The 57,671-nt window shown below is 62.2% G+C and carries 48 protein-coding genes, 3 tRNA genes, 1 pseudogene and 1 riboswitch (1 of these 53 running past the window's edge); of the genes and pseudogenes, 24 read left to right on the forward strand and 28 right to left on the reverse strand.

Features of this window, described 5'->3' with window-relative positions; all coding sequences use genetic code 11:
* From BW11_RS08535 to BW11_RS08555, 5 genes are all read right to left on the reverse strand, one after another.
* Positions 1 to 803: transglycosylase SLT domain-containing protein (locus BW11_RS08535; protein ID WP_258184681.1), on the reverse strand; the 803-nt coding region annotated here is incomplete at its 3' end.
* A gap of 524 nt (positions 804 to 1,327) precedes the next feature.
* Positions 1,328 to 3,724: a VirB4-like conjugal transfer ATPase, CD1110 family gene (locus BW11_RS08540; protein WP_140445820.1), complete on the reverse strand. Its 2,397-nt coding sequence runs from the start codon at positions 3,722 to 3,724 to the stop codon at positions 1,328 to 1,330.
* Positions 3,717 to 4,097: a PrgI family protein gene (locus tag BW11_RS08545; protein ID WP_140445819.1), complete on the reverse strand. Its 381-nt coding sequence runs from the start codon at positions 4,095 to 4,097 to the stop codon at positions 3,717 to 3,719. The genes BW11_RS08540 and BW11_RS08545 overlap by 8 nt, the downstream gene beginning before the upstream one ends.
* 38 nt (positions 4,098 to 4,135) lie before the next feature.
* A complete protein-coding gene (locus tag BW11_RS08550; protein ID WP_140445818.1) occupies positions 4,136 to 4,981 on the reverse strand; it encodes a hypothetical protein in 846 nt (281 codons plus the stop codon).
* 18 nt (positions 4,982 to 4,999) lie between these two features.
* Positions 5,000 to 5,206: a hypothetical protein gene (locus BW11_RS08555; RefSeq protein WP_010081572.1), complete on the reverse strand. Its 207-nt coding sequence runs from the start codon at positions 5,204 to 5,206 to the stop codon at positions 5,000 to 5,002.
* A 526-nt stretch (positions 5,207 to 5,732) separates the two neighbouring features.
* Here BW11_RS08555 and BW11_RS08560 point away from each other — a divergent pair.
* Positions 5,733 to 6,734, forward strand: a complete 1,002-nt coding sequence (locus tag BW11_RS08560; protein ID WP_140445817.1) for a LacI family DNA-binding transcriptional regulator — start codon at positions 5,733 to 5,735, stop codon at positions 6,732 to 6,734.
* 232 nt (positions 6,735 to 6,966) lie between these two features.
* Here BW11_RS08560 and nagB read toward each other — a convergent pair whose 3' ends face one another.
* On the reverse strand, positions 6,967 to 7,779 hold the full coding sequence (nagB, locus tag BW11_RS08565; protein WP_140445816.1) for a glucosamine-6-phosphate deaminase: 813 nt from the start codon (positions 7,777 to 7,779) through the stop codon (positions 6,967 to 6,969).
* A gap of 82 nt (positions 7,780 to 7,861) precedes the next feature.
* Positions 7,862 to 11,125 (reverse strand): glycoside hydrolase family 2 TIM barrel-domain containing protein, encoded by a 3,264-nt coding sequence (locus BW11_RS08570; protein ID WP_140445815.1) that lies wholly within the window; start codon positions 11,123 to 11,125, stop codon positions 7,862 to 7,864.
* Between the two features lie 360 nt (positions 11,126 to 11,485).
* Here BW11_RS08570 and BW11_RS08575 point away from each other — a divergent pair, with 360 nt between their 5' ends.
* Positions 11,486 to 12,967 carry a glycoside-pentoside-hexuronide (GPH):cation symporter gene (locus BW11_RS08575; protein WP_140445814.1) on the forward strand — a complete coding sequence of 494 codons (1,482 nt, stop codon included), beginning with the start codon at positions 11,486 to 11,488 and terminating at the stop codon, positions 12,965 to 12,967.
* 167 nt (positions 12,968 to 13,134) lie between these two features.
* Here BW11_RS08575 and BW11_RS08580 read toward each other — a convergent pair whose 3' ends face one another.
* Complete coding sequence (locus tag BW11_RS08580) at positions 13,135 to 17,430, reverse strand: LPXTG cell wall anchor domain-containing protein (RefSeq protein ID WP_140445813.1); 4,296 nt, start codon at positions 17,428 to 17,430, stop codon at positions 13,135 to 13,137.
* Between the two features lie 349 nt (positions 17,431 to 17,779).
* On the opposite strand from BW11_RS08580, the gene BW11_RS08585 reads away from it, so the two are divergent.
* The 3 genes from BW11_RS08585 (at position 17,780) to BW11_RS08595 (ending at position 21,453) form a co-directional block, all read left to right on the forward strand.
* Positions 17,780 to 19,267: an AAA family ATPase gene (locus tag BW11_RS08585; RefSeq protein WP_140445812.1), complete on the forward strand. Its 1,488-nt coding sequence runs from the start codon at positions 17,780 to 17,782 to the stop codon at positions 19,265 to 19,267.
* A complete protein-coding gene (locus BW11_RS08590; protein ID WP_140445811.1) occupies positions 19,260 to 20,021 on the forward strand; it encodes a hypothetical protein in 762 nt (253 codons plus the stop codon). The genes BW11_RS08585 and BW11_RS08590 overlap by 8 nt, the downstream gene beginning before the upstream one ends.
* A 295-nt stretch (positions 20,022 to 20,316) precedes the next feature.
* Positions 20,317 to 21,453, forward strand: coding sequence for a hypothetical protein (locus tag BW11_RS08595; RefSeq protein ID WP_140445553.1), 1,137 nt, complete (start codon positions 20,317 to 20,319; stop codon positions 21,451 to 21,453).
* A gap of 15 nt (positions 21,454 to 21,468) precedes the next feature.
* Here the strand turns inward: BW11_RS08595 and BW11_RS08600 are convergent, their stop codons facing one another.
* The 9 genes from BW11_RS08600 to BW11_RS08635 form a co-directional block, all read right to left on the reverse strand.
* Positions 21,469 to 21,762: a hypothetical protein gene (locus BW11_RS08600; RefSeq protein WP_258184650.1), complete on the reverse strand. Its 294-nt coding sequence runs from the start codon at positions 21,760 to 21,762 to the stop codon at positions 21,469 to 21,471.
* Positions 21,763 to 21,864: 102 nt separating this feature from the next.
* Positions 21,865 to 22,272 carry a transcriptional regulator gene (locus BW11_RS08605; RefSeq protein WP_140445552.1) on the reverse strand — a complete coding sequence of 136 codons (408 nt, stop codon included), beginning with the start codon at positions 22,270 to 22,272 and terminating at the stop codon, positions 21,865 to 21,867.
* A 115-nt stretch (positions 22,273 to 22,387) separates the two neighbouring features.
* Positions 22,388 to 22,627 (reverse strand): hypothetical protein, encoded by a 240-nt coding sequence (locus BW11_RS08610; RefSeq protein ID WP_140445551.1) that lies wholly within the window; start codon positions 22,625 to 22,627, stop codon positions 22,388 to 22,390.
* Positions 22,628 to 22,631: 4 nt separating this feature from the next.
* The gene (locus BW11_RS08615; RefSeq protein WP_140445550.1) at positions 22,632 to 23,228 is read right to left on the reverse strand and encodes a ParA family protein; all 597 of its coding nucleotides are present in this window, start codon (positions 23,226 to 23,228) and stop codon (positions 22,632 to 22,634) included.
* Between the two features lie 127 nt (positions 23,229 to 23,355).
* Positions 23,356 to 23,802 (reverse strand): WhiB family transcriptional regulator, encoded by a 447-nt coding sequence (locus tag BW11_RS08620; RefSeq protein ID WP_140445549.1) that lies wholly within the window; start codon positions 23,800 to 23,802, stop codon positions 23,356 to 23,358.
* Complete coding sequence (locus BW11_RS08625) at positions 23,799 to 25,010, reverse strand: helix-turn-helix domain-containing protein (RefSeq protein ID WP_140445548.1); 1,212 nt, start codon at positions 25,008 to 25,010, stop codon at positions 23,799 to 23,801. Before BW11_RS08625 ends, BW11_RS08620 begins: the two co-directional genes overlap by 4 nt.
* Positions 25,007 to 25,192: a hypothetical protein gene (locus BW11_RS08630; RefSeq protein WP_140445547.1), complete on the reverse strand. Its 186-nt coding sequence runs from the start codon at positions 25,190 to 25,192 to the stop codon at positions 25,007 to 25,009. Before BW11_RS08630 ends, BW11_RS08625 begins: the two co-directional genes overlap by 4 nt.
* A gap of 11 nt (positions 25,193 to 25,203) precedes the next feature.
* Entirely contained in the window at positions 25,204 to 25,377 is a 174-nt protein-coding gene (locus tag BW11_RS11595; protein WP_181162582.1) for a hypothetical protein, read from the reverse strand.
* Positions 25,378 to 25,464: 87 nt separating this feature from the next.
* Positions 25,465 to 25,704, reverse strand: coding sequence for a hypothetical protein (locus tag BW11_RS08635; protein WP_258184649.1), 240 nt, complete (start codon positions 25,702 to 25,704; stop codon positions 25,465 to 25,467).
* 193 nt (positions 25,705 to 25,897) lie between these two features.
* Between BW11_RS08635 and BW11_RS12060 the strand changes: the two are divergent.
* Positions 25,898 to 26,113, forward strand: a pseudogene (locus BW11_RS12060) (helix-turn-helix domain-containing protein); the annotation flags it as partial.
* A 156-nt stretch (positions 26,114 to 26,269) separates the two neighbouring features.
* Here the strand turns inward: BW11_RS12060 and BW11_RS08645 are convergent.
* Together BW11_RS08645 and trmB are read right to left on the reverse strand one after the other, a co-directional pair.
* Positions 26,270 to 26,341 (reverse strand) — tRNA-Glu (locus BW11_RS08645).
* A gap of 65 nt (positions 26,342 to 26,406) precedes the next feature.
* Positions 26,407 to 27,333 (reverse strand): tRNA (guanosine(46)-N7)-methyltransferase TrmB, encoded by a 927-nt coding sequence (gene trmB, locus BW11_RS08650; RefSeq protein WP_140445546.1) that lies wholly within the window; start codon positions 27,331 to 27,333, stop codon positions 26,407 to 26,409.
* A 231-nt stretch (positions 27,334 to 27,564) separates the two neighbouring features.
* Between trmB and galE the strand changes: the two genes are divergently transcribed.
* The 4 genes from galE to BW11_RS08670 all read left to right on the forward strand — a co-directional run bounded on the left by galE (position 27,565) and on the right by BW11_RS08670 (position 29,742).
* Complete coding sequence (gene galE, locus BW11_RS08655; protein ID WP_140445545.1) at positions 27,565 to 28,578, forward strand: UDP-glucose 4-epimerase GalE; 1,014 nt, start codon at positions 27,565 to 27,567, stop codon at positions 28,576 to 28,578.
* 175 nt (positions 28,579 to 28,753) lie between these two features.
* Positions 28,754 to 28,827: transfer RNA gene (locus tag BW11_RS08660), tRNA-Asp, on the forward strand.
* Positions 28,828 to 28,849: 22 nt separating this feature from the next.
* A tRNA-Phe gene (locus BW11_RS08665) sits at positions 28,850 to 28,925 on the forward strand.
* A gap of 337 nt (positions 28,926 to 29,262) precedes the next feature.
* The gene (locus BW11_RS08670; protein ID WP_107043744.1) at positions 29,263 to 29,742 is read left to right on the forward strand and encodes a nucleoside 2-deoxyribosyltransferase; all 480 of its coding nucleotides are present in this window, start codon (positions 29,263 to 29,265) and stop codon (positions 29,740 to 29,742) included.
* A 17-nt stretch (positions 29,743 to 29,759) separates the two neighbouring features.
* Here the strand turns inward: BW11_RS08670 and BW11_RS08675 are convergent, their stop codons facing one another.
* Positions 29,760 to 31,064: a class I SAM-dependent methyltransferase gene (locus BW11_RS08675; protein ID WP_140445544.1), complete on the reverse strand. Its 1,305-nt coding sequence runs from the start codon at positions 31,062 to 31,064 to the stop codon at positions 29,760 to 29,762.
* A gap of 467 nt (positions 31,065 to 31,531) precedes the next feature.
* Between BW11_RS08675 and fucO the strand changes: the two genes are divergently transcribed.
* Positions 31,532 to 32,683, forward strand: a complete 1,152-nt coding sequence (fucO, locus tag BW11_RS08680; protein WP_140445543.1) for a lactaldehyde reductase — start codon at positions 31,532 to 31,534, stop codon at positions 32,681 to 32,683.
* A gap of 305 nt (positions 32,684 to 32,988) precedes the next feature.
* On the opposite strand, the gene BW11_RS08685 is transcribed toward fucO, so the two are convergent.
* Positions 32,989 to 33,921, reverse strand: a complete 933-nt coding sequence (locus BW11_RS08685; RefSeq protein ID WP_043164877.1) for a glycosyltransferase family 2 protein — start codon at positions 33,919 to 33,921, stop codon at positions 32,989 to 32,991.
* Positions 33,922 to 34,020: 99 nt separating this feature from the next.
* Between BW11_RS08685 and BW11_RS08690 the strand changes: the two genes are divergently transcribed.
* The 11 genes from BW11_RS08690 (at position 34,021) to BW11_RS08740 (ending at position 47,212) form a co-directional block, all read left to right on the forward strand.
* The gene (locus tag BW11_RS08690) at positions 34,021 to 35,613 is read left to right on the forward strand and encodes an AI-2E family transporter (RefSeq protein WP_140445542.1); all 1,593 of its coding nucleotides are present in this window, start codon (positions 34,021 to 34,023) and stop codon (positions 35,611 to 35,613) included.
* Between the two features lies 1 nt (position 35,614).
* Positions 35,615 to 36,838, forward strand: coding sequence for a glycosyltransferase family 2 protein (locus BW11_RS08695; protein WP_140445541.1), 1,224 nt, complete (start codon positions 35,615 to 35,617; stop codon positions 36,836 to 36,838).
* 6 nt (positions 36,839 to 36,844) lie between these two features.
* Positions 36,845 to 37,657: an ABC transporter ATP-binding protein gene (locus tag BW11_RS08700; RefSeq protein ID WP_140445540.1), complete on the forward strand. Its 813-nt coding sequence runs from the start codon at positions 36,845 to 36,847 to the stop codon at positions 37,655 to 37,657.
* Positions 37,654 to 39,303, forward strand: a complete 1,650-nt coding sequence (locus BW11_RS08705) for an ABC transporter permease (RefSeq protein ID WP_140445539.1) — start codon at positions 37,654 to 37,656, stop codon at positions 39,301 to 39,303. Before BW11_RS08700 ends, BW11_RS08705 begins: the two co-directional genes overlap by 4 nt.
* A gap of 90 nt (positions 39,304 to 39,393) precedes the next feature.
* A complete protein-coding gene (locus tag BW11_RS08710) occupies positions 39,394 to 40,833 on the forward strand; it encodes a D-alanyl-D-alanine carboxypeptidase/D-alanyl-D-alanine-endopeptidase (RefSeq protein ID WP_140445538.1) in 1,440 nt (479 codons plus the stop codon).
* Positions 40,834 to 40,930: 97 nt separating this feature from the next.
* Positions 40,931 to 41,503 (forward strand): hypoxanthine phosphoribosyltransferase, encoded by a 573-nt coding sequence (hpt, locus tag BW11_RS08715; protein ID WP_140445537.1) that lies wholly within the window; start codon positions 40,931 to 40,933, stop codon positions 41,501 to 41,503.
* Positions 41,500 to 43,602, forward strand: coding sequence for an ATP-dependent zinc metalloprotease FtsH (gene ftsH, locus BW11_RS08720; RefSeq protein ID WP_140445536.1), 2,103 nt, complete (start codon positions 41,500 to 41,502; stop codon positions 43,600 to 43,602). The genes hpt and ftsH overlap by 4 nt, the downstream gene beginning before the upstream one ends.
* Positions 43,603 to 43,609: 7 nt before the next feature.
* Positions 43,610 to 44,197, forward strand: coding sequence for a GTP cyclohydrolase I FolE (gene folE / locus BW11_RS08725; RefSeq protein ID WP_140445535.1), 588 nt, complete (start codon positions 43,610 to 43,612; stop codon positions 44,195 to 44,197).
* A 78-nt stretch (positions 44,198 to 44,275) separates the two neighbouring features.
* The gene (gene folP / locus BW11_RS08730) at positions 44,276 to 45,184 is read left to right on the forward strand and encodes a dihydropteroate synthase (RefSeq protein WP_140445534.1); all 909 of its coding nucleotides are present in this window, start codon (positions 44,276 to 44,278) and stop codon (positions 45,182 to 45,184) included.
* A gap of 13 nt (positions 45,185 to 45,197) precedes the next feature.
* Positions 45,198 to 46,679, forward strand: a complete 1,482-nt coding sequence (gene folK, locus BW11_RS08735; protein ID WP_140445533.1) for a 2-amino-4-hydroxy-6-hydroxymethyldihydropteridine diphosphokinase — start codon at positions 45,198 to 45,200, stop codon at positions 46,677 to 46,679.
* Positions 46,676 to 47,212 (forward strand): DUF3180 domain-containing protein, encoded by a 537-nt coding sequence (locus BW11_RS08740; protein WP_140445532.1) that lies wholly within the window; start codon positions 46,676 to 46,678, stop codon positions 47,210 to 47,212. The genes folK and BW11_RS08740 overlap by 4 nt, the downstream gene beginning before the upstream one ends.
* A gap of 87 nt (positions 47,213 to 47,299) precedes the next feature.
* Here the strand turns inward: BW11_RS08740 and BW11_RS08745 are convergent, their stop codons facing one another.
* The 6 genes from BW11_RS08745 to ribD form a co-directional block, all read right to left on the reverse strand.
* Positions 47,300 to 48,202, reverse strand: coding sequence for an acyl-CoA thioesterase II (locus BW11_RS08745; RefSeq protein ID WP_140445531.1), 903 nt, complete (start codon positions 48,200 to 48,202; stop codon positions 47,300 to 47,302).
* A 266-nt stretch (positions 48,203 to 48,468) separates the two neighbouring features.
* Positions 48,469 to 50,145, reverse strand: coding sequence for an energy-dependent translational throttle protein EttA (gene ettA, locus BW11_RS08750; RefSeq protein ID WP_140445530.1), 1,677 nt, complete (start codon positions 50,143 to 50,145; stop codon positions 48,469 to 48,471).
* A 504-nt stretch (positions 50,146 to 50,649) separates the two neighbouring features.
* The gene (ribE, locus tag BW11_RS08755) at positions 50,650 to 51,156 is read right to left on the reverse strand and encodes a 6,7-dimethyl-8-ribityllumazine synthase (protein ID WP_140445529.1); all 507 of its coding nucleotides are present in this window, start codon (positions 51,154 to 51,156) and stop codon (positions 50,650 to 50,652) included.
* 1 nt (position 51,157) lies between these two features.
* Positions 51,158 to 52,486 carry a 3,4-dihydroxy-2-butanone-4-phosphate synthase gene (ribB, locus tag BW11_RS08760; RefSeq protein ID WP_140445528.1) on the reverse strand — a complete coding sequence of 443 codons (1,329 nt, stop codon included), beginning with the start codon at positions 52,484 to 52,486 and terminating at the stop codon, positions 51,158 to 51,160.
* 37 nt (positions 52,487 to 52,523) lie between these two features.
* Positions 52,524 to 53,198, reverse strand: coding sequence for a riboflavin synthase (locus BW11_RS08765; RefSeq protein WP_140445527.1), 675 nt, complete (start codon positions 53,196 to 53,198; stop codon positions 52,524 to 52,526).
* Positions 53,179 to 54,294, reverse strand: coding sequence for a bifunctional diaminohydroxyphosphoribosylaminopyrimidine deaminase/5-amino-6-(5-phosphoribosylamino)uracil reductase RibD (ribD, locus tag BW11_RS08770; protein ID WP_140445526.1), 1,116 nt, complete (start codon positions 54,292 to 54,294; stop codon positions 53,179 to 53,181). Before ribD ends, BW11_RS08765 begins: the two co-directional genes overlap by 20 nt.
* Positions 54,295 to 54,478: 184 nt before the next feature.
* Positions 54,479 to 54,605: riboswitch (FMN riboswitch) on the reverse strand.
* Positions 54,606 to 54,834: 229 nt separating this feature from the next.
* Here ribD and BW11_RS08775 point away from each other — a divergent pair.
* A complete protein-coding gene (locus BW11_RS08775; RefSeq protein WP_181162581.1) occupies positions 54,835 to 55,740 on the forward strand; it encodes a DUF1684 domain-containing protein in 906 nt (301 codons plus the stop codon).
* A 27-nt stretch (positions 55,741 to 55,767) separates the two neighbouring features.
* Here BW11_RS08775 and BW11_RS08780 read toward each other — a convergent pair whose 3' ends face one another.
* Positions 55,768 to 57,210: an MDR family MFS transporter gene (locus tag BW11_RS08780; protein ID WP_181162580.1), complete on the reverse strand. Its 1,443-nt coding sequence runs from the start codon at positions 57,208 to 57,210 to the stop codon at positions 55,768 to 55,770.
* Positions 57,211 to 57,437: 227 nt separating this feature from the next.
* Here BW11_RS08780 and BW11_RS08785 point away from each other — a divergent pair, with 227 nt between their 5' ends.
* On the forward strand, positions 57,438 to 57,671 hold the 5' end (the start) of the coding sequence (locus tag BW11_RS08785) for an ABC transporter ATP-binding protein (protein ID WP_140445523.1). It continues 699 nt past the right edge of the window; the window shows 234 of its 933 coding nt (coding positions 1-234); the start codon lies at positions 57,438 to 57,440; the stop codon falls past the right edge of the window.

Genomic DNA, 57,671 nt, shown 5'->3' on the forward strand with positions numbered 1-57,671 from the left:
ATATATCCGTCCACTGGCTTGCCGATTTGCAGTCGGCGGGCTGCCGCCCACCATGTGCATTGGCCGGTCGCATAGGTGGTGATCTTGCCTACAGGCGTGTCGGTCGCCGCCACATCCACGTTCAGCGTGCCGGACTGCATGACCAACGGAGGCGTGAGCTTGCCGATGGTTCGTCCTGCCGTGGCCGAGCAGCCGCCTCCCGCATCGATTGCCGGCTTCACGTTGTCGAGATACCGTTTAGTAATGTTGGGAATATCCGGGTACTTCATCAGGTTGCCTTCGCCGGCGTTATGGGCGATGACCAAAGCCGTCAGGTCGTCAAGCTCGACGAACGGCATGCCCGGATGCTTGGCCTTAAGTTGTTTAACGCCTTCCAGACGGTTTTTCAGGTACATGCCGCCGTAATGGGCATGGACCATGGGATCGGTAATGCCTTCAGGTGGCGTCCGGTCGGCGCCTTCGGGATGCACGCCGCGCCATACGCTCCTGTTCATCTGCAACAATCCCCATGTTCCGCCGTTGCTGTCATCGGCATACGCATCCGGTCGGAAACCGGATTCCTGCTTCATGATCGCCGCGATGAAATCAGCGCTCAATCCGCTCGATCGGGCCGCCTCGCTTACCCATGGCTTCGCCTCATCCGGGACCTCGATCACACTGGCCTCGCAACCTCCGTCATCTCCGACGGCAACGGTGGGGATGAACCACAACAGCAGGCTGAAGATTATCAGCACCGCCGCCGCGCCCAATAGGAATGGAATGCTGACCGCAGCTGATGCCGATACTGCAACACCGGCCTTCACCGCCGTTATAGTCCGAGAAACCGCCTGCGTGACCTGTCGTACAACCTGCGTCGAAGCTCTGGCCGCGGATTTGGCCCCCTGAATACATGATTGTACGGTCTTGCCGGAACGCCTCACACGCTTGGCACGAGCCGGAGCCGTTCTTCCTGCCGTGGCTAGTGCCGTTAAACCTCTTGCGGTATTTCTTGTGCGAATAATGCCGGTCACGCCGTTACGTATCCGGCTTGCGGGGACCATTGGTGATAACAAGTCGTCGTCCTCGCTGGTCTCCGTCTGTGACGATTGCGATTCAAGCACGGACCGTGTCGCCTTCACACTACGGTTCAAAGCGCTGACGGTTGTTGTGCCGATTGGGCGCGATGCTTCGGATTGACTGTTCCTGATGGCGGTTCGCGGCTGTTTCAGCCCGGCCAGCATTGGGCCATGGGAGAGTCCATTGACATGACGGACTTTCAAGCCATGAATCGTGCCGTTCGGCCGAACGAGATTGCGTGTGGCGCGGAATGAGTCGGAAGTGACGGGTCTCATTCGGGCTTCCGATCCTCGAATTTCGTGGTATACAACCGGTAGAGCAGACTATCGGCATCGATACGTCCGTCGAACGGTATGAACGCGGTGCCGCTCTTGGCCATGCCCTGACCGGGCTGCACTCCGGTGAAGAACGTCCGCTGCTCATCGGACAGTTTCAATAGTTCGCAGAGGGCGTCGGCGTCCGTGGCGGTCTGGTTCAGCAGCAACAGGAAGTCACTGTTCGCGAGCATCAGACGCGCGTCCTGATTGGCCAATAATTCCTCGATGTTCTGCGTGATACCCGTGGGGCACAAGCCCCATTTGCGTGCACGTTTGTACAGACGCAGGAAATACTCGGCCGCATATCGGTTCGAAAACAGCAGGTGGAACTCGTCCACCCACAGCCAAGTGCGTCGGCCGAGCCTACGATTCCTGACTACCCGGTTCCATATCTGATCCAGAACGACGAGCATGCCAAACGTGCGCAACTCCGCTCCCAGACCGGAAACGTCATAGACCAGGAACCGGCTGGACGTGTTCACATCGGTGGTATGGGCAAAGGCGTTCAGACTGCCAGTCGCATAGATCTCCAATGCACGTGCCGCGTCACGGGCGTCCGGCTCGTTCAAAGCCGCGAGGCGATCGTGTAGGGTGACGAGTGTGGGCATGCCCAGTTCGGGATTCTCCCTCACCTCGCGGTACATGTCGATAACCGTGCGGTCGATCAGGCTGCGCTGCATGCGGTCGATGCCGTCCTGTCCGCCGATCAGCACGCCGAGCATGTTCAGCACGCTCGCGCATTTCGACCGTATCGGATCGCCTTCGGAATCATCCTCATACTCGATGTCCAATGCATTAATATGCGCGTGTGACGATTCCCCGATCTCGACTCGCTCACCGCCAAGGCCGTCACACAGTGGCGTGAATTCGCGTTCCGGGTCGATGACAATCAGATCATCGTTCGGACGGGTCAGATAGATCTGGGTGATCTCGTTCTTCGCCGCTTGGCTCTTGCCTGAACCTGTCGTACCTAAAACGAATCCGTTGCCGTTCATGCCTTGCGTGCGGTCTATGACCACAGGATTGCCGGTGCGCGCGTTCGCCCCATGGAACACCCCACCCGGCTCATACAGCTCCTGCGACGTGAACGGCACCAGAATCGCCGCACTCGACGTGGTCAGCGTACGACGCATCGGCGGCAGAGGATTACCCAACGGCAGTGCGGCGTTCAATCCCTCCACCTGTATGTAGGCCAAGGTCTCCGCTACGCATGACTGCCCGTCGACTGCGGCCATCACGTCGCGCACCGTTTGATCCAATTGTTCGCGGTTGTCCGCCGACACATCCACGACCATGAGGGAATCCACCAGACAGTCGCCGTTATGCTCCAGATCATCGCGCAGCTCGCCCGCCTGGGTCATGGATTCCTGCAGCTCATGAGGCAGCATGTCTTCGGGCAGATGCTGCTTGCGGTTCTTACGCCGCTCGTCGATCGCCTGCATATCCATCTCGGCGATCGTCCGATTCACGAGCTTCAGACCATCGGCTTTGCCCCGCGGCGACAGATGGATACCTACCGTGATATCAGCTTTGATGTCAGTGATGGACGACACCAGTTGATCACTCAGATAGTCCGGGTAATCCCGCATCAGGAGGCACTGATGCCACGTCTCCGTAGTGCTCGAGCTCAGCCGGAGCCGACGGCAGTCCGACATGTCCACGGCGAACGGTGCCACGTAATCCTTCGTGGACACGCCATGCGACCTCATGAATCCATCCTCGTCAAACATGAATCGCGTGTCACGGCGCAACATCCTATGCAATACCGCCAGCCGTGACTGACGGTTCAATCGGACACCAACGCATCCGCCCACCGACCGCAGTTGCGCCGTGGCACGCAACGCGGCACGGTTCAGCAGCGTAATCGCACGTTCCCCATCCCGCTCACGCAACGTCAGCGTCAGATACTTGTCCGTCACCGCGCCCTGCGAACGGCCGGCGAGACGCCGACGCACATTGCGGTTGAAGTCCCCGCGCAATCCATCCAACGCATCGCCCCGAAGCGGCATGGCGATGCTGCGCGTCACCTCCTCGGGATCCAGCATGCGTGTGGCGACCGTGATCTGGACTCCCATGTTCTCGCCGACCGAGTTCAGGAAACGTCCCCACCGGTCCACGACATCCAGCTTCTGATCCTGTGTCGCGACCTGATAATTAATGTCGCTGATCCGCAGCGACACACTCCACCGGTCGCCGCCAAGGAATGCAATGCCATTGGGCAGCATCGAATCATAGCCAAGCAGCTCCTTCGACGAGCGAGGCAAGCGACGATTCCCGGATTGCTTGTTCCCGGCCTTTCCATGCCGTTTGCCGCTGCTTTTGACCGCTTTGCTGTCGCTGATGTCAGACATGACGACGTACACTCCTTCCCTTGATCCGTCTACGGGTCTTCTCTTTCAACGACGGTTTGCCGGGAAGCCTCACAGGAACATAGGGTTCAAGCAGGTAGACCTTCGGCCCGAAACGCTGGCGCAGCATGTATCCCAGATACCGTTCCGGCTTCAGTCCCTTCGGACGCCACCAACCCCACAGTGCGAAGGGCAGACACACTACAAACAGCAGATACGACCCCAGATCGGACAGCCCCAGCGACCAGAACAACACCGCCTCACCTCCGCCCAGGACAAGCATGCATGCGGCGGCCGCCAGTTGGCGCCAGCTCAGTCCCCACATCACCTTCGCCTCGACATTGGCGATCTCCTTATACGCGCGCATCTGCAGCATGAAATATCCTTTCCATCGGCCCCGATCTCGATAGACGGCTATTCGCCGCCCGCTATGGCCCGGCTAACACGCTGACTCACAGCGATCACGAAGAACAGCAGAAGGCTTGCCATCATGAGATTGCCGAAGTTGCCCGTCACCCACGCCACCATGCCCTTGTCCGCCGAATCCGGGATCTTCACGGCATCGACCACGATCCGCTGATAGAACACCAGACAGATGAATACGCACACCGCATTCACCGACGTGCGCGCATACGACTTGAAGAACCCCACGCCAATCGGCTTGGTGTCCTCATGCACCAGAAACGCGAACGGCAACGACTGAAACGCTGTCAGCGCATACAATTCGATGAACCGCACATACAGCACCACCGTGAACGCCACCGACGCCAACTGGGACAACAGCCACGGGATCACCAGCAGAAAGAACAACGCCGCTTGACCCATCACCCCGGCATCGCGAATCTGGTCGCGCATCAGATCGCCCAGCTGCCCGCCGTCGCCCGTCGCCTCATAAGACATCTGTGAGGACACGCCCTGCATGAGGAATTGCGTGACTTGATTGAACATCCGAATGAATAGGCTGGCGTTCTGCACGGCGATGAACACCAGCGCGATTTTGAACATGGTGCCGGCCACGATCTTCACACCCAGGTCGCGGTCCGTCTCGATGCGCGTCGAGTTACGTGCCAGCTCCAATGTGAACATGACCGCAAGCACTACCGACGTTAAGGGCTTGACAGCGACTCCGTGAACATTCACCGCCAACTGGTAGAGAGCGGGATTCCATGTCTCCGGCGTTCGAGACAATAGGCCAGCTGTGATCGAACCGGCCCCTCCGCCGCCGATCATGTTGAGCATCGCCACGATGAAATCCTCCACGACAGGCCCCGAACCAGCTCAGCCCAAAGCCACCGCGTTGAAAACCTGCGCGGCCGCGATGATCATACCGCCGCCCACGATCTGCCATAATCCAGACTGCGTCTGCGGACCATTATGATCCTTCAGTCCACCGCCGAACGTGACTGCGCCCCATACCAGCCACAGGCCGCCGCCGATGGTGGCAAATCTGACGAACAACTGCAACACCTGATTCAACAAATCCACGACGGCCTCCTCTGATGACAATCAAGGAGCCCGACAGGAAACGGTCTCCATTGACACTCATCGTCAGGGAAAACCAACAGGATAGCGGCGGACAGAAGAGCCACGTTGCTCCTATGGATAGAACTATTCCCATCTTGGGTGGCGGCGGAAAAGGAAGAGGACAGGGGAAGCTCGCCTCTTCGATTCATAGCGCCACATTCGGCGGAATCAGAGCTGAGTGTGACGGCTACCGAACCGTCATCGGCATATGCGCAGCTGTACTGAGGAGCTGACGTCTTGCCGCGCATATTGCAAATTCGCAAAGCCCGGAGGAGAGTCTGCAGTGAGAGCATCTTCAGAATGGCGGGTATGCCAACTAAGATATACTCGCCATCCTATGCATTGCCCCTCTAGTCGGGACATACGCAGTCTATCAACCGCAGGCAACTTCGAACAGTGACTTCGAACACTGGAGATGCCGAGGTTTTTCGAATCCCGGGTTATGCTGTAGTAAAACCCTTTACTAAAATTCACCGGGGAGGATGTCATGGCCACGCTCAAGGAAGTTGCGGAACGTGCCGGGGTGTCGCAGAGCACGGTGTCGCGCTTGCTGAACGATCCGTCGTTCTCCATCAAGGAGGAGACGAAACGACGCGTGTTTCGCGTGTGTGAGGAACTTGGGTACCGTAATGTGTTCCGTCCGGCGATTGCGGTGCTGGATGCTCCGCCGTCCGGGGAGGAATTGCAGGACGCGTATTTTGCCGACTTGCGTGAGGTGCTTACGGCATGTGCGGAATCGATGGGATTGGATCGTCCCACGTTCATTCACTCCATACATGAGTTGGTTGAGCGGTCATCGGAATTCGACGGGTTCATGACGGTGGGGGCCACAGTGTTTCCATCCGATGAGTTGCATTCATTGCACCGAGTATTGCCACATGGGGTGTGCATCGACACGAATCCAGCACCGCACCTGTTCGACTCCGTACGGCCTGATTTGTCGCAGACGATGCTGGACGCCCTGGACGCGATGATCGAGACGGGACGTAGTCGCATCGCGTTTCTCGGTGGCGTGGGCAGCATCATGGGCACGCATGACTATCCGGAGGATATCCGCGAATTATCGTTCCGCCAGTGGGCCGCGCATCTGGGATTGGAAACAGAAGGATTGGTGTATTCGTCCGGCACGTTCACCGTGGAGAACGGCTATCGTCTCGCAGAGCGATTGGTGACTGACCATCGTAAGGCTGGCAGCATGCCTGATGGCCTGATCGTGGCCGCCGATGTGCTCGCGGTGGGGGCACTGCAAGCATTGAACGCACTGCGCGTGGCGGTTCCCGACGAGTTGGCCGTGGTAAGTGTGAACAATCAGTCGATTGCTCGATATACATCACCATCGCTGAGCTCGTATGCGATCGATCAAGGGGAGTTGGCCCGCATGGCGTTCTTCACCCTAATCGATGGGTTGAAGCATGAGCGGCGGGTGCGGCGTCATATCCTGCTTACGACCGAGCTGGTGCCGCGCGCAAGCTTCGTTCCTCGGATATAAAACGACTGATTGGCAACCCCCGGCTTTGGTCTGCAAGAGTCGTTTACTCCACATGGCGGCTGGCGCGCCAAACGCGCTAGGCAGTCCAGTCAGTAGGGGTGAAGAGGTTGAGGTCGGTGGCGTATCCGGGGTGGACGCTGACCTCGCTTCCGTTCAGTGTCATGCTTTTCTTCCTGCATGCGTTCGGGCTCCCTCTTGTGGGAAAAGAAGGAGCCCGAATTGTTCGGTGTTATCAGATGCCCTGCCAGGCCGGCTTGTGCGCGTACGCGTACCGGTAGTAGTCCTTGTGACGCAGACGCGAGGCCGCCTCCTCGTCCACGATGATCGTCGCATGCGGATGCAGCTGCAATGCGGACGCCGGGCAGAACGCGGACACGCCGCCCTCCACCGTCTCCTCGATCGCCTCCGCCTTGCCCGAACCGAACGCCAGCAACACCAGATGACGGGCCTTCAACACCGTGCCGATGCCCTGCGTGATGCAATGCGTCGGCACCTTGCTGATGTCATCATCGAAGAAACGCGCGTTGTCGATGCGCGTCTGCTCCGCCAACGTCTTCACACGCGTACCCGACGCCAACGACGAACCCGGCTCGTTGAACCCGATATGACCATCCGTGCCGATGCCCAGAATCTGCACATCAATGCCACCAGCCGCCTCGATCGCACGATCATAGGCAGGACCAGCCAACGCGATCCGCTCGCCATCCTCCAACGGGGCGCCATCCAGGATATCGCCCGGCACATGCACCTTCTCCGGGTCCAAGCCCAACGGCTCGACCACCGTGCGATGAATCGTGGAATGATACGACTGCGGATGATCCAACGGCAATCCCAGATACTCATCCAACGCGAAACCACGCACACGGCTCACGTCGATCGACTCGTCACGCACGATCCTCGCAAGCGCCCGGTAGGCGGCCAACGGGCTCGAACCCGTGGCCAAACCCAACACCGCATCCGGCTTCGACTTGATAAGATCAGCCACCGCACGACCATAAATCTGGCCGGCCTCCTCCTGATTCCTGACAATGATGACTTCAGCCATATCTGCTCTCTTTCTAAGAATGTACGAATATGTTCGGAACTGAAGCGTGCGGCAGCGTGAGCATGCCACCGCACACTTGCGGTCAGATGAGTTGGAGGTTGATGTCGAGGGTAAATGGTCTGCGAGCAGGAAGTTGATAAGCCGTGTGGACGGGCGCACCCCATGAGTCGTCGCCGCCGACGCCCATCTGGGCCGCCAACAGACGTAAATAGGAGTGGCGCGACGCAGGGAGGTCCTCATTGCGTCGCGCTGCCTCAATCATGTAGGTGTTCCATGGCAGCAGGCTGGCCGTAAAGCGTCGGTCGGCGCGTTGGGTGACGCGCAGGCCGTGTCCCTGAATGTCAGTGACCTCAAGCCAGCGGACGTCCTCATGACTGCCGGTCTCCTGCACCATGAGATACGGTGCCATACTCGTCTTCGCGGTGGTGTTCCAGATGCCGAGCTTGCCGCCCCGCTTGCGATCGCTATAGGTCTCCTCGGGGCCGGGCCCGTAGTAGCGCAGCCGGTCGTATTCGCCGGGAAGTTCCCATTCGATGCCAAATGCAGGTAGACTGGCCTCGCTTGTGGCGTCACCGGGGTATTCGACGGTTAGTCGCATACGCATATCTGAGTTGATATGGTAAGTGATAAACACGGGTGTGTGATTCGGGTCGGCGAGTTCGTATTGGTATTCCGCTATGAGGCTGCCATCGTTTTCATGGATTTTCGTTTCGCTCACTACGGCGTAGCGGCCGGCGGCGTACCATGCGGCGCGGTCGAAGCCGGAGTGGTTGCCTCGGTCGTTGTCGGTCAGCGGGCGGAAGGTGACGATGTCGGGGCGGCGGATGACCATCTCCCGGCCGTCGCGCTTCCAGGAGACGATGCCGCCCTGTGTGCGTGACAGGAGGATCTCCTCATTGTCGCGGCGGATGCCGGCGTTCCAGCGGCCGAGCGTGACCGTGGCTGTAGCCCGGTTGGCGTCGTGTCCGGTCTCGGCGGTGTCATCTTCGGGGTTGATGGTGCCGGTGAGCTGGCCGAATGCGAGCTCATAGCCGGCGGGCGCCCAGCTGGTAGCGTGGGCGAGGCGCAGTTCGACCTGGTAGACGGCTTCGCGCGTCGTTCCGTCGGGGTGGACGTCGGGGTAGTCGATGTCGTGGCGTGTGGTCTGGCCGGCGGGTACGTCGAATTGGTAGTCGCAATGCCAGATTTCGCGGCCGTCCAGGAGGAGTCTGGCGGTGAACAGGTAGTCGTCGGTGCCGGTGAATTGGTTGCGGTTCTCGATGGTCACGCCGTGTCCGTCGGGGGTGAGCCGGATCGGCGAGTACAGCTGTTTGACCTCCTGGGCCTTGGGGCTGGGGGTGCGGTCGGCGAACACGATGCCGTTGCCGGCGAACTCGTAGTCGGTGGGCCGGTCGCCCCAGTCGCCGCCGATCGAGAGGCGTTCCGTGCCGTCGGGCAGGCGTTGGACGAGGGCCTGGTCGATGTAGTCCCAGATGAACCCGCCCGCATAGCATTCATGGGATTCCAGGTCGGTGAACTCGTCGAGCCCGCCGCACGAGTTGCCCATCGCGTGCATGTACTCGCAGCTCATGAACGGCTTCCGGGGCTTGCCTCCCTTGCCGTTCTGGTGTTCGAGCCAGTCGCGGATCTCATGGGGTTTGGCGTACATGCGGCTTTCGAAGTCGCTGATCGCCTCGTACTCGCGCCTCCAGGTGACGCCCTCGTAGTGGACCGGCCGGGTCGGGTCGATGGCGTGCGCGTGTTCGCTCATGGTTTTGAGGACCTCGCCGGCGTAGGATTCGTTGCCCAATGACCAGATGATCACGCTGGGATGGTTGCGGTCGCGCTTGATCATGCTGTCAAGCCGGTCGAGGCAGGCTGGCGCCCAGTCGGGGTCGTCGCCGGGGATGGACGTGCCGACCGGGATGTCGCCGGGGCTGTTCCAGCTGCCGTGGGTCTCGAGGTTCGTCTCGTCGATCAGGTAGATGCCGTATTCGTCGCACAGGTCGTACCAGCAGGACTGGTTCGGGTAGTGGCTGGTGCGCACCGCGTTGATGTTGTGCCGCTTCATGAAGCGCACGTCCCACAGCATGTCCTCCTCGGTGACCGCGCGCCCGCGCCGGCAGTCGAACTCGTGCCGGTTCACGCCGCGCAGGATCAGCCGTCTGCCGTTGATCTTCAATACGCCGTCCTCGATGCCGATGCGGCGGAAGCCGAGGCTGGTCTGGGCGGCCTCCAGGACTTTGCCGTCCGTATCGTACAGGGTGACGGTCAGCGTGTACAGGTTCGGCGTCTCCGCGCTCCACGGGTCCACGCCCTCGAGCGTCGCCTCGGCGTGAACCGTGCCGGCGCCAGTGGATGCCGTGCCGGTTGACGTGTTCGTGGTTGACTTGTTCGTGGTCGGCGTGTCGGTGATTGACCTGTCAGCTATTGACGTGCCTGCGACGAGGGGCGTGGCGGTCTGCCAGACGACCGTATGGCCGTCCATGTCCGTGAGCGTGACGTCCGCGACCGTCGCATGGGCCGCGCCCTCGATCGTGGCGTCCACCGTGAGCAGGCCCTGTTTTGCGTCCGGATCCCAGTCCGCAAGCGTCTTGAGGTCCGCGACGTGCGCGGCCGGCCGGGCGGTGAGCTCGACCGAGCGGAACAGGCCGTGCAGCCGCCAGAAGTCCTGGTCCTCCAGCCAGCTCGCGCTCGAAAACTCGTAGCAGGCGACCGCCAGCACGTTCGAGCCCGGGCGGAGAGCGGCCGTGACGTCGAACTCGCTGGGCGTGAACGAATCCTCCCCATAGCCGACGAACACGCCGTTCAGCCACACATAGACCGCGGTCGCCGCCCCATGGAAGGTGAGCGTCACCCGCCGGCCATCCGCGACCGCCCGCGCCACCTCGCCCTCCGGACGAAACGCGCGACGATACAACGCCACATGATTATCCGCCGGAACCGCCGGAGCCTCAAGATCCTCATGACCATCCCACGGATACTGCACATTCACATACCGCGGTGGAAGCAATCCCGCCATCTCCAGATGCGAGGGCACCTGTATGCGGGAGAACGACGAATCGTCAAAACCAGGTGCCACGAACAGCGGCGACACGTCGCTGATCCAATCCGGCCCGTCGCTCGTCCCATCGGGGAAACAGCCTGCCGGAGCTGCTTCGACGCGAACCCGCCATTCGCCGTCAAGACTTTGTCTGAGATCCGAGCTCTCACCACTTGCGGGAGCGTGTGACCAACACGCGTGGTCGGAATGGGCGTCGGACCGGTGGACCGCGTACACGCGCGGGTTGGTGAGCCATGCCGTCGTCGGCATGGATGGTGAGACGATCGGATCTCCGCTCTTCAGCTGATCGTCGGTTGTGTTCATGATGTCCTCGCTTTCGCATCGGATGATCGCAGCGCGTCGCTGCCGCTGCAGTACGGGAACCTTCAAGTATGGTTCCTTGCGCAACGATGATAAATATATTTACTGATTTATGCAACTCCTTGCGTTTGTTTCAATCGAATTGCAAAGACCTGAAAAGTGTGGTATTTACAACAATCAGATGGCCTCCGATGACATCCGTCGCTTGCAGGTCGCAGCAAGGCAATGGATACGGCATATTGGTATTACTTGCGACACGCGGTAAAGCTGTTTACTTCTTCAAGAAAGTTCTATACTTGCGTGGTGCGGGATCGGAGCGGTTCCCGTCAGGAAAGATTCAGGTCGCAAGGAGGCCACCACACCATGAACGGATCCACAACACAGCGCATAACGACGCCCGAACAGCCGCGGGCCACGTCTACGAGGAGTATGGCTCGTCGTGTGGCGTATGCGGTGGGTAATCTGGGTCAGGCGGCGTTCTATAACACGATGAGCACGTTCTTCATCACGTTCGTGACGACGGCGTTGTTCGTGAACGTGGACAAGGCGTTGGCGGCGCGCATGATCGCGATCATCACGGGTCTGGTGGTGGTGATCCGCATCGCGGAGATCTTCCTCGACCCGCTGCTGGGCAATCTCGTGGACAACACGGACACCAGGTGGGGCCGGTTCCGCCCGTGGCAGTTCATCGGCGGCATCGTGCCGGGCATCCTCCTGGTGATGGTGTTCACCGGACTGTTCGGCCTGGTGGACGTGAACACGGGCGTGTTCATGGTCCTGTTCGTCGTCGTGTTCATCCTCCTGGACGTGATCTACTCGCTGCGCGACATCTCCTACTGGGGCATGATCCCCGCGATCTCCACCGACTCGCACGAACGCGGCGTGTACACCGCGCTGGGCACGTTCACCGGATCGATCGGCTACAACGGCGTCACCGTGATCGTCGTGCCCATCGTCAGCTGGTTCACCTGGAAGTTCACCGGCCAGTGGGCGCAGGGCCGGTCCGGCTGGGCCGCGTTCGCGATCATCATCGCCGTGCTCGGCCTGATCACCGCGTGGAGCGTCGCGTTCGGCACCCGCGAGAACCAGGACCAGCTGCGCGCCAAGGCCCGCGAGGGCGGCAACCCCATCCAGGCGTTCAAGGCCATCGCCCAGAACGACCAATTGCTCTGGGTCGCCTTGAGCTATCTCCTGTACTCGGTGGCGAACGTGGCCACCACCGGCGTGCTGTTCTACCAGTTCAAATACGTGCTCGGCGCCCCCGACAGCTTCTCCATCGCCGGCGTCATCCCGATCGTCACGGGACTGGTCACCACGCCCCTCTACCCGGTGCTCAACCGCCGCATCCCGCGCCGCTGGCTGTACGTGGCCGGCATGGCGTTCATGATCGCCGGCTACACGCTGTTCATCATCAACCCCATGAACCTGCCCACGGTCATCGTCGCGCTCGTGCTTTTCTATCTTCCCGCGCAGACCATCCAGATGACCGCGATCCTGGGCATGACCGACTCCATCGAATACGGGCAGCTGAAGACCGGCCGGCGCAACGAGGCCGTGACCCTGTCCGTGCGGCCCATGCTCGACAAGATCGCCGGCGCCCTCTCGAACGGCATCGTCGGGTTCGTGGCCGTCGCCGCCGGCATGGTGGGCGACGCCACCGCCGCCGACATGACCGCCGCCAACATCCGCACCTTCAAGACCTGCGCCTACTACCTGCCACTGGGCGGCATCATATTGAGCCTCGTCGTATACCTCCTCACCGTCAAAATCGACGAGAACATGCACGAGCAGATCGTCACACAACTCGAACAACAACTCAGCCACGAGGAAACCGACGAGCAATAGCTAAAACGGTAAAAGAGCGGCCCGACGAAGACGGTAGAAATCGTTGTCGTCGGGCCGTTGCCATGCCTGCCGGAGAGAGAAGAAGGAAGAGAACCGGCGGGCTTCCGGCCGGCTTGTCATCCGGCCGGAAGAATTATCGCGGCGGGGAACGAGTCCCGCCGCCCGGGTCAGACTATGGACGGTTCGTCGGAATCTTTCTCCACGATTTTGGAGGTATCCGCATCGTTATCCGCGGAGTCTGTAGACTGCATCACACCGGAGTGGCGACCGCCAACGTTGTTACCGTGCCTGAACCTGCGGGCGGCGACTAGCCCCACACCGATGGCGAGCAGGATGATCGCCACGGCAATCAGACCTTGGATGGCGGCGCCGGTGTGGGCGAGTCCGGTCCTGTATCCGTTCCAATCGTCGGTGTTGCTGACCACCTCGGTGTCGGGGCAAAGCAGCCGGCCGTCGATCGTGTCCGCGTTATCGGGCGTGTCGGTCTCATCTTTGCCGTCGAATGGATTCGGGTCGGAGACGACGCATTCGATAAGTGGCGTGCCAGTGACCGTAGCACGGTCAGTGTGGTGGTCGGTCACTCCCTTGAGGACGCCCTTAACAGCTACGCTTTCGCCCGGCTTCAGGATGTGACTGTCCCAATCTGCGGGATATTCAAGATCGGTCACCTGACCGTCGCCGGCGACCAATTGGTCCTTGAGATCCAGGTCCTTGATGCGGTACCATGCGCCCTGCTTGGTGTCGGGGTCGATGGTGCTGGTGTTGGTGATGGTGAACACGATGCGCGTATCGCCCTGCATGGCCAGCGCGTCCTTGACCTGGTCGCGGTCGCCGGCCGGCCAGCCGGAGGCCTCGTCCCATTTCTCGATCTTCAGGCTCGGGGTCATGTCGGGCGTGTGCGTCTCGACCTGGTTGGATGGACGTTTGGTGCCGTTGAGGGTTTCATCAAAACGGTTGGCGATGTGTTCGCCGGTCTTGATGCGCTTGCATTGGATGAACGCAGTCCACGCCTGCTCGCTTTCGTCGTTACCGCTGACGAGGTCGAGCATGCGCTGGGTCGCGGCGACGGTGACCACGCCCTTGTCGTCCTGAACGAGGGTGAACAGTTCGCCGCCGTACGCGCCAGAGTCGAATCCGCTTCCGGCGATCTTCACGCCCTTGCGGGCGATCACCTTGTCTCGATCGGTCAGGTCGCGCATGGCGTACACGGCCCATTGGCCGGTGTACTGGTCATGCTCGGTGTCGAGCGGGTCGGTGATGCTCCAGTCGGTGACCTTCTGGTAGGCGCGGTGGGCGGGCAGCACGGAGCTGTCGAGACGGTAGAGGAACAGGTTGTTGAGGTACACGCTCTGCTTGTCAATGGATTCGCCGTCCACCTTCACGACCACGTCCTTGGACGGGTTGATGGGTTTGAGGGGGTTGGCTACCTCGTTGGTGTCCTTGCGGGTGTCGTTGACGATCTGCGTGGCCTTGTTTTTCACGGTGTATCCGTCGGTGACCTTGATGACGGTCATCGGCAGGCTCACCTCGTAGCTCGTGCCCAGCATCGACTGGTCGATGGCCGGCTCCTTCAACGGGTCATGGGTCTTCTTTTCGGCGTACTCCTTGAGGTTCTTGGGTTGGGGGTCGCCCTTGATGGTCTCGCCGGTGGCCGGCACCTTCGTGTCCACGGTCTTGGCGTACACGTAGGCGATGCCGTCGATCGCCGCGATGTTGAACTTCGCGGTCACGTCCTTACCGGTGCTGACGTCGGTGACCTCGATGCGTTTGGCGTCGAGGGAGAGGTATTCGTCGTCCCAGTCATCGGTCATGCCGAGTCTCCAGACCTTGTAGGCCTGGTTGGTCTGCTTGGCGTCGATGGTCACGCGGTAGTAGATCCGGTCGCCCAGGAGTGCGGTCTTGCCGTCGATGCTGATGGACGGATCTGCCTGAGTATCCTTCTTCACCGGCGTGAAGTCAGGCGGTTCGTTCCACACCTTGTTGCTCGGAGTGATCATGTTATTCAGCGTCAATGCCCACTGGTTGCCGATTTTGGTGTCCGTGGGCGCATCCTTGGCGACCGTGCCCTCGAAGCGGACGATGATGCGCGGGTTCGCTCCGTTGCGCCAGTTGGTCTTCACGTACCCGTCGGAGAACACGAGACGCACCGCGTGCTGCTTGTCGTTCCATTGGGTCTCGTACTCGGTTTTCGGAATGAACTTGCCGGTGGACAGATCGGTGACCTCCAGGGTCTGTTTGTCCACTTCAAGACGCTCGTCATAGGTGTCGGTAACCGCCACCTCACTGACCGAATACACGAGATTGCCGGGCAGATGGGGCTGGGTCTCCAGACGGTATTCCACGCGCTGGCCCGGGTAGACGACCTTGCCGTCCACGGACGCCTGGTCGCCTCCCTGAGAGGATTCGCCAACCACGTCCTTGACGACGGGCGGCACGTAGCCGCAGATCTTCGGCTCGTTCGTGGGGATGGTGTGCGTGTTGACGGTCTGGGAGCCCTTGTTCGTCAGTGACTTGCCATCCGGCGCGGTGCAGAACGACAGTTCGTCACTTGCCTTCTTGCCGAAGTCGTCGCGCACCTGGCCTGCACCCTTGCCATCGGCGTACGCCGCCTTGCCGGGGATGAGCAGCGTGACCTGCTTCGCGGTCTTCAGCCCCTTCAATCCCTCGCGGTAGGCCTGGCCGGCGGTGGCGGTCACCATGGTGCCTTCCATCGTGATCGTCCACTGGTCGGTGACGTCCCTGCCGTGATTGGCGATGTCCGTGACGCTGGACTCGCGGTCGGTGCCGGCATCGGCCTCGTACACCTTGATCTTCGACTTGTCATCGGCATCGAACAGGTAGTCGGCGGCCGACCAGTCGTCCGTGAGCGTCAGGGTTTCCGGAACCTGGATGAAGTTCTTGGCGATGGTGCCGTTGACCACCGACGCGACCCGGTCGCCGTCCAGAAGCGTCATATTGTCGACGCCGGTCTGGTTGGTCTCCTTCGGGTCGATGACAGCCTCCCACTGGCCCTTCGTGTTCAGACGAATCCAGCTTTTGTCGGGATTCGGCCGCCATGTATCGAACTGTTTGGTTCCGGCATCGGCTTCGGGCTCCTGGTTCCACTTGCCCCACGCATGGTCCTTGACCTGCTGGAAGTCGGAAGGCTTCGACACGGTCACGTCGAAGCTGAACTCGTACACATGATCCATGGGCATCTCGCCCTTGTCCGCCGAGCGAACGGCCGACACCGTGTTCGATGCCTTGTCCCAATTGATCTCGAACTCGCCGGAAACGTCTCGGTTGCTGTCGGTCCTGTCGATGAGCCTGTAGTTGCTTACGGAGTATTCGACACCGCTGGGCTCGATCACGTCGCGGAAACGCATCTCGTAGCCGCCGCGGCCGGTGCCGTACGCGATCGTGGTGCGGTTCGTCATCCGGTCGGCACTCACGCCGTCCTCGATCTTCTTGACCGGGGGCTCGGGCGGCACCGAGCTCACTTTCCAGGATTCGGACGGATCGCGATCCGCGGTGTCCACGGCAGTCTGCATGCGCCCCTGCTTGGGCACCTGGATGTCGATCCAGTACGAGCCCTCGGCCCAGTATTTCATGCCGAAATCCTTCGGCGAAGCGAGATCGTCGAGTTGGGTGTCTCCACTGCTGGAGAAACTGATCGGCCTGCTCACGCTTTTCGCAGGCAGGTACGGGCCGTTCTCGTAGTGGATGATCGCGGTGCCGTTCAGCGTCTCCTTGATCGCGGAGCCGCCATTGTCAGCATGGATGACGTCTCCGATCGGATCAGTGGAGCCGACCCGCATGTCCGTCTTCTGCTTATGGCTGGTGGTCACGTTCAGCTTGTAATCGACCGGCGGCTGGTTCTGCGCCAGCACGATCACACGGAACGACGCGTTCGGGTTGGAATTGATCGACTCCTGCGCCAGCGAGTCAACGCTGCGCGTGCCAAGCTTGTCCTTCCATGTCGTCGAGGTCGAATACTTCTGACCCTGATACGTGTAGTCTCCCTTCGCCTCGGCCTTCCACTGCGCCTCCCAACGGCTCTTCGCGTTCGAGCTCACGTAGCTGCCATTGAACGAACCATCCGCCAGACGCACGTAGCCCACCGCCACCAGACGGCAGTCCGCGTTCCCGTCACCCGTATAGGAACGCTGGCACTCATCGATCGCGTCGCTCAAAGTCTTGTTCATGTTCACGAACTGGTTCTGCCCGTTCGTCAGATCGGACGACAGACGCACCTTCGCGTCGCTCAGCGCTGTCTTCATACCATCCAACGTGGCCGGCCATGAATCCTTGTAGATCCAATGCGCATCGGCCGTCTGCGTCGGGCCCCCACCCGAACCGCCGCCGTCCTCTCCGGAACCGCCACCGCCGTTATCGGCCAACGCGACCGGAACCAGGCATGCCAGTAGCGCAGCGATGGCGGTGATCGACGCCATCACGCTGATGCTTTTCCTCCCGAACCTCATACGGGATCCTTTCCCTCATGCGACAGAAGCGCTTTTCTCCGGGAAAGGGCGGAGACGGGGACTCCAGAACCCGCCTCCTCCCGGGTCCCTGGAAGAAAAGCACGCCCGCAAGCCTGACGGCAGACCGCCGGACCCCGAACGCATCACCAGCATCACCCCACGTCGGGTTCCTCCGCGGCGGACAGACGTTGCCTCGATCGAACCATCTCATCGTGGATCGGGGCTGTTGCGTCGCTCTGGTTATGATCTGATTGCGAAACGCGGCGGTATACATACGGGTCACATTGTATGATAGTCATGTATTTCAATTAATAATTGACTATTATGAGTTTTAGAGAATGGCAATGCGATGATTCGCTTGAAAAGACTTGTTCTGGACGACATGAGGAACATATCGCATGGCGTCCTGGATTTCGATGATCTGCCCGCCGGTGGCAGCGTCACGGGCATTTACGGGCAGAACGGGTCGGGCAAGACCACAGTCATCGATGCGATCGGGATACTGCGCGCGCTGCTGTCCGGGAATATGCTGCCGGACACCGCCGGTGATGTCGTCAGCGCCAGCGCCGGTACGGCGACCGTGACGGCGACGTTCCTCATTGGGGACAAGCAGAAGCCCAGCTATCTTGAGTACAGGGTGTCCATGCGCAAGGCGAACCAGGATTCGACGCGGGCGCGAGTCGTCGCCGAGTCGGTGCGCATCGGCGACGACCTCTCGCGTCTGGGCCGCGAGGTGCTGGGACATCGCATGGAGGATTCCGAGGCGGACGGGTTCGTGTCGACCCCGGTCTACGTGTGGCGTTCCATCGAGGCGATCGCTTCGGTGAAGACCGTGGTCTCGCGCACCGCGGATCGCGCGTACATGGAGGGGCGCTCGTTCCTGTTCTCCCGGTGCGCCACGCTCGATGATCGGCCGGACGCCGAGTTTCTGATCGACTGGGCGGTGGCCCGCGCACGGGAGGCGAACGGCGTGTCCTCCAGGTCGTTGACGTATATCAACGAGCGTTTCGGTGAGTTCGTTCGTCTGCGCGAGGCCCTGTGCGGCTATGCGACCAACGACATCTTCGTATCCACCACCCGTCGTGGCTCCTTTGCCGCGTTTGCGATCATCCCGATCATGGAGGAGAACCCGGCTGGCCGTAACACGGAGTTCGCGTTCGACCTGCTGCAGCCCAATCCGCTGACCCCCGGCCAGGCGAAACGGCTCGGACAGACCGTGGAGTCCTTCGACCGCATCCTGCCCACCATCGTGCCCGGCCTGCACGTCCTGCTGAAGACCGGCACCGCACCCTCCGGCAAGGACGGCGAGGATCGGGTCACCGCAGAGCTGTTTTCCCGCCGTGGCGACGTCACGGTACCCTTCCGATGCGAGAGCGAGGGCATCATACGAATCACCGCTCTGCTCGGCTACCTCAAACATGCATACAACGACGAGAACGCGCTGGTCGCCGTGGACGAGTTCGACTCCGGCGTATTCGAGCTGCTGCTCGGCGACATGCTGTATCAGCTGGCGGACGGGTGCGCGGGGCAATTGGTGTTCACCGCCCATAACCTGCGGGCGTTGGAGGTGCTGCCGAACAGCTGCATCCGCACGACGGTGACCGATCCCGACAACCGGTTCGCGACCATCCCTCGCAAGTCCTCCACGAACAACCAGCGCCGACGGTACCTGACGGCCAGCGAGCTCGGATGGAGCGGACCGGACATCTATGATCCGCCCATACCGCGCATGTTCGGCAACAGCCTCTACGCCGCCGGCCACCCCGACGAGGACGACGACATCGACGACGATCTGGCCGCACTCAATGCCGCCGGGACGGAGGCGGAGCGTGGCTAAACGCAAGATCGTCCTGCTGGTCGTGGAGGGCTCGAGCGACGCCAGCCTGCTCGTTCCGGCGTTCTCAGCATTGATCGAGAACCGCCTGTTCCAAGGTCAGGAATTTCATTGCGACGTGCTGACCGCGCCGAATCACCGCGAGGAGTTCTACCGGCGCAACGGGTTCTACCCTGCGGACAAACCCTCGCAAACCGTGCGCGAACTCGTCGAGAATTATCTTAAGGACCATGACCGCACATGGGGCCAGCTCGGCCATGTCATCCAGATCTGCGACCTCGACGGGGCGTTCACGCCCGACGACCGAGTGCGGGAGGACCCGTCAGTGGATGGAACCCACTATTCGATGACGGACATCATCACCACAAACCGCGACGCCCTGATCGCAGATCGAACGACCAAGCGAAACGGCGTGGACGCCCTGCTCAAACTCGACGGATTCAGGAAGAAGCAGGGCGGTCGCACCGCCGTGATTCCATACCGTCTGTTCTATGTCAGCCGCAACCTTGAACACGCGTTCCGAGGCAGGACTGACAACCTGAACGCACAACACAAGCAAAGCGGTGCCATCAAACTGGCCGATCGCTTCACGCAGGACCCAAACCTGTTCTCGACGACCCTCCAATCCCTGCGACGCATACACGGCAACCCGGTCACTTGGGAGGAATCCTGGCAATACGCTATGCAGGACTGCCACTCACTCGAACGCGGCAGCAACCTCGCATTCGTGGAACCATACCTAGCAGGCGAACTGTAATAGGGTATCCGTAGCCGGATGGCCCTAGAGTCGCATTAGCAATGCTAGGACCGTCCGGATGCAGATGCGAATTTTGGTTGAGAATATATACACTTAGATTGTTTGTAACATAACACAGAAACCGTCTATAACGTTGTATTTCGTATCTATTTTAGCTTCAACGAATGCAGACATGATGTAGATAATGAAGACTATATGGAATGTTGATTCACAGTCGATAAGACATTGTCAATGAACTGCAGATGATTGCATACAAGGATATTTACAATATGGAAATACATGAAAACATATCTCTATGCCTTATAAGAGTCCGCTATGCCACAATACCGAATATCATATTTCAGTTGGTAAGCAGGGAATCGACCTAGATAGTATATATGCTGACAATAAGGTTGAAAATGCTGAATTTTTACGATGGTTTGGATATGAGTTTTTCTGGCTAGTTGCTGGAATAATATTATCCTCCATTTCAGCCATAGCTCATTATGGTAAAGAATTATCTTTAAATGAATTGGCTAAACAATCTTCTTGGAACAAGACAGAATCTATGCTAATAGCTTTTCCTTGTTTTGCAGAAGATGCAGGCCTATCTATAATCCTTGCTCTATTGGCAATAGTTGCAGGTCTTTCCGTGGGCATTGCAGTTGAAAATCTTTCAAAAACCCATATGTTTAGATTCAGATCTATGAGTAGAACGCTCATGCGATTCAGCAATCTTTCCGTCTGCTTTCTTGGCCTGTCATCTGCTAGCCTGATTCTCCGGTATGGGAAAGGGCTTGGCGTTCTTCTTATTTTGGGCTTATTGTTTTGTTTTACCATGCTTTACGGCATAGGCGATATATCTGTGAATTATCGTGCTCAATTGAAGGAATTGTCCAAAAGATTGCACGAAGCAGAAAAAGAGCTACACAATGTCGCCAATATCGAAAGAAAGCGCTATGTGTTTCGCAGCGTAGAAAAATGGAATAGAACTCTCAATGGCATCGGATTGTCGTTTGCTATTCTAGTCTATATTTGCTCATCTGTACATCAGTATAAGCTATCGTTAGCCAATTTGGCGATCTCTTTTACATTGGTCGTTTTTTACTGGTTGTCAGTTTACGTTCTGGGAAGCATTCTTTATGATTCAATAAGGATATTTGAAGGATCGACAAAAGAAATCCTTCCACTAAAAATACTGTATAGTATTGCATTGTTTGTTTTCTCTTTTATTACATCAATGTATTTGAGTATGATCTTTATTCTTACATCTCATCAATACTTGTTTTATGTAAGCTGCGTTTTAATATTTATCTTATTGCTGTATACTTGCTACTTTTCTTTATCGTCAAAAAATAGGCGGTTCTTGTTTATTGAAACAAGAACCGCAAGACTAAAGAAAAACGTTAGTTTAACTCGTCAACTTATTGACTTATTGCAATCTGAGGAATAATTGAGCTAATTGGGTTTATTTTAATATAAAATCAGAATGATTATCGTCCGAGTCGTGCATAGTTTTTAACGTTTTAACGACGCAGATAACGAAAGTGCCAATAATAGCGATGGCGGCGAGGATTGCAAGCCGGGTTTCGCGGCGTTCCTTGGCCGCCATGTCGACCTGTCGGTTGGCTAGGGCTTCGGCTTCGGCGGCGACGCCACTGGCGGCGATGGCCGCGATGTGCGCGCTCATCCGGTCCTCGATCGTGGAATCCTCGCTCGCACCGTCGAAAGGTTCTTCGGTTTCGTCGTGGTTGTCGTTCATGGTCCCGCTCCATTCTTGATTGCTGGATTGCTTGCTTTATGTCTTGTTTGATTGCTGGATTGTCTGCATGTCTGCTTGTCTGCATGCAGGCTTGTTGGCCTGTCAGCTTTCGGTTTGTCCGGCGAGGATGGACATGCGGGCGGCGATGAGCGCATGGCGTGCGATCGACCGGTAGAGCTGGTGGCCTTCGCCGTCGTTCCAGAACCGGTCGAACTGTTCGGTCGGCATCATGCTGGCGGGATCGAACCCGTTCCACACTCCGCCGCAGAACACCTTCGCCGCCGCGTTCACCTCCTCGTCGGACGGCATGCCCGGATGCCCTTCGGCGGCATCGGCGGCCGCGCGCAGCTGCGCGCCGAACACGCGGGCCTGCAACGGCGAGATCGTATACGCCAGCCCCGCCGTCGAGCCTGCCGGGAATCCGGTGTTCACGCCGAGGGTGATGACGCGCCTCTCCTCGCCGACGCTGATCCGGTCGCCGAGCACGGAGACCTCCATCGAATAGTCCATAGTGGCTCCTTTCCGCAGACATGGCGTATTCACGGAATCGTGTCTGCATGTTTGACTGCTTGTATGCTTGGTCGTCGGCTTGTTTGCTTGTTGGATTGCTTGATTGCCGGACGGATTACGTCTCGTCGTTGCCGTCGAGACGGTCGAGCTCGTGTTCGATGGCGTCGCGCAGGAGCTGCTGCATGGGAAGGTCGTGTGCGGCGGCCGTGGTTTTGAGACGGGTCTTGAGCGACACGGGTATGCGCAGCGAAAGCATGACCAATGGTTCGCCCGTGGTCTTGGGTGTCTTGTTCTGCTGGCGCAGCACGTCGTCGAACGGCACTGGCCGGGCCAGCGGCTGGTAGTTTCCTTGCACGGCCTTACCCCTGCTTTCCGGCGATCTGCTGGAGCTCGGTGACGAGGTCTCGGTATTCGCCCAACTGGTGCGGGTTGGTGCCGAGCGAACGCTTGTAGGTCTGGGCCTTCGGCACGATCGTATCGAATCGGGGCGTGTCCATGGCAATGAGGGCGTCCATAGTGTCGCGGAACGCCTTTGTGCTGCGTTCGGCCTTGACCAGCAGCAGGGCTGCGGGAGTGCTCATTCTGGCCATGTCGAGGGTGCTCCATGCCTGTTGGAGGTCCATAGGTGAGTCCGATGCCGGCACGATCACGAAGTCGGCGGCCTTGATTGCCAGATCCAGGGCCGGTCCCTGCGGAGGCGCGTCGATGATCGCCCATTCGTCCGGGTCCGGATCCGAGGCGAGATGGCGAAGCGTGGCTTGGTTTGCGGGCAGTACGTCGAACGTCAACGGATCCGCAGTCTGCTCAGCTGCGGCGGCCCACAGACTGGCGCTGGATTGCGGGTCCGCGTCGTACACGACGGCCATGCCTCCTCTGGATACGATGACCGAGGCGATGTAAATGCTGGACGTGGTCTTCGCGACCCCGCCCTTGGCGTTGGCTATGGCGATGCGCATTCGTTCTTCTCCTTTGCGATTGCCCGTGATCACGCAGGCCGGGCTGCCTGATCGTTTGATTGTCTGATTGCTTGATTGCTTGGCTGCTTGGATTCCCGCTTGTTTGAATGTCTGCCGGTTCGACGGGTCATGCGGTGCTCGGGGATTGGCCGGACCGCGCACGTAGGCGTCGTTGCTGGCGTTCCGCGCTGGCCTCGTCGGTGACGTCGTCGAACACGTTCCCATGGGCGCGGATCCAGTCCGTGAGCAGCTGCCAGCGTTGGATCCATGGCATGCCGCGATTCCGGCAGGGGACGCCGTCGGCTTCGGCCATGCGGGCGATCCGTCGCCGGTCGGTGCATACCTTGCCGCCGTACACACCCCATTCGAGCCCTCCGCTGGCCGCGTAGGCCAGGCATTCGGCCCGGACCGGGCACTGTTCGCACACTGCCCTGGCGACCGAGTGGAACGCCTTCGCGTCGGCTGGACGGTGTTCGAACTCCAACGACCACAGGTAGTCGGACCAGGGTTGCGGGAAGTCGCGGCATTCGCCGGCTTGCTTCCACTCCTCAAGACGATTCGCGACCCCGCTCATGGCCGCACCGTCCCCGCTGTAGCACCGGCTTTCGCCCTGTGGCGTCCGGCGACGTCGTGGGTGGCATGGTTGCGTTTGTCGTACGCGCATACCGGGCATGCCTCCTGCGAGATGCTACCGTCGATGTGCTCCTGGCATAGCGAGGTGCGCAGCAGCGCCGCCCCGTAGATCGGCACGCGGCTCGCGGACAACGAGCTGACCGGTATCGCCCGGTTGGGATCCTTGACGACCGGCAGTGGGGCGTCGGGCGCGCGTTTGCCCGTCGGATCGGGATGGGTGAGCATCTCAAGCCGCAGCTGCACGTAGTTCGCGGCGAACTTGGCTCCATTGGCGAGCCGGGGCAGCCAGTAACGGTTGCGGTACGCCCAGTCCATCGTCGCGACGATCTCGCCGTATGGCCGGTCGATCAGCAGTGAGTGGACGGCCTTGCGGTCGGCCATGGTCGCCGGAACGTCGAACCGTCGATCCACGGCGAGCAGGTGTTGCCGGATGCCGTCGAGTACGCGAACCTCCTGGCCGGCGCGCTCTGTGACCGGCTCGGGCAGTTTGCCGGGCTCGGGCACCCACAGCGGGTTCCTGCATCCCCGTGGAGGCAGGGCCTTGCCCCAATCGGGCGTTGGAACGGTTCCAGGCTTCGAATTGGTGGCGGACGTCCGAGCGGAGGCTTGTCCGGCGTTGAGGGAGGCATCCCCGAAGGGGATGAAGGGAGAATTGTTTATCACTTGTCTATTGGGTGACTTTCTGTCCGGAATTTCGGGACAATTTGTCCGCGAGCCGGCGTCCGTCGGTTCGGGTGACAATCCGTCGGGTGACAAATTGTCCTTGCCTGTATCCGACTCGCCGGAGCAGGCCAGCGCGTCCAGGTTCCGGGGCTTCTCCTCGATGTTCTCGGCGGGTCGGTCGCCGTCCATGACGACGTCCCACACGCGGGAGCGATGCCCCTTGGCTATCGGCTTGCGCGTGCGTGGATTGCGCGCGGACATCTCCTGGTCACCGAGCCTGATGTAGCCCTTGCGTTCCAACTCCTGCAACGAACGGATCACCGTGCGCTCACAGCATCCGCAGTTGAACGCAATGGTCTCCACGCTCGGCCAGGCGGCGGCGCCATCGTCGTAGTAGGCGCGACGGGCCAGATACACCAGCACGAATTTGGTGATGCCCTTGACGTCGTCACGCTCCCATGCCCAGTTCTCGGCCCTGCTGCTCATCGACAGTCCTCCTCGATGTCACACCGCCGGTCCGCTTCACGCCGTTCGCGCAGTCTTGCGCCGATCTCGTCGCCCAAGCGGGCGGCGCGGCACAACGCATACGCGAGAACGCCGCCGGAAACGCACACGGCGACCACGACCATCCACCACATGGTTCGGCCGGATTCGAGGGGATGTCCCATGGACGCGCGCCTCAACGGCGCGAGCCCCGGGACGGGTGGGCGAGCATGGACAGCACATGAGCTTTCGCAATGCGCATGTCGACGTTCCCATCGACTCGCGTCGTCCGCCGCGCGGAGTCGCGCGAACGGGTAGGCTCGGAAACATGCGCCGGGCGAACGCCGGCGGCATTGGTAGAATCGGTCATGGCGATGATCCTCCTTCGGGGAATCGGGACAGCTGGCGTCTGATCTTGGCGGATGCACGCGCCGGCGCGTCCCATGGTTGTTGCCGTTCAATCCCCGTGCCGGGTTCCAGCCGGTCCGGGGATTCTTGCTTCGGGTTTCCACCCGCCGTCCGTCAGGTATGCATCGATGCCGAGCACGTACCCCGGGGACAGGTTTCGGTGAATGGCCAGCCAGATCAGATCGGACTGCTGCCACGGTATCGAACCATTGACCTTCCCCGCGACCGAGGATTTGGACTTGCCCATCTCCTTCGCGAGGTCGCGGCAGCTCAGACCCGCCGACGTCATGTATCGACGCATCGGAGAATCCAATCTTTTTGCTGTAAGTCCATTCACGATAGACAATATATCAGGGAACTTGCGTCGAAGCAAATCGCTGTTGTAGGATTGTGTCCATCGGCAATGGACGTATGCAAATATGGAGGAACCTGATATGACAAGTTTTGAATCATCTCCCGGAACCAATGGACTCGGCGACTACATGCAGAAGGTGTTCATCTGGAACGTCAACATGCAGCTGACGGGACGCGGCCTGAACCAGCAGGCCCTGTGCGCCCCGTTGGGGCTGAAGAAGGGTGCGGTGTCCGCGAAGATGACCGGCAAGACCACCTGGACCATCCAGGACATCGCCGCGGTGGCGGAGTTCCTCAACGTCTCGCCCCTCTACCTTCTGGACGCGTCGATGTACGAGCAGATGATGCGTGGCATGAACGGCGACGGAGGTGCATCTTTGGTGGCAGCGGCCACCGCCGGGTTTCCTGTGCGCGCGGCTGAAGGCCAGGCTGACAGCCTGAAACCATTGGAAACAAAAGGCTCCGGGCCACGATACCTCGTGAATCCCGGAGCCGGTGGGTACCCCCAGAGAGAGTCGAACTCTCGTTGTCAGATTGAAAGTCTGGTGTCCTAACCGTTAGACGATGGGGGCTGACAACTCGAGTTAGAATACACAAGTCGTCGTCGGAGAGCAAATCGCCGTACCTGTTCGGCGTGTCACGCCTTGCGGTATGTGAAATCGTGGATCACGCGGCCGGCGGCGAGTCCCTTCTTCTCGAAGTTGGTGAGCACGCGGCCCTCGAATCGCGTCGACTCCGTGAAGTCGGCGTGCGGCATGTCCGCCGCGAGCTCGGCATTGCCCTTGCCGACGTGTCCGGTGGGCAGGCTCACGGTGTTTCCGCCCTCGTTGTGCCATCCGTCGAGGCCATCCATCACCTCGTGCACATGCAGGGCGTAGTCCTCTATATCCGTGGCGATGCGCCAGATGCCGCCGTCGGCCAGCGTGCGGCGGATCTCGCCAGCAAGCTCCGGCTGGACGATGCGGCGCTTGTGGTGCTTCATCTTGGGCCACGGGTCCGGGAAGAACGTCCACACCTCCGCGGCGACGCCGTCGGCGCACGCCTTGAACAGCTCGGGCGCGTTGACCTGCGCCACGCGGATGTTCTTCAGTCCCCGCTTGCCGGCAAGCAGTAGCGTGTGCGCGACGCCCGGATCGTAGACCTCGAGCGCGAGGAAGTTCTCGTTCGGGCGCGACTCGGCCGCCGCGACGACGTTCTCCCCCTGACCGGTGCCGATCTCGATGATGAGCGGATTGTCGTTGCCCCACGCGTGGCGCACGTAATCGTGGTCAAGCGTGAACCCTTCCCGCACGTCAAGTGATCCCGCGGCCGGGGCGATGTCGAGCAGGTAGTCGCCGGCGTAGTTGTCCCACGCGCGCTGGAGTCTGGCGTCGAGTCGGCCTGATCGACGCACGAAGGAGAGTACCTTGTGCATGGGGTGCGCGGGGTGCTCGGCGGGGGAGTCAGGTGTGGGATCGGTTTCGGTTGCGGACGCCGTCTGCGTTTCGGGTGTCTCGGGCGTTGCCTCCAGCGTGGTCGCCTCGGTCGTTTCGGTCGTTTCGGGTGATGACGTGGTGTCGGTCATGGGGTCCTTTCTGTGAATTCGTCGGGGCCGCCGCGGTCTATCGCGGTCTCTTACGGTCTTGCCGTGCGCGCTTATCTCATTATTCACCACGATTGCAGATGAATCGCGTGTGTTCGGTCCTGTTACGTGTTATACTCAAATTGTTCGAAAAGATAACAAATGTGAGCAGAAGCGAACAGCGGCTCGCGTAGTCGGACCGCATGCCTCTCTCATGGATAGGAAGGCCAGAACATGACAGTTCTCGTCACTGGTGGGTGCGGTTACATCGGCGCCCACGTCGTCCACGCGCTGCACGAAGCCGGCGAGAAGGTCGTCGTCGTCGACGATCTGAGCTACGGCAAACCCACGCGCATCGAGGGCTCCCGCCTCTACGGCATGGACATCTCCGCTCCGGGTGCCGGCGATCGCCTCGCCGAGATCCTCGATGCCGAGGACGTCGACGCCGTCATCCACTTCGCCGCCCGCAAGCAGGTCGGTGAGTCCGTCGAGAAGCCGCTGTGGTACTACCAGCAGAACATCGGCGGCATGCTCAACGTCCTGACCGGCATGAGCAAGTCCCAGAAGACCAAGAAGCTCGTCTTCTCCTCCTCCGCCGCCACCTACGGCGTCCCGCCGGTCGACGTGGTGCCCGAGGACGTCGTTCCGATGCTGCCGATCAACCCCTACGGCCAGACCAAGCTGTTCGGCGAGTGGATGGCCCGCGCCTGCGAGGGCCGCTACGGCATCCGCTTCTGCGCGCTGCGCTACTTCAACGTCGCCGGCTGCGGTCCGGTCGAGCTTGAGGATCCGGCCATCCTCAACCTCATCCCGATGCTGCTCGATCGTCTGAAGAAGGGCAAGGCTCCGCTGATCTTCGGCGACGACTACCCGACTCCGGACGGCACCTGCGTTCGCGACTACATCCACGTCTCCGATCTGGCTGACGCCCACATCGCCGCCCTGAAGTATCTCGACCGCGACGAGCGCAAGTACGACGCGTTCAACGTCGGCACCGGCGAGGGCACCTCCGTGCGCCAGATCGTCGACGAGCTCAAGAAGGTCACCGGCCTGCCGTTCCAGGAGCACGTCCAGGGCCGTCGTGCCGGCGATCCGCCGCACCTCATCGGCTCCCCGAAGCGCATCAACGAGGAGATGGGCTGGCACGCCAAGTACAACGTGGAGGACATCGTCGAATCCGCGTGGAGGGCGTGGCAGGCCAACCCGGAGCACCACATCGACGTCGAGAACTGGAAGCAGGCCGACTGATTTTACGGTCGTGATCGACTGATCTGGGCTTCATAGGCTCGCAAGGGGCGTGGTCGGATTCATCCGGCTGCGCCCCTTTTCGTTGGAATTCCGGGCGACACGCCGATGATTTGCATGCGGAGCTGAGACCTGTATTATATCTACCTGTTGCCTCACGGAAACGCGAGAGAAACACGGCCCCGTAGCTCAGTTGGTTAGAGCGCCGCCCTGTCACGGCGGAGGTCACCGGTTCAAGTCCGGCCGGGGTCGCTTGAATGGGAAACCATTCATTGGCTCTGTAGCTCAGTTGGTAGAGCGAGCGACTGAAAATCGCTAGGTCAACGGATCGACGCCGTTCGGAGCCACCACGCGGAACCCCGCAAGCCAATCATTCCAAGGCTTGCGGGGTTTCTTGATTCCGGAAACAAAGTCTGCACTTACCTCCAAGTCTGCATTTACTCTGCACATTCACTAGCAAAGTGGAAGTCGGGTGAGGGCTTGCTGCAAGGGACTGGCGGAAACCTCTCGGGGAAGGGCGGGTATGTCCCGTGTGGCCTCCTTGATGGTGTCGTCTGGAACGGCGAACGGGGATTCCCGCTGTGCCTGTCTCACATATCGACCATATCGTGGGCTTTCGTCCGAACAGTGAACCGGGGTGAAGGTGATGGCCGCTGCTGATGTTCAATGGTGCGCGTGAATGACAAGATGAATGACGATATCGACGTTATCGACAATGTCGACAGCCGGGTGAATGGCGAAACGAACACCAAGCAGTACGACTTCTACGTGGCGGGTCCGTTCTTCGACCCGGAGCAGTCGGACAGCATGGAGCGGTTGGAGGCGGTGCTCGAGCGATACGGCAGAAAGCTGTTCAAGCCGCGTTTCGTCAGTCAGATCGAGGATGCAGGGCCGGATGGCTGCTTTAGGGACGACATCAACGGCATCCGCTCCTCGAAGGTCGTCATCGCCAATCTCATGGACGAGGACCCGGGCACGATGTTCGAAATCGGGTATGCGCATGCGCTGGGCATGCCCGTGTACGGCTATGCGGAGGGCCTGACTCCGATGGATCGTGTCAATCTGATGGTGGCGCAGGCCGTCGAGATGGTGTTCTCCGGCCCTGATGATCTGAGCCAGTGGCTCGAGACCGGAGAACACGAGGAGATCGATTACATCCAGTTCTGAGAGGCGTGGGGGCCGGATCAGGCCTTCCACCACGGACGCAGCGGATACCACTTGCCGTCCGGGTGGCCGACGCGGTCGGGGCGCACGGCGAGGAACTGGTGGATCTGGATGCCATCCAGCTCGAAGTTAAGCGCGCAGGCGGCCATGTAGAGGCCCCACACCTTCGCACGTTCGAAGCCGACCTGCCTGACCGCGTCATCCCAATGCTCGGACAGGTTGCGATTCCAGTGATGCAGGGTCAGTGCGTAGTGCTGGCGCAGGTTCTCCTGATGCACGACGTTGAACCCTGCATCGTGGATGCAGGACTCGATGAAGCCGGGCGCGCCGAGATCGCCGTCAGGGAAGATGTAGCGGTCGAGGAACTCGTCGGTGCCGGGCTTGCCGTCGGGCTTGTCGTGGCTGATGGTGATCTGGTGGTTGAGCAGGCGTCCCATCGGCTTGAGGAGCTTGTACATCTCCTTGAAGTAGCTCTCGTAGTTCCTGACGCCCACATGCTCCATCATGCCGATCGAGCAGATGCCGTCGAAGTCGCGCTCGGGCACCTCGCGGTAGTCCTGCACGCGCACCTCGGCCAGATCCGTCAGGCCCTCGCGTGCGATCCATTCGTTCGCGTATTCGGCCTGCTCCTTGGACAGGGTGACGCCGAGGGCCTTGATGCCGCGGCGGGCGGCGGTGATGACCATCGAGCCCCAGCCGCAGCCGATATCGAGCAGCCGCTGGCCGGGCTCGAGCCCCAGCTTGTCGAGGATGAGGCGCAACTTGTTGGCCTGCGCGTCCTCGAGGCTCATGTCCTCGTTCTCGAACACCGCACAGGTGTACGTCATCGAGGGCCCAAGGAAGTCGGCATAGAACTCGTTGGACATGTCGTAGTGGAAGCTGACGGTCTCGGAGTCGGCCTTCTCGGTGTGGGGGAGGAGGCCCTCCTCGAGGCGATCGAACTTGCTTGGGCCCTCGGTGGCCGGAACCGGCGGCTTTTTGAAGCCGTGGCTGAGGATGCCGGCGGAGACACGCGCCACGGTCACCGGCGTCAGCGGCTTGACGTACTTGGCCATGGAGAACAGGGCGCGCAATGCCGGATACGGGTCGGCGTAGTCGATGCCCTCCACGTCGAAGTCGCCCAGCACGTAGGCGCGCACGACGCCGATCTCATTGGGATGCATAAGCAGCTGGTACATGCAGCGAGGACTGGTGATGCGGACCTTCAGATCGGCGTCCGCCGCTCCGAAGTGGGATCCGTCAAACGCGTCCACGCGTACGGGCGCATCATCCTCCAGGAACAATCCAACCATTTCGCCGACGGTCATGGACTTGCCGTTTGCCATAAGGCTACCTCCTAACTATCTGTACTGTCTGTTCTCTTCGTGTCTGTTGCGTTGCGCGTCACGTGATTTCCGCGTTGCCGCGCATCGTGCCGGACAGTATCGTGTCGTTCGCAGCCGCTGCGTGTCAGACCGCTACGCAGACGGTGTGAAACCCCAAATTCGAGCATCATATTAGTCCTCGTCGTGGGATGGAAAACGCGTGAAAACGCCGATCGTCGTCGAATTATCCGTGACGGGACGGGTCGCCGACGCGGTTGTCGACGCGGGTGGGTGGGGGAAACGGGGTGCTTGGTGAGATGATTGTGACGATTGGAGGATCTCCATTTTTCTGGAACAATTTCGAAAATTTCCAGAGTCGTGTTGGTGAACGCTCACGCAAACGAGTACACTGGGCATCGTCGGGAGATGCGAAGAGCGCATCCGCCCACGTGCACAGACAGAACACTAGCTTCAAAGGAGAGCTCGCCATGGTCTATCGCATGATTTTCAACCAGACCGCCTACTTCGGCCGCGGTGCCATCAAGGAGATTCCTGCCGTCGCCAAGCAGCATGGCTTCACCAAGGCGTTCATCGTCACCGATCCGGTCCTGCTGGAGACCGGCACCGCCGAGAAGGTCACCAAGGTTCTCGATGAGGCCGGACTGCCGTACGAGGTGTTCAGCAACGTCAAGCCGAACCCGCCGGTCGAGTGCATCAAGGACGGTGTCGAGAAGTTCGCCACCTCGGGCGCCGACTTCCTGATCGGTCTGGGCGGCGGCTCGCCGCAGGACACATGCAAGGGCATCGGCATCATCACCGCCAACCCCGAGTTCTCCGACGTGCTCTCCCTCGAGGGCGTGGCGGACACGAAGAACCCGTCCGTCCCGATCTTCGGCGTGCCGACCACGGCCGGTACCGCCTCCGAGACGACCATCAACTACGTGATCACCGATACCGCGAACAAGCGCAAGTTCGTGGCCGTCGACCCGCACGATATCCCGATCGTCGCGTTCGTCGACCCTGACCTGACCGACTCGATGCCGCGTGGCCTCAAGGTCGCCACCGGTCTCGACGCGCTGACCCACGCCATCGAGGGCTACATCACCCCGGGCGCCTGGTCGCTCTCCGACTGCCTGTCGATGCAGACCATCCGCATGATCGCCAAGAACCTCGCCAAGTCCGCCGACGGTGACATCCCGGCCGGCGAGCAGATGGCGTACGCCTCCTACATCACCGGCATGGCCTACTCCAACGTCGGCCTCGGTCTGGTCCACGGCATGGCCCACCCGCTGGGTGGCCGTCTCGGCGTGGCGCACGGCGTCGCCAACGGCATCCTGCTGGCTCCGGTCATGGAGTACAACAAGGACTACACGGGTGAGAAGTACCGTGACATCGCCGATGCGTTCGGCGTCGAGGACGCCTACACCGGCGATCTGGAGAAGGTCCGCGAGGAGGCCGTGCAGGCCGTCCACAAGCTGACCGTCGACCTGAAGAACCCGACCACGATCTCCGAGGTCGGCGCCACCGAGGCCGATCTCGCCCCGCTTGCCCACGACGCGTTCAACGACGTGTGCACCCCGGGCAACCCGCGCAAGGCCACCGAGGAGGACATCCTCAAGATCTACACCTCGCTGATGTGATCTCTCTGATGTGATCCATGTGATCCATATCCATATGGCATATGGACTGAGCGGCCCGGCGGATCCTCTGATCCATCGGGCCGCTGTCTATTATGAGGCCGAAAGAGCCCGTAGCCCTCAGCGTCACAAATTCCCGGAATTTCCCCTGTGCGCGGTAAAAGGTGACGCTCCCCAATCGTCAGCGTCACCTTTTACCGAGATGTAGGGTGATCTCGGGAATATGTGACGCTGACAATGGTCAATCGTCACAATTTTCCGAGATATGGGATGATTTCGGGAATATGTGACGCTGGCCCGACCGACCGTCAGTTCCGCTCCTCGTGCTTCTCGTCGTAGGTCTCGTCGGTGGGGGTCTCGTCGTACAGCTCGCGACCCTCCTTCTCCGCGAGCTCCATCTGCTCGTTGATCCACGCGGCCTCGGCCGGATTGATGTCGGCGGTGTTGAGCACCTTCTGCCACACCGGGTAGAACAGGTGCATCGCCGGGTACATGGCCGTGAACAGGATCTCCGGCTTGTGCTTGCGCCAATGCTGCGGATGCGCGTCGAACGTGTTCCTGAACCGGCGCATGTAGTTGAGGAACGACGAGAACGACGTATCCATGCGACGGGCGCTCATGCCGGCGATCATCCGCGGCGAGTAGACCGTCTTGAGGCCCTTGCCGATCAAGTGCAGGGAGATGTCGATGTCCTCGTGCATCACATCGGCCTTGTCCCGGCATACCTCGCCGGAGATCTCGCGCCATGCGGAGGCGCGTAGCGCCATGTTCGAGCCGAACAGCAGCGGCTGGCCGCCGTCGGCGCGGTAGATGCGCTTGCGGATCGAATTGTCGCTCTTGAGGCCGAAATGGCGCGACGGCATGTCGTAGTACATGACCGGACCGGTGGCGCCCATCGCGGTCGGATCCTCGGTGAAGATGCCGGAGACGACCTCCACCCAGTCGGGTTTGATCATGCAGTCGGCGTCGAAGCGGCCCAGCACATCGCCGGTGGCGTGGTCGAGACCGTAGTTGCGCGTGGGGATGAGCCCCTGCTCTGCATCTTGATGCAGCAGCTTGATCGGGGCCTCGGGGTGGTCGAGCATGAATTGTTCGACCACCTTGCAGGTGTCGTCGGTGGAACGGTTGTCGACCACGATGATCTCGTGGGGCATCACGGTCTGCCGAATCGTGTTGAGCAGACAGTCGGCGATGCGTTCGGACTCGTTCCAGGCCGGGATGACGATCGAGACATTCAGCATGCCTTCAGAATAAATGGGCGGGCGTACACGGGCCTTCGCGAGCCTCCACGAGCCTCCACGAGCTCCCATGCGGAACTCCCGCCGCTACAATGGGGAGCCATGAGTCAAAGCGCGCGCGAATACGGCAGTGATACTACTGATGGCAATGAGCAGCGATGGGATTTCGGCACGCTGTTTCCGGCCAAGGGGGATCCGCGCAGACCACCCGAATGGTTCGGGCGCGGCCTGCTGTACATCGCCATCGCCGTCATCGTCTTCGCCTTCTGCTGGCGATCGTGGGGCCAGATCTCCTATCTGGTGCTCGACATCATCATCTCCCTGTTCCTGGCGCTCGCGGTCGAGCCGATGGTGATCTCCCTGGTCAGGCACGGCTGGAAGCGAGGCGCCGCCTCCGCGTTCGCGCTGGTCATCGTCGCGGTCGTCATCTGCGTGCTGCTGTCCCTGTTCGGCAGCATGTTCGTCCAGCAGGTGGTCGCCATGCTGTACGGTCTGCCGTCGATGTACGAGCAGATCAAGGGTCTCGTCAGTCAGTACAGCAACTTCGAGATGCCCGAGATCGACAACCTCGGCACCGAGATCCTCAAGAACATCCAGACCTCGTGGGTGACCGACTTCGCCGGCACCGCGATGAGCACGGTCGGCGGGCTGTTCTCGTTCCTGCTCAACCTGATGACCGTGGTGATGACCACGTACTACATCTCCGCCGCGGGCCCGAAGCTGCGTCGCTCCTTCTGCCAGTGGATGGCGCCCGCCATGCAGCGTCGGTTCCTTCTGGTGTGGACGGTCGCGCAGGATCAGATCTCCTCGTTCCTGTTCTCCCGATCGATCCTCGCGATGATCAACGCCGCCTGCACCGCGATCTTCCTCGAGGTGCTCAAGGTCCCGTACTGGCTGCCGCTGGCGCTGTTCTGCGGCGTCGTCTCCCAGTTCATCCCGACCGTCGGCACGTACATCGGCGGCGCACTGCCGGTCCTGTTCGCACTGGGCAGCCGCGGCTGGGTGTACGGGGTGGCCGTGCTCGTGTTCATCATCGTCTACCAGCAGATCGAGAATCTGATTCTTTCGCCGAAGATCTCCCAGAGCACGATGGACATCAACGCCGCCATCGCGTTCCTCGCCGTGCTTGCGTTCGGTTCGGTGTTCGGCGCTCTGGGCGCGTTCCTCGCACTGCCGGTCACCGCATCCCTGCAGACGATCTTCCGCGTGTACACCCGCCGCTACGAACTGGTCGACTCGCCGCTCATGTACGATCCGGAGATCGGCAGGAAGTCGAAGGTCGTCGAGGCGTCCGAGGCGTTCAGCGAGCATGTGCTTCACCCGCTCGGCGACCACATGCCGCGTGCCGCTAGGGGATCGACGAATCGCGTGCCGATGAACGACGAGATCCGTCGTCTGCAGGAGGAGATCTACGCGATCCCGGACGAGGGGATCGGCGCGGAGCATGGCTCCGGACGTAGCGACGGCCGTGGCCGTTCCGGTTCGGGCGATCCGGACGAATCCGCCACGGTGGCGATCCCGAAGGGCGTGCTCGATCGGCAGGTCGGGAAGCGATCGGTGAGCGCACTGGCGGGCACGGAAACCGACGACTCGTCACGAGCCGACCGACCCGACCCGTCCGTCGAATCCGTTGACTCGTCCGAATCCGATGACTCGTCCGACGTGTCCGACAACCCGCGTGCGGGGTGGCGCTGACATGGTACTGCTCACCGTACTCGACGTCCTCATGCTTGTCGTCGGCGCCGTCGGCATGATCTACCAGGTGGCGTGCGTCCTCAAATCGCTGGTCTCCAAACCGGTGCGATTCCCCGACGCCCCGATGGACAAGCGCTATGCGGTCCTCATCTCCGCGCGCAACGAGGAACAGGTCATCGGCAACCTCATCGGATGCATCCGCGAACAGACCTATCCGGCCGAACTCATCGACATCTGGCTCGTGGCCGACAACTGCACCGACCACACCGCAGACCTCGTGCGATCGCTCGGCTGCAACGTCGTCGAACGTCATAACGACCAGCTCATCGGCAAGGGATACGCGCTGACCTACCTGCTCGACCATATGATCGACGAGGGCCTGTCCGACACGTACGACGCCTACTTCGTGTTCGACGCCGACAACCGTCTCGACAAGCACTACTTCGAAGAGATGAACAAGGCCTTCCACGCCGGATTCAGGATCCTCACCAGCTACCGCAACTCGGTGAACCTCAACGACAACTGGGTGTCCTCCGGCTCCGCACTGTGGTTCATCCGCGAATCGCGATTCCTCAACAACTCTCGCATGCTTTTCGGATCCAGCTGCCATGTGGGCGGCACCGGCTTCATGTTCTCCAAGGAGGTCATGAAACGCAACAAGGGATGGAAGTTCCATCTGCTCACCGAGGATCTGGAGTTCACGATGGACTCCGTGCTGCACGGCGATCGCGTCGGATACTGCGGCACCGCGATCCTGTACGACGAGCAGCCCGTCACCTTCGCGCAGAGCTGGCGGCAGCGTCTGCGCTGGAGCAAGGGCTTCCTGCAGGTGTTCCGCTTCTACGGCCCGTATCTGATCCGCCGCGCCGTGCGCGAACGGGATTTCTCGGCGGTCGACTTCACGCTGCTGCTGTGCCCGTTCACCGTGCTGAGCGTGTTCCGCATCGTGTTGGGAATGCTGTTCGCCGCCTTCGGCTTCGTCACCTGGCAGAGCCAGATCGGCGCGATATCCGGCTGGGCGAACGGCATCGTGTTCGCCGTGCTCGGCATGATGGGGCTTGCGGGACTGACGATCGTGGCCGAGCGCGATCAGATCGGCGCCACCAACAAGGAGCTGTTCGCCTACGTGCTGAGCTTCCCGATCTACATGCTCTCCTACGTGCCGATCTCCTTCCAGGCCATCTTCTCCAAAGCCCAGTGGAAACCGATCCAACATAAAGGGTGAAAGACCATGCAACCTCCTGCCGTACCCTATGACCCTCATGCGGCGGTGTCGATCCGCGGCCTCGTCAAACGCTTCGGTGCGAAGACCGCCGTCGCCGGGCTGTCCCTCGACATCCCGGTCGGCTCGTTCTACGGTCTGGTCGGACCGAACGGCGCGGGCAAGACCACGACGCTCAACATGGTCACCGGCCTGCTCACGCCGGACATGGGCGGCGCGTCGATCTTCGGCGTCGACGTGTGGCGCGACGTCAACACGGCCAAGCACATGATCGGCGTGATGCCGCAGCAATCCCAGATCTTCGACCGGCTCACCGGCCTGCAGCTGCTCGTATATGCGGGCATGCTGCGTGGCATGAAGCGCGCCGAGACCGTCGCCCGTGCGCGCGACCTGCTCGCCGCGTTCGACCTCGTCGATGCGGCCGACAAGATGGTCGTCGACTATTCGACCGGCATGGTCAAGAAGATCTGCCTCGCCTCGGCCATGATCCACAGTCCGCGTCTGCTCGTGCTCGATGAGCCGTTCGAATCGGTCGACCCGGTCTCCAGCGCGAACCTGAAGGACATCCTCGCCGAATACGCGGCCACCGGCGGCACCATCATCATCTCCTCCCACGTCATGGCTCTGATCGAACGGATGTGCACGCACGTGGCGGTCATCAACCGGGGAAGCGTGTGCGCGGCCGGCACCGTCGCCGAGGTCGCGGCCGGCATGGACCTCGAGGATCGGTTCCTTCAGCTGGTCGGCGGACGCCACGCCGCGGCCAGACTCGACTGGCTCGACGGTTCGATGGGCGCGCAGGAGCCGGGAGTCGGACGATGAGCGAGATCGCCGTAGTCGTCCGCCTGCGCTGGATCCTTACCATATCCGTGCTGCGCCGCTCCGTCCTGCAGACCATCGGCTTCGCACTGTTGCTGACCATGGGGGCCGGCGCAGTCGTCGTCATGATCGTGTTCGCGGCCCTGCTCGGCATGCCGCAGTTCGCGGCGGATCCTGATTTCGTGCCCGGACTGAACGCCCTGCTTGTCACGATCGGGGCCATCGGCATGGTGTTCGCCGTCATCATCCAGCTCATGCTTCTCGGCGAGGGATCGGCACTGACCCCGCAGCGCTTCGAACTGTACGGCATCCGCGACTCCCGATTGCTGTGGGCGCTCATCGCCGCCGGACTGACCGGACCGGCCGCGATCATCGCCTTCTGCGCCCTTGTCGCTCTGGCGTTCATCTATCGCGCAATCGGTTGGGGCGTCGTGCTCGCCGGTGTTCTTTCGGCGCTGCTCGTCGTCATCACGACCGTTCTCGTCGGCAAGACGGTCATGTCGCTCGCCACCACGCTCGTCACCACGGCACGCGGCCGTGCGACGTTCTACATCATCGTCATCGTGGGGTTCATCGCGGCGACTCAGCTACCGGCGCTGATCCTCCCGCAGGACGGTTCAGGCAGATCGCAGTCCAGCCTCGGGACGTTCTCCGCTCTGTCCCGACTGCTCGCATTCACTCCGTTCGGCGCCGCGTTCCAGCTGCCGTTCGACGTCATCGCCGGCGCGTGGCTGCCGCTCGCGATCCGTCTGATTATCCTCGCCGTCGCATGGGTGGTCTGCTTCTATGTCTCCATGTGGTGCCTCGGACGTCAGCGGCACATGCGTGGTGCCGACACGTCCAGCAAGGTCAAGGCCGGTCTGGGTGATTTCGCCCGTATGCCGGACAGCGTGTCCGGAGCCATCTCCGCACGACTGTTCACCTATCTCAAACGCGACCCGCGTCAGGCCGTGCTGTTCGTCATGCCGCTCATCATGGTCGTCATCTTCACCATGCAGCCACGTACCGCGGGCACCACGTTCCTCGCATGGCAGACGCTCATCTGGCTGGGACTGTTCATGATGATGGTCGAAGGCAACGGCCTCGCCTACGACGGCACCGGATTCGCCATGGAGGTGATCAGTGGCGTCAGAGGAATCGACGACCGTCTGGGGCGCATACGCGTACTCGTGGGATTCGTCATCATCTACATGCTTGCACTCGCCGTCGCACTGTTCGCGTTCACCGGGGACTGGCGCACGCCGGAGGGAATCGCGATGGGACTGGGCTGCCTGTTCATCGGCATCGGCGTCGCGTTCGCCGCACTCGGACTGGCCGAGATCGTCTCGACACTGCTGCTCTACCCGGTTCCCGATATCGAGCGTCCCTTCTCCACGCCGCAGGGACGCGCCGCCGCACAGGGCGTGTTCCCGTTCGTCCACATGTTCGGCACGGTGTTCGTCATGCTGCCCGCCGGCATCGTCGCACTCGTCACGCTCGTCATGCACACGTTCGGCGCCCCGGGCGCCACGATGACCATCGCCGTGGCCGCGCTGGTGAATGGAACGGGTGCTCTCGCGCTCGGTACATGGCTTGGCGGTAAGCTGTTGGATGCGCGCGCGGTCGGCATCCTCGGCACGTTGGACGAGTTCGCCTCCCTGCAGAAGTAAGAAGTAGAGGAAGCGGCGGTAGGACCGTACGCCGCGCGGCGATCCACACGTATGCGTGTCCCGGAACGCGGGGGCGCGGAAGGGGGAGGAATGAGTCGGAGCAACGGCCGGCGGCAGGCGGGCCATCGCGTCATCGTATGCGCGCTGTGCGTGGTGCTGACGGCCGTGTTTGGCGTCGGATACGCCGTGGCGGACGCCGCCGACGCCGTCCCCGGACTGCTGACGATGCGCGGCGTCGCCACGCGCTCCTACCCGGATCCGTCCGCCGCCAGGGCAGCCGGTACGGTCTCCGGCGATGTCGACCTCGACGGCGGTGACATCGACAAGGCGGCGGTCGCCCGCCTGATCGACGAACTTGGCAAGACCGAAGGCATCGGCACCGATTTCTCGGTCGCCGTGGCGGACGCGCGGGGCAACGTGATCGCCGAACATGAGATGAACACGTTGCGCGAGCCGGCGTCGACCACCAAGACACTGACCGCGTATGCGGCCGCGAACACGCTGGAGATGGGGTCCACGCTCGACACCGAGGTGTATCTGACCCGCACCGGCGACGACCCCACGATCGTCCTCAAAGGCAACGGCGACATGCTTCTTGGCGCCGGCAACAACGATCCCACGCATATCAACGGCCGTGCGGGGCTCGCCACCCTCGCGGACAGGACCGCCGCCGCGCTTCGCAAGCAGGGCGTCACCCGCGTCGCGCTCGCAACGGACGACTCCCTGTTCGGCGACGACCGCACTCCGTCGAACATCATCGAGAACAACGCCGAACACCGCTATTACACGGCCATCTCCTCGATGGCCATCGACGGCGGACGCGACTGGACCGGACTGGAGAGCCAGGACCGGGACTCCTTCACCGAATACCCGATCCTGTCCGAGCATCCGGCGATTGACGCGGCGAACACGTTCAAAACGCTGCTGTCCGCACGAGGCATCACCGTCACCGACTCCACCGACGTGAGCGGGCAGAAGCCGTCCAACCGCATCGCCTCGGTCAGTTCGGCACCGCTCAACGAGGTGATGGCGTTCATGCTGCGCCACTCCGACAACACACTGGCCGAGCTCTTCGGACGTCTGACCGCGTTGAAGCTCGGTACGGGCAACTCCATCACCGGAGACGTCAAGGCCGTCGAACGTGTGCTGAAGGACGGAGACATCAGCACCGAAGGCATGACGCTGAGCAGCTGCTCCGGACTGGCTCCGGGCACGCGCCTGACCGTGAGGACGCTCGTTGAGGTGCAGTCGAGACTCGTCGATCCGGACGATGGCGCGGCAGCGGCGCTCGAGGGACTGTCGGTGCCGGGACTGGTCGGCACCGCCCGCAGCCGCGTGGCCGATCAGTCCACGCGCGGATTGATCCGCGTGAAGACCGGCTCGCTGGACAATGTGCGATCCCTGGCCGGCAACATCTCCCTGAGCAAGGGCGGTGTGCTCGCCTTCGCGGTGATCGTCAACAATCCGGTCAACGCATGGGAGGCCAACAAGGCCGTCGACAGTTTTGCGGCGGGACTGGCCAAGCTGTAGGTCGTCCGGTCAAGTCGTCCGGTCGCTCGGTAGCTCGTGTAAATACTCGGAATCCATTCAGGTTTTCCTCAGAAACACGTCATTCGCGTGTGCCAAGATGGTTGGCATGCGAATCGCTGACGTACAAGACGACATCGACCACGAGCTGGTCAGCAAAGAAGAGATCCAGAGCATCATCAACAATGCCGCCGCACAGGCGAGCGAGGACTACCGTGGCAAGAATCCGCTGGTCATCGCCGTGCTCAAGGGCGCGGTGAACACGATCGCCGCATTCTCGCAGGCGCTGTCCATTCCGTGCCAGCTTGATTTCATGAGCCTGTCGAGCTACGGCTCGGGCACCGAATCGAGCGGCACCGTGACGATCCGTCAGGATCTGTCGACCGATGTTCGCGGTCGGCACATCCTCATCGTCGAAGATATCATCGATTCAGGCCATACGCTCGCATGGCTGGTCGGGGAGCTGAAGCGCCGTGGCGCCGCATCCGTGGAGATCTTCGCCCTGCTGGAGAAGCCGGCAAGGCGTGAGGTGCACGTCGATGTGAAGTACAAGGGCCGTGAGATCCCCGACGAGTTCGTCGTCGGATTCGGTCTGGACTACGACGAGCGTTACCGCAATCTCGATTCGATCGCGGTGCTGAAGCCGTCAGTATACCAAGGAGAACAGGCATGAGCTTCCCTCAGGGGCCGGGGCAGCCGAACAACCCGAACAACGGGAACGGCAACCCATTCAACAACCCGTTCCGCCGCAATAATAATAAGGACAACGGCAACGGGAACAATCGCAACGGCGGCGGCAACGGGAACGGCAACAGGCCGTTCTGGCAGTCGCCGTGGCTGTGGGGCGCGGTCATCGTCGTCATCGTCGCTCTCATGTTCCAGATGTTCACGGGCACCGGCGCGCAGACCATCGACACCAAGGACGGCCTGCAGCTGCTCAGGAACGGGCAGGTCGACTACGCGAAGATCGTCGACAACAAGCAGAAGGTGACGCTCGACCTCAAGGCCGACTACACCAAGAAGGACCCCGACACCGGCAAGGACCACAACTACGGTCAGAAGGTGCAGTTCTACTACACGTTCGCGCAGGGGCAGGATATCATCAAGGCCGTCGAGAGCGCCGAGCCATCCAAGGGCTGGAGCGCCGACATCGAGCAGACCAGCATGATGAGCTACCTCATCAGCTCGATCCTGCCGTTCGTCATCTTCTTCGCCCTGTTCTGGTGGATGATGAGCCGTATGGGCGGTGCCGGCGGCATGCTCGGCATGGGCGGCAAGAAGAACAACGGCAAGCTGCTCGAAGGCCAGACCCCGACCACCAAGTTCTCCGACGTCGCCGGCGAGGACGAGGCCCTGGCGGAGGTCGAGGAGATCAAGGACTTCCTCAAGGATCCGTCCAAGTACAAGGCGCTGGGCGCGCGCATCCCGCGCGGTGTGCTGCTGTACGGTCCTCCGGGCACCGGTAAGACGCTGCTCGCGCGAGCCATCGCCGGCGAGGCGGGCGTCCCGTTCTACGCGATGGCCGGCTCCGACTTCGTCGAGATGTTCGTCGGCCTCGGTGCCTCCCGCGTGCGCGACCTGTTCGACGAGGCGAAGAAGAACGCCCCGGCCATCATCTTCATCGACGAGATCGACGCCGTCGGCCGCAAGCGCGGTTCCGGCATGGGCGGCGGCCACGACGAGCGCGAGCAGACCCTGAACCAGCTGCTCGTCGAGATGGACGGATTCGACAACGACACCAACCTGATCATCATCGCGGCCACCAACCGCCCCGACGTGCTCGACCCCGCCCTGCTGCGTCCGGGCCGCTTCGACCGTCAGGTCGGCGTCGCCGCCCCGGACCTCGAAGGCCGCGAGGCGATCCTCAAGGTTCATGCCAAGGGCAAGCCGTTCGTGCCGGACGTCGACCTGCACATGGTCGCCGTGCGCACGCCGGGCTTCACCGGTGCCGACCTCGCCAACGTGCTCAACGAGGCTGCCCTGCTGTGCGCCCGCGCCGGCGCCCAGCTGATCGACAACCGCGCCATCGACGAGGCGATCGACCGCGTCCAGGCCGGCCCGAAGCGCAAGTCGAAGGGCATGGCCCTGGACGAGCTGCGCAACACCGCGTACCACGAGGGCGGCCACGCTCTCGTCGCCGCCGCGCTGCACAACACGGACCCGGTCACCAAGGTGACGATCCTGCCGCGTGGCCGCGCGCTCGGCTACACCGCCGTGATGCCGACCTCCGACCGCTACTCCCAGTCGCGCAACCAGCTGCTCGATCAGATGGCGTACGCGATGGGCGGCCGCACCGCCGAGGAGATCGTGTTCCACGACCCGACCACCGGCGCGTCCAACGACATCGAGAAGGCGACGAAGATCGCCCGCACGATGATCACCCAGTACGGCTTCTCGACGAAGCTCGGCGCCATCAAGTGGGCCGACGACGACGATCAGAGCTCGGACTTGAACGGCATCGGCCCGCACAAGTACTCGAACCAGACCGCCGAGATCATCGACGAGGAGGTGCTGAAGCTCGTCGAGACCGCGCACACCGAGGCGTGGAAGATCATCAACGACAACCGCGACATCCTCGACGAACTCGTCCGTCAGCTGCTCGTCAAGGAGACCTTGAACGAGAAGGAGCTGGCCGAGATCTTCGCGCCGATCAAGAAGGCACCGGAACGTCCGGTGTGGCTGTCCGACGACAAGCGCCCCGACTCCGATCGTCCGCCGGTCGAGATCCCCGAATCGCTCAAGCGTTCGGTCGGCATGAAGCCGGGCGAGTGATCGGACGATGACGAGCACGAACCCGGATTACCGCGGTTACGACGAGGAGGGCGTGCGCCGTGCCGTACGCCTCTTCCTCACCTCCATCGGCGAGGACCCTGATCGCGAAGGACTCGTGGAGACGCCGGACAGGATCGCCCGCGCCTGCCGGGAACTGTTCGCGGGCCTCGGGTCCTCGCCCGCGCAGGTGCTGGAGAAGCACTTCGACGTGGACACCGACGAGCTCGTGCTCGTCAAGAACATCGAACTGTATTCGGTGTGTGAGCATCATCTGCTGCCGTTCCATGGTATCGCCCACGTGGGGTATATCCCCGCCAAGGACGGCGTGATGGGACTGAGCAAGCTCGCACGGCTCGTCGAGGTGTATGCGCGCCGCCCGCAGGTGCAGGAGCGACTCACCCAGCAGATCGCCGACGCGCTCGTCGAATACGCGGGCGCGCGTGGGGTGATCGTCGTCACCGAATGCGAGCACCTGTGCATGTCGATGCGCGGCATCAAGAAATCCGAGGCACGCACGGTCACCTCCGCCGTACGGGGGCTGTTGCGCAATCCCGCCACGCGTTCCGAGGCGATGAGCCTCATCATGAGTCGGTGAGGACGCGCCGCACAGGCGTCTACAGGTGACGGGCCGACTCGCAATCCATGGAATCGCAATCACACGAAGGGGAACATCATGGTTGATCTGCGAGCATTGCACGATACCGATCGCACGCTCGTGATGGGCGTACTCAACATCACCGAGGATTCCTTCTCGGACGGAGGCCTCTGGCTCGACCCGGTCGCGGCCGCGAACCATGGGCGGGCCATGGCCCACGCCGGCGCCGACATCATCGACATCGGCGCCGAATCCACGCGGCCCGGCGCCAAGCGCGTCTCCGAAGCCGACGAGCTGGCGCGCATCACCGGCGCGGTCAGGGCGCTCATCCCCGCCGGAGCGACCTTGTCGATCGACACCACGCGCGCATCGGTCGCGAAGGCCGCGCTCGACGAGGGCGCGCAGATCATCAACGACGTCTCCGGCGGCACGCTCGACCGTGAACTGCCGCACGTCGTCGCCGACCACGACTGCCTGTACATCGTGCAGCATTGGCGCGGCTGGCTCGCCGGATCCCACGGCGCAACCCCCGACGCCGACACCTCGCACTACGAGCATGGCGTGCTCAGCGACGTGCGCGACGAGCTGATGCGTCAGGTCGACGACGTACTCGCCGCCGGCGTCGACCCGACGCGCGTGATCATCGACCCGGGTCTCGGCTTCTCCAAGCCCGGCATCGAACATAACCTGCCGCTGCTCGCGGGACTCGACACGTTCCGCGCCACCGGTTATCCGGTGCTCATCGGACAATCGCGCAAACGCTTCGTCACCGCGATCCTCGCCGGGGCGGGCATCGACGGCGTGGACGGGGCCGGCCCCGATATGGCCGCTCGCGACGACGCCACCGCGGCGCTGAGCGCGCTCGCCGCCGAACACGGCGCATGGGCGGTGCGTGTGCACGACGTGCCCAGATCCCGTGCCGCCGTGGCCGTGGGCAACGTGTGGCGGCAGTACGCGGGACAATACGCGAATAGACAGTTAAGTTAAGTAAAGGAATTCGATGGACATCATCCGACTGACCGGTGTGCGTGCGAGCGGCACGCACGGCGTGCTCAACTTCGAACACGAACGCGCCCAGCCGTTCATCGTCGACGCCACGCTGCATCTCGATCTGACCCGCGCCGGGCGTACCGATGCGCTCGGGGATACCGTCGACTACGGGAAGGTCGCCAAGGCCATCGTGGATGTCATCGAAGGCGATCACGTCGATCTCATCGAAAAACTCGCGCAGGAGATCGCCGATCGGGTATTCGCCGTCGACACGGCGATCCGCGAAGTCGAAGTCACCGTGCACAAGCCCCATGCGCCGATCACCGTGCCGTTCGACGACGTCGCCGTCACCATCGACCGTACGCGCGAATCGGATGCGGGGAATAATGGTGACGGACAGGATGCGTCGGACGGCATTCATCGCGCGGTGATCGCGCTCGGCGGCAATCAGGGCGATATCGCATCGACGCTGCGTGATGCCGTGCGTCGCATCGACGCGTTGGACGGCACGCAGATCGTCGGCGTCTCGCCCCTGTATCGCACCGCCGCATGGGGCATGCCCGACGGCACGCCCGATTTCCTCAACGCCGTGGTCGAGGTGACGACCACGCTGCCCGCATCCCGTCTGCTGCACGAGCTGCTGTGCATCGAGGCCGATCACGGCCGCACGCGCGACACACACTGGTCGAACCGCACGCTTGACCTCGACATCATCGACTACGACGGCGTCGAATCGGACGATCCGGACCTGACCCTGCCGCATCCTCGCGCATGGCAGCGGGCGTTCGTGCTCGTACCGTGGGCCGCGCTGGATCCCAAGGCCGATCTGCCCGGCATGCATGGCGGTCCGGTGCGCGAGCTCGCCGAAGGACTGCTTGCCGAATCCGATCCGGACAGGCCGCCGGTCACACTCGTCTCGAAGGATTGGATGGGCGCGGAGTCGGCTGGGATGCCGGCTGACGCTTCGGGGCTGCGTCCGTCGCGGACCGTCGTCGATGCCGGTGACGGTGCGATGATCTCCAGCAGGGCCGTGATCTCGATGGACTCGACCTCCACCGACGCCGAACGACTGTTCCGCGAGGCGATCGTCGCGATCGACGGACTTCCCGGCAATCAGGTCGAAGGCATCTCGCCCCTGTACCACGTGAGTAACTTCGATGGACCGGACGCGATGTCCGCGGTCATCCAGATCGAGACCAGACTTGGTGCACGTGCCCTGATCAGCGCACTCGGCACCATCGAGCAGTCGCACGGCAACGCCATCGACCTCGATCTGGTCGACATGGACGGCGTCGAATCCGACGATCCCGACTGCCGCGTACCATGGCCCACGGCTCGTGAACACGCTTCCGTACTCGCCCCGTGGATGGACATGGATCCGAACGCCACGCTCGGCGGTGACCCGGTGTCGTTCCTGCTGGCGATGGCACCCGACGCGGCGCGCGTCGGCATACTGTCCGACAACTGGATTCTGGGAGGAACCCCTCGATGAGCGCAAAACGTACGCCGTGGTGGCAGCCCGCCCTCGCCCTTGCGTTGGGAACGGTCGCCGGTGCCGTCGTCGCGGAACTGGGGGAGCGCTTCAATCTCACGCTGATCGGCGCCCCATGGTTCGTGGCCGCACTGCTCATCGCCATCGGCGTCATCGTGCTGATCCTCGCGTTGAACGTGCACAAGTACGCCACCACGGATCCACGCAAACGCCCCAGCACCTTCATCAATCCGAGACTCGCGTTCGACACCTTGGTGCTGTCGAAGGCGCTCGCGCTGGCCGGTGCGATGCTCGCCGGATGGTACGGCGGGCAGATCATCCCCACCATCGGGCATATCGAGGCCGACTTCTACTCGCAGGCGGTACTGGAATGCGCGGTGACGGCCGTGGTCTGCCTGATCGACATGGTCATCGGACTGGTGGGGGAGTGGCTGTGCCAGCTGCCGCCCACCGAAGGCCCGGAGAATCCCAAGATGAAGAGGGCTGAGAGGGAGCGCGGCGTCGCCCCCGCCGCCGCCAAGACCGTGCGCTAAAGACTCGGTAATCACCGTATTCTTCCGGCCCCCTCTGACGAGGGGGCTGTCGGCGGAGCCGACTGGGGGAGAGATAAGCCCAAGGTTTCAGTCGCGCGGCACGCGGATCATCGCCTCCTGCGCGATCGCCGCAACCAGTTCGCCGTCACGCGAATACACCTTCGCCAATCCCAGTCCGCGGCCGTGCGCGGCGGTCGGCGTATCCTGCACATACAGATGCCACTGGTTGATGTTCACGTCGCGGTACCACCACATCGAATGGTCGATCGACGCGTAGGAGATGCCGGGTGTCGAGATCGACAGGCCGGCGCGGCGCAACACCGGCTCCATCATCACCTGATCGCAGCCGAGCGCCAGCATCGCACGGTGCATGAGCTGCGGCACGTCGACCTCGCCATCGGCCTTCATCCACACCATCTGCCGTCCGGAATCGGCGGCGGCCGACTCCTTGTCCGGTCCCAGCATGATCGTGCGCGTGATATGGCGGATGTCGAACGGCGACTTCTTCACGTAATAGTTCGCGAACGGCGACTTGCCGGCGTACGGCTCCATCAGCTCCTTCGCGCTGGTGAGCGACTCCGGGTCGGGCAGGTCGGACGGCATCGGATCGGCGAACTCCACGCCGGACTGCCCCTCGACCTGGAACGAGGCGATCGCCGTGAGGATCGCCCCCTCGGCCTGCGTCACGTTGACACGTCGGGCGGAGAAGGACCGGCCGTCGCGCAGCTTCTCGACGTCGAACAGCAGATCCTGGCGGATATCTCCCGGAGCGACGAAATAGCCGTGGATCGAATGCGGCAGACGATTCTCCGGAACCGTCTTGGCCGCGGCCATCAGCGACTGCGCGATGACCTGGCCGCCATAGACGCGACCGGTGGGGAAGTACAGGCTCTCGCCGTTGATATACGTATGATTGCGATACCCCGAGGGTTTGCCTAGCTTCAGCACCTTCACCAGATGCTCCAGCGGCGTCATGGTGTCATCGGTCATGTTCTCCCCCTGATGTACTTGCTCGGTTCACTGTCGTTTGCTCATACTGTAGCGACGGGGCGTTACCCGTGCCGGAGACGATTGTTACGAGCGTATGTGCAACGTGAACATCGGGTTATCGTGCAATGGTAACGCGGATATGGTAAAGGCCTTCCTCCGGCCGTCGGCGGTTATCCGCGGCGGAGAAAGGCCCGTAATCCCGGTCCCCTCTGACGAGGGGGCTGTCAGCGAAGCTGACTGGGGGAGAGAAAGCCGGTATGCATGTACTAGCGCGTCAGCTTCCTGTGCAGGCGGTGCGGGCGGGCCGCATCCTCGCCGAGGCGGGCGACGCGGTTCTCCTGATACGCCTGGAAGTTGCCCTCGAACCAGTACCACTTGGCCGGGTTCTCGTCATCGCCCTCCCACGCGAGGATGTGCGTGGCGACGCGGTCAAGGAACCAACGGTCGTGGGAGATCACCACGGCGCAGCCCGGGAAGCCGAGCAGCGCGTTCTCGAGGCTCTCGAGCGTCTCGACGTCCAGATCGTTCGTAGGCTCGTCGAGCAGCAGCAGGTTGCCGCCCTGCTTCAGGGTCAGCGCCAGGTTCAGACGGTTGCGCTCGCCGCCGGAGAGCACGCCGGTGAGCTTCTGCTGGTCGGAGCCCTTGAAGCCGAAGCTCGCGACATAGGCGCGGGTCGGCACCTCGACGCCGGCAACCTCGATGAAGTCAAGACCGCCGGAGACCGCCTCCCACAGGTTCTTGTTCGGGTCGAGGCCCTCGCGGTTCTGGTCGACGTAGCTGATCTTGACGGTGTCACCGATCTTGAGCTCGCCGGACGTCAGCGGCTCGAGGCCGACGATCGTCTTGAACAGCGTGGACTTGCCGACGCCGTTCGGGCCGATCACGCCAACGATGCCGTTGCGCGGCAGCGTGAACGACAGGTCGTCGATGAGCACGCGGTCGCCGAACGCCTTGTGGATGTGGTTCGCCTCGAGCACCAGCGAACCCAGACGCGGGCCGGCCGGGATCTGGATCTCGGAGAAGTCGAGCTTCTTGTTGTTGCGGGCCTCGGCCTCCATCTGGTCGTACCTCTCCAGACGGGCCTTGTTCTTGGCCTGACGGGCCTTCGGCGAGGAACGCACCCAGTCGAGCTCGTCCTTCAGGCGCTTGGCGAGCTTCGCGTCCTTCGCGCCCTGGATCTCCATACGCTTGGCCTTGGTCTCCAGATACGTGGAGTAGTTGCCCTTGTACGGGTACAGGTGGCCGCGGTCGACCTCGCAGATCCATTCGGCAACGTTGTCCATGAAGTAACGATCGTGGGTGACGGCGATGACGGCGCCCTTGTACTGGTGCAGGAACTTCTCCAGCCACAGGATCGACTCGGCATCGAGGTGGTTAGTGGGCTCGTCGAGCAGCAGCAGGTCCGGGGCTTCGAGCAGGAGCTTGCACAGGGCCACGCGGCGGCGCTCGCCACCGGAGCACACGGAGACCGGGGTGTCCGGATCCGGGCACTGCAGGGCGTCCATGGCCTGTTCGAGCTGGGAGTCGAGATCCCAGCCGTTGGCGGCGTCGATCTCGGTCTGGAGCTTGCCCATCTCCTCCATCAGGGAGTCGAAATCGGCGTCCGGGTTGGCCATCTCCTCGCCGATCTGGTTGAAGCGGGCGACCTTCTCCGCGATCGGGCCGAACGCCATCTTGATGTTCTCGCCGACGGTCTTGGTGTCGTCCAGCGGCGGCTCCTGCTGCAGGATGCCGACCGTGTAGCCGGGGGTGAGCGTGGCCTCGCCGTTGGAGACATGCTCGATGCCGGCCATGATCTTCAGGAGCGTGGACTTGCCCATGCCGTTGGGACCCACCACGCCGATCTTCGCGCCCGGCAGGAAGCTCAGCGTCACGTCGTCGAGGATGACGCGGTCGCCGAACGCCTTGCGGGCCTTGATCATTTGGAAAACGAATTCTGCCATGAGTTGCAGCTGCTCCTTACAAAAGTTGGAATTCCGCCGTTTCTTTGGTTCATGCATGCAGATTGACACATGCGGATTGACGGTCGCCGTCCGTTGGTTGCGTTGCCGTCATCTCGCCTTGTCGTCCGCGTCCATGCGGCGCGTGTCCGCATAGCGGTCGATTCCATGCCAAACCACCGCCCACCATGGTAACGGAAGGGCTGGAATGGCGGGGCTGTGACTGTCGGCGGTGGGGTGCCGTACGTTTGCCCGGTTGTTTCGCGGTCGTATCCGGACAAACGTACGTTGACGGATACTTACCGTACGTTCATTCGGATGTTTGGCACCCGTATCCGGGCGAACGTACGTTGACGGGCACTCACCGTACGTTCGCCCGGAAAGGATGGAGGAATTACCCGGACGAACGTACGCCCCATGACCGGTGCCGCCGTCGGGGTCGGTCATGGGGCGTACGTCTACGTCGGTTACGTCGGTTACGTCGGTTACGTCGGCTATGCCGACTGGTCACTTGCCGGCGCCGATGGCGCGCAGTACGTTGACCATCTCGATGGCGCCGAGCGCGCAGTCGAAGCCCTTGTTGCCGGCCTTGGTGCCGGCGCGTTCGATGGCCTGTTCGATGTTCTCGGTGGTGATCACGCCGAAGAGCACCGGCACGTCGGAGCTCAGCGACACCTGCGCGATGCCCTTCGCGGTCTCGTTGCACACGAGATCGTAGTGGGAGGTGGATCCGCGGATGATCGCGCCGAGGCAGATCACAGCGTCGTAGCGGCCGGTGGACACCATGCGCTTGGCCGCGATCGGGATCTCGAACGAGCCGGGCACCCACGCCACGTCGACGTTCTCGTCGGCCACGCCGTGACGGCGCAGACCGTCCTGCGCGCCGGACAATAGCTTCGAGGTGATGAACTCGTTGAATCGGGCCACGACGATGCCGATGCGGATCGGCGCGTTCGCTTCGCTTCCGGCGAGGGTGGTGGTGTTCGCGACCAGCTGGCCTTCGAATACGGTCATGTCAGTTCTCCTTGGTGATTGTTGTAGTGGTGATTGTGGTGGTTGCGGTTGCGGGGACGCCCAGCAGGTGTCCCATGCGCCGTTGCTTGGTGGACAGGTAGTTTGCGTCGTATGCGTTCGGCGGGATGACGATCGGCACGCGGGATGCGACGGCGACGCCGGCACGCTTCAGCTGCTCGATCTTGTCCGGGTTGTTCGTCATCAGGTTGACGGATGCGATGCCGAGATCGCGCAGCATGGCCGCTGCCGTGTCGTATTCGCGCGCGTCGGCGGGGAAGCCGAGCTTCAGGTTCGCGTCGAGCGTGTCGAAGCCCTGCTCCTGCAGCTCGTAGGTGCGCAGCTTGTTGAGAAGCCCGATGCCGCGGCCCTCCTGACTTAAGTAGAGGATCACGCCGCGGCCCGAGTCGGCCACGCGACGCATCGCCTCGTGCAGCTGCGGACCGCAATCGCAGCGCTGGGATCCGAACACGTCGCCGGTCATGCACTGCGAGTGGATGCGGCACAGCACGGGCGGAATCGCCGCCGCCGTATCGGATACGCCGGAGACGTTTTCCGCGTCGGCCATCGCGGCGAGGATGTCGTCGCCCATCATCAGCGCCACATGCTCACCGCCGTTCTCGGATTCGTAGCCGACCATCGTGAACCGTCCGTAGTCGGTAGGCAGATCCACCTGCGCGACGCGACGCACCACGCTCGGGAACGCGTGCGTGCGCCGGTACTCTTGCAGTTGGGCGATGGTGATGTACGCGAGATCGTGCTCGGCGGCGAACCGTTCGAGATCGCCGCGTCGCATCATCGTGCCGTCCTCCTTCATCATCTCGCAGCACAGGCCGCACGGCTCGAATCCGGCCAGCCGGGCCAGATCGACGGTCGCCTCGGTGTGTCCGTTGCGTTCCAGCACGCCGCCTTCGCATGCCACCAGCGGGAACATGTGTCCGGGGCGGCGGAAGTCCTCCGGCCGCGTATTCGGGTCAATGCAGGCCAGTGCGGTCAGCGAACGGTCGCGCGCGCTGATGCCGGTGGACGTGGTCACGTGGTCGATGGACACGGTGAACGCCGTGTGATGGTTGTCGGTGTTCGTGGCGACCATCGGCGCCAGTTCGAGGCGATCGGCCATCTCGGCGCTCATCGGCGTGCAGATGAGTCCCCGGCCGTGCGAGGCCATGAAGGCGATGTTGCTCGGCGTGGCGTAACGGGCGGCACAGATGAGGTCGCCCTCGTTCTCGCGCCCCTCGTCGTCCGCCACGACGACGATGCGTCCCGCCCGGATGTCACGGATCGCGCGTGCCACCTGATCGATGTTCGTGTGATCGGTGTTCAATGAAGTCATATTGTGTCCTTTGTCCGTGAAGAGGTTCGTGTGCATGTCAGAAGCCGTGCTCGATGAGGAAGTTCTCGGTGATCGCCCCGGATCCGCCGGAACCTCCCCTGTTGGCGTCGCCATCGCGCGACGGCAGTGCGAGTAGTCGGTCGACGTATTTCGCGATCGGATCGGTTTCGAGATTGACGATGTCGCCGACTCCGCGTTCGGCAAGCACCGTATTCGAGGCGGTGTGCGGGATGAGGGAGACGCCGAACGCGGTCTCCGTGACGGTCGTCACCGTCAGACTGATGCCCTCGACGGCGATCGACCCCTTCTCGGCGATGAACCGCATGAGCTCGTATGGCGCGCGGATCGTATAGACCTTCGCGATGCCGTCGGGCATGATCGACTCGACCGCGCCGGTGCCGTCGATGTGCCCGGAGACGATGTGTCCGGAGAAGCGGCCGTCGGCGGGCATCGCGCGTTCCACGTCGACATGGTCGCCGCGCCGTAAGGTCCCGAGGGAGGAGCGGCGCAGCGTCTCGTGCATCACGTCCGCGGTGAACGCCGTGCCATGTACGGCCGTCACGGTCAGGCATACGCCGTTGACGGCGATGCTTTCGCCGATGATCGTCCGATCGGTCACCACCACCGGCGAGTCGACGGTCAGATGCGCGAAATCGGCGCCACGATCCAATCGCACGACCATGCCCAGATCCTCAACGATTCCCGTGAACATACTCGACGCCTCCTTCGATGACGATGTCGCTGCCCACCGTGGCGACGGTGCGATCGATGATGCGGAAGGCGTCATCGGGAGCCTCGACCCCCTCGCCGCCCACCGGGCCGGGGGCGTTTCGCCCGCCGAACAGCTTCGGCGCGACGTAGGCGCTCACCTTGGACACCACATGATCCCGCAGCGCCGACCACGCCAGCGTTCCGCCGCCCTCGATCATCACGCTGTCCAATCCGCGCTCGCCGAGTGCCCTCACGATCCCGGCGACGCTCACGTGGTTGTCGTCGTCAGCGTCCACGCGAAGGATCTCGCATCCGGCCTCACGGTAGGGGAGCGTACGTTGCTCGTCGTCGACCGCCGTGGCGATGATCGTCGGCGTCTCGCGCGCGGTGGCGACGATCGCCGCGTCGATCGGCGTGCGCAAATGGGTGTCGCACACCACGCGCACCGGATCGTGACCGCCGTCGATGCGGCAGGTGAGCTGCGGATCGTCCGCCAGCACGGTGCCCACGCCCACCATGATCGAGGCGAACCTGCAGCGATCCTCGTGCACGCGATGGCGCGCATCCTCGCCGGTGATCCAACGGGAAAGGCCGGTCGAGGTGGCGATGCGGCCGTCCAGCGTCATCGCGTATTTGAGCATGACGAACGGCGTGCGCGTGGTGATGGAATGAAGGAAGATCTCGTTGAGCCGGTCGCACTCGTCCCGCAATACGCCTTCGACGACATCGATGCCGGCGTCGCGCAGCTGACGCACGCCCTTGCCGGCCACCAGAGGATTCGGATCGGGAGAGCCGACCACCACGCGGGCCAGTCCCGCATCGATGAGCGCCTTGGAGCACGGCGGCTGCTTGCCGGTATGGCAGCAGGGCTCCAACGTGACGTAGATGGTGGCGCCGCGAACGTCGACGCCCGCCCGTTTCGCGGCCTCAAGCGCGGCGCGTTCGGCATGCCAGCCGCCGAAATGATCATGATGACCGGTGGCGATGATCTCGCCATCGCGCACGATGACGGCGCCCACCATCGGATTCGGGTTGACCCTGCCCGCTCCGAGCCGCGCGTGGCGCAACGCCACGGACATGAAGTCCCTATCGTCCATGAGTCCCCTTTCCTTGCTCGATAGGGCATGTCCAGGGGTGTGTTTCATGGGGGAGGACATGGGCTCGCCTGCCGCAAGACGTCCGCGCGACCCTCCTGAAACGCAAAAACCCTGAAATCCATTGGATTTCAGGGCGTCGATCATGAGAGTACGCGCGAACGTCGGCCGACATTCGCATGTCTTCCGCAAACTTCTTCCATCCAGACTATGACTGTCGGTACCGGAATCTCACCGGTTCGGCCGCGCGATCACTCGCGAGGCTAGCGGACTGTACCGCCGATCGGGAATTTCACCCTGCCCTGAAGATGCATATTGATTTATCAGGGCACGACTATACAGGCGACCGCCTTCCGGACCGGGGTCGTCTCGGAATGTGGAATAGCCGTGCATCGGCTTGATACGGCGATTCGCCGTGATATAACGGTTTGCCGGCGCGGCGCTCGCCGTCGGCATAATCTCAGCAGGTATGGTCGTGGGACAGGAGGGGTCGGCGAGGGAAGCTGGACTCCGATACCTCGAAACATCGAAAAGGAGCATATGATGACCGATTCCACGACGATCGAACAGCCCGATGAATCCATCGAACGTGCCGATTGGCTGGCATGGAGGCGTCAACGTGAGGAGGGGCTGTGTGCGCCGTACGGATGGCTGTCCCAGACCGGACTGTACTGGCTGCAGGCGCTCGGCGGATTCAGGGCCGTCATTCCGGGCATCAATGGCGAATGGCTGTTACAGGATGGCGAGGTCATGTTCACGCCGCAGCCGTCCGTGGAAAGCGGCAGGGGTGCCGACAGTGCTGGCGACCAGTCCAACGCGCTGACGCTGGTGGATGCCAGGGGCGATCGCACCCCGATCACCGGCTCCGTGCGTGTGCCGAGCGACGCCACGGCGAACGGATCGTACGTCGAAGCCGGGCAGATCCGCGCCGCGGTGATCGAGCGCGGCGGCCGGTTCGGCATCCGCGTGCGGGACCCCGAATCGCCGTTCCGCCGTGATTTCACGGGCATCCCGGTCTATGACTTCGATCCGGCGTGGCGGATCGAGGGTCGGTTCGAGCCGTACGGCGAGTCGCAGGACACGGTGGTGAGCACCCGCGTCGAATGGCTGACGAGCACGCTTGAGGCCATCGGCGTGGTGCGCTTCGAGGCGCAGGGCGTCGAACAGCGTCTCATCGCGTTCGACGGCGGCGTGAAGGACGGCGCCCGCGAACTGTTCATCATCTTCCGTGATCCCACCAACGGCGACACCACCTACGGCAGCGGCCGGTTCCTCAACGCGACGGTCGCCGCGAATGCCGACGGCACCGACGGCGGCGCGTCGGACGTGCTGCTCGACTTCAACCGCGCCTTCAATCCGCCGTGCGCGTTCTCGCCCTACTGCACCTGCCCATTGGCCCCGGCCGAGAACACCGTGACCGTCCCCGTCACCGCCGGAGAACGCCACTGAGAGACCGGCGGCGTCCGTCAGCGGCTCTCACTCGGCCCGGCGGCCGCGGTCGCGGATGAACAGGGATGCGACGAGGCAGATCGCGCACACGATCGCCACGTCGCGGAACGAGGCGCGCATGCCGAAGGCGGAGGCGGCGGCCTCGTCCATGCCGTCCGCGGCGGCGCTTGCGGCATGCGTGTTCATGATGGTGATGAGCAGGGCGATGGCCATCGCGCCGGAGGTCTGACGCATCGTGTTGTTCATCGCGGTGCCGTGGGGGATGCGCTGACCGGGCAATTGATTCAGCGCGGCGGTGACCAGCGGCATCGAACTGAACGCGGAGCCGGCCAGCAGCACCGTGAAGTAGAGCGCGGGCTGCCACACCGGCGTGTGCTCGTTCATCGTGGCGAGCATCGCGGCCGCGGCGGTGAGCAGAGTGAAGCCGATCAGGGCGATCGGGCGTCCGCCGATGCGGTCGTACAGACGGCCGGCCACCGGGTTGAGCAGGCCCATCACAATGCCGCCGGGCATCATGATCAGACCGGATTCGAGCGCGTTGACGCCGAGGTCGTTCTGCAGATACAGCGGCAGCACGTTTTCGATGCCGATGAACGAGGCGAATCCGATCACCGACACGGTCAGGCACAGCGAGAACATCGGAATCGTGAAGATGCGGAAGTCGAGCATCGGCTGTTCGAGCCTGAACTGACGGACGATGAGCAGCGTCAATCCCACGACGCCGACCGCCAACGAAACCAATACCGTCACGCTGGCCCATCCGGCCTTGCCCGCGTCGGAGAAGCCGAACAGCACACCGCCGAAACCGAGCGTGGAGAGCACCGCGGACAGGACGTCGATGTGCGGTCTCGTCGGCTCGCCCACGTTGTACACGGTGAACCATGCGGCGATCAGCACGCATCCGGCGATCGCGACGAGGATCGCGAACATCCAACGCCAGCTGAGCCATTCGACCAGCAGCCCGGAGACGGTGGGGCCGAGCGCGGGGGCGAACGCGATGACCATGCCGAACATGCCCATCGCTTGGCCGCGGCGTTCGGGCGGGTAGACGCGGAACAGCACCGTCTGCAGCAGCGTCATGAGCACGCCCGCGCCGCACGCCTGCAGAATGCGTCCGGCCATCAGCAGTGCGAAGCTCGGTGCCAGTGCACAGGCCAGCGATCCGGCGAAGAACGTGCCCATCGCGTAGCCGAACAGCTGGCGCGTCGTGAAGGTCTCGATGAGAAACGCGGTGATCGGGATCATGATGCCGTTGGTGAGCATGAACCCGGTGGTGAGCCACTGCACGGTGCTGTTGGGCACGTCGAACTCGCGCATCAACGTGGGCAGAGCGGAGATCATCAGCGTCTGGTTGAGCACTGCGGCGAACGAGCCGATCATCAGCGTGATGATCATCGCCCCCGTGTTGGGGTGCGCGTTGGACGGTGCTGCTGCGTCGCGGGATTGGGGGGTTGTGGAGGTCGTGTTCATGGGTGCTTCATCCTTCATCTGGCGTACCTGCCGGCGGGGCTGCCACATATGTTGTGTGATCCGTGAGGTTGAACCGCATGACATTGTAGGCTCATCGCGTCCGGGGGACGTTGTTTTGCGTGCGCGATACGAACGCCATAAGGATTCCGTAAGGAAGGCATGACAGGTCAGCGGCGTGCTCCTATCCTGTATCGCAGGAGAAGGCGGCGGCATCTCGAGGAGAGGCAATGACCACAACGAACGACGTCCCTGCGATTTCCACACGTCATCTGACCAAACGATACGGCAGGGCGCGGGGCATCGAGGATGTGAACCTCACCGTGCGGCAGGGCGAGATCTTCGGCTTCATCGGGCCGAACGGCGCCGGCAAGTCGACGACGATCCGCACGCTGCTGGGGCTCATCCGCAGGACGAGCGGCGAGGCGTCCATCCTCGGACTCGATTGCGAGAAGGATCGCACG

Source organism: Bifidobacterium sp. UTCIF-38 (assembly GCF_006454495.1).
Classification (GTDB): Bacteria; Actinomycetota; Actinomycetes; order Actinomycetales; family Bifidobacteriaceae; genus Bifidobacterium; species Bifidobacterium callitrichos.

Coding starts and splice junctions, on each gene's coding strand:
- BW11_RS08540 (WP_140445820.1), bottom strand. CDS start 3,724: ATGTCTGACATCAGCGACAGCAAAGCGGTCAAAAGCAGCGGCAAACGG.
- BW11_RS08545 (WP_140445819.1), bottom strand. CDS start 4,097: ATGCTGCAGATGCGCGCGTATAAGGAGATCGCCAATGTCGAGGCGAAG.
- BW11_RS08560 (WP_140445817.1), top strand. CDS start 5,733: ATGGCCACGCTCAAGGAAGTTGCGGAACGTGCCGGGGTGTCGCAGAGC.
- nagB (WP_140445816.1), bottom strand. CDS start 7,779: ATGGCTGAAGTCATCATTGTCAGGAATCAGGAGGAGGCCGGCCAGATT.
- BW11_RS08570 (WP_140445815.1), bottom strand. CDS start 11,125: ATGAACACAACCGACGATCAGCTGAAGAGCGGAGATCCGATCGTCTCA.
- BW11_RS08575 (WP_140445814.1), top strand. CDS start 11,486: ATGAACGGATCCACAACACAGCGCATAACGACGCCCGAACAGCCGCGG.
- BW11_RS08580 (WP_140445813.1), bottom strand. CDS start 17,430: ATGAGGTTCGGGAGGAAAAGCATCAGCGTGATGGCGTCGATCACCGCC.
- BW11_RS08585 (WP_140445812.1), top strand. CDS start 17,780: ATGATTCGCTTGAAAAGACTTGTTCTGGACGACATGAGGAACATATCG.
- BW11_RS08595 (WP_140445553.1), top strand. CDS start 20,317: ATGCCTTATAAGAGTCCGCTATGCCACAATACCGAATATCATATTTCA.
- BW11_RS08600 (WP_258184650.1), bottom strand. CDS start 21,762: ATGAACGACAACCACGACGAAACCGAAGAACCTTTCGACGGTGCGAGC.
- BW11_RS08605 (WP_140445552.1), bottom strand. CDS start 22,272: ATGGACTATTCGATGGAGGTCTCCGTGCTCGGCGACCGGATCAGCGTC.
- BW11_RS08615 (WP_140445550.1), bottom strand. CDS start 23,228: ATGCGCATCGCCATAGCCAACGCCAAGGGCGGGGTCGCGAAGACCACG.
- BW11_RS08620 (WP_140445549.1), bottom strand. CDS start 23,802: ATGAGCGGGGTCGCGAATCGTCTTGAGGAGTGGAAGCAAGCCGGCGAA.
- BW11_RS08625 (WP_140445548.1), bottom strand. CDS start 25,010: ATGAGCAGCAGGGCCGAGAACTGGGCATGGGAGCGTGACGACGTCAAG.
- BW11_RS08630 (WP_140445547.1), bottom strand. CDS start 25,192: ATGGGACATCCCCTCGAATCCGGCCGAACCATGTGGTGGATGGTCGTG.
- BW11_RS11595 (WP_181162582.1), bottom strand. CDS start 25,377: ATGACCGATTCTACCAATGCCGCCGGCGTTCGCCCGGCGCATGTTTCC.
- BW11_RS08635 (WP_258184649.1), bottom strand. CDS start 25,704: ATGACGTCGGCGGGTCTGAGCTGCCGCGACCTCGCGAAGGAGATGGGC.
- trmB (WP_140445546.1), bottom strand. CDS start 27,333: ATGACCGACACCACGTCATCACCCGAAACGACCGAAACGACCGAGGCG.
- galE (WP_140445545.1), top strand. CDS start 27,565: ATGACAGTTCTCGTCACTGGTGGGTGCGGTTACATCGGCGCCCACGTC.
- BW11_RS08670 (WP_107043744.1), top strand. CDS start 29,263: ATGAATGACGATATCGACGTTATCGACAATGTCGACAGCCGGGTGAAT.
- BW11_RS08675 (WP_140445544.1), bottom strand. CDS start 31,064: ATGGCAAACGGCAAGTCCATGACCGTCGGCGAAATGGTTGGATTGTTC.
- fucO (WP_140445543.1), top strand. CDS start 31,532: ATGGTCTATCGCATGATTTTCAACCAGACCGCCTACTTCGGCCGCGGT.
- BW11_RS08685 (WP_043164877.1), bottom strand. CDS start 33,921: ATGCTGAATGTCTCGATCGTCATCCCGGCCTGGAACGAGTCCGAACGC.
- BW11_RS08690 (WP_140445542.1), top strand. CDS start 34,021: ATGAGTCAAAGCGCGCGCGAATACGGCAGTGATACTACTGATGGCAAT.
- BW11_RS08695 (WP_140445541.1), top strand. CDS start 35,615: ATGGTACTGCTCACCGTACTCGACGTCCTCATGCTTGTCGTCGGCGCC.
- BW11_RS08700 (WP_140445540.1), top strand. CDS start 36,845: ATGCAACCTCCTGCCGTACCCTATGACCCTCATGCGGCGGTGTCGATC.
- BW11_RS08705 (WP_140445539.1), top strand. CDS start 37,654: ATGAGCGAGATCGCCGTAGTCGTCCGCCTGCGCTGGATCCTTACCATA.
- BW11_RS08710 (WP_140445538.1), top strand. CDS start 39,394: ATGAGTCGGAGCAACGGCCGGCGGCAGGCGGGCCATCGCGTCATCGTA.
- hpt (WP_140445537.1), top strand. CDS start 40,931: ATGGTTGGCATGCGAATCGCTGACGTACAAGACGACATCGACCACGAG.
- ftsH (WP_140445536.1), top strand. CDS start 41,500: ATGAGCTTCCCTCAGGGGCCGGGGCAGCCGAACAACCCGAACAACGGG.
- folE (WP_140445535.1), top strand. CDS start 43,610: ATGACGAGCACGAACCCGGATTACCGCGGTTACGACGAGGAGGGCGTG.
- folP (WP_140445534.1), top strand. CDS start 44,276: ATGGTTGATCTGCGAGCATTGCACGATACCGATCGCACGCTCGTGATG.
- folK (WP_140445533.1), top strand. CDS start 45,198: ATGGACATCATCCGACTGACCGGTGTGCGTGCGAGCGGCACGCACGGC.
- BW11_RS08740 (WP_140445532.1), top strand. CDS start 46,676: ATGAGCGCAAAACGTACGCCGTGGTGGCAGCCCGCCCTCGCCCTTGCG.
- BW11_RS08745 (WP_140445531.1), bottom strand. CDS start 48,202: ATGACCGATGACACCATGACGCCGCTGGAGCATCTGGTGAAGGTGCTG.
- ettA (WP_140445530.1), bottom strand. CDS start 50,145: ATGGCAGAATTCGTTTTCCAAATGATCAAGGCCCGCAAGGCGTTCGGC.
- ribE (WP_140445529.1), bottom strand. CDS start 51,156: ATGACCGTATTCGAAGGCCAGCTGGTCGCGAACACCACCACCCTCGCC.
- ribB (WP_140445528.1), bottom strand. CDS start 52,486: ATGACTTCATTGAACACCGATCACACGAACATCGATCAGGTGGCACGC.
- BW11_RS08765 (WP_140445527.1), bottom strand. CDS start 53,198: ATGTTCACGGGAATCGTTGAGGATCTGGGCATGGTCGTGCGATTGGAT.
- ribD (WP_140445526.1), bottom strand. CDS start 54,294: ATGGACGATAGGGACTTCATGTCCGTGGCGTTGCGCCACGCGCGGCTC.
- BW11_RS08775 (WP_181162581.1), top strand. CDS start 54,835: ATGACCGATTCCACGACGATCGAACAGCCCGATGAATCCATCGAACGT.
- BW11_RS08780 (WP_181162580.1), bottom strand. CDS start 57,210: ATGAACACGACCTCCACAACCCCCCAATCCCGCGACGCAGCAGCACCG.